This window comes from Amycolatopsis sp. NPDC050768 (assembly GCF_040654155.1).
Classification (GTDB): domain Bacteria; phylum Actinomycetota; class Actinomycetes; order Mycobacteriales; family Pseudonocardiaceae; genus Amycolatopsis.
This window is the reverse complement of record NZ_JBFAHL010000031.1, coordinates 1-56,018: the sequence shown is the minus strand read 5'-3', so window position 1 is coordinate 56,018 and position 56,018 is coordinate 1. Positions and strand designations below refer to the sequence as shown.

Genomic DNA, 56,018 nt, shown 5'->3' with positions numbered 1-56,018 from the left:
CGGCGCCAACGGCACCACATCGCACCCGGCGGTAATGCCGATGGACGCCTACCGGGCCGGCAACGAGTACGTGGTGCAGTTCGACCTGCCCGGGGTCGCGCCGGACTCCATCGACTTGGGCGTGGAGCGCAACGTGCTGACCGTGAAAGCCGAACGCACGCCGGCCTACGACGAAGGCACCGAGGTCCAGGTGTCCGAACGACCACGCGGGGTGTTCTCCCGCCAGCTGTTCCTGGGCGACACCCTCGACGCCAACAACATCGCAGCGCACTACGAGACGGGTGTGCTGACGCTGCGGATGCCGATCGCCGAACAGGCCAAGCCACGCAAGATCGCGATCAGCGGCGAGAGCGAGTCCAAGCAGATCAACGCCTGAGCGTCTCGAACCCCTGGCTCGGCGTTGTGGCCCCGCCCGCGTGGCATCGAATGCTGCCGGGCGGGGCCGCGTCGCCGTCGACCCTCGCACAGCAGGAGGAAAGCGGTACCGATGGCTACCACCCGACGCCGACCGGTCACGATCGCCACCACGCTGGCCACCACGGCCCGCGACCTTCGGCGCGCGGTCCGCGCGGCCGATCCGGCCAAGACGCCCAGCCTGGCACAGCTGCGTGACTCCGGCTGGCAGCTGACCCAGCTCACCGGCGAGCTGACCGATCTGGTGACCCTCCTGGCCGAACACACCGGCCACCACACCCAACGTCCCGGGCAGCTTCGCCAGGCCGACGGCGCGCCGGGCACCGCATATCTGGCCTCCGCATGCCGGGAACTGGCCACCCTGCGCCGCGCCCTCGACACCGCCCACAGCGCGGCGCGCGACTACTACACCGAGATCAGCCAGCTCAACCCAGCTGTGCCCGGTTCGCTCCGGTCCTGGCCATGAACCCCTCCCACCCCGCAGACCTGCCCGACCCCCACGCGGTGCTCGGCGTGGCTCCCGGCGCCAGCGCGGCCGAGATCACCGCCGCCTACCGGCGCGCCGTGCGTGAGTGCCACCCCGACGCACCACACCCGGACCGCGAACGACTCGCGGCCGTGATCACCGCCTACCGCCACCTCCGCGACCACCTCGCGCGGCAACCCACCGAACCGCACCGGCCCTCCACACCAGGCCACGACATCCACGTGCGCGTGCACCCCCGCACCACACCGCCAGAACCAGACGTGCGCGCCGGCCCCGTCCACCGCCACCCGCACCGACACAGCTGGTGACCGCGGAGCTTCGGTTTGGGCACCGACGAGCGCGCGATCGCGGCATGGATGGCGAACATGCGGCCGTTCTGCTCGGTCTCGTCACCGAAGACGTCCGACTCGGCGGAGAGCCCACCACAAAAGATCTTGTAACACCACGGCGCCGGTACCCCGCACCGAGACGACAATCGTAGACACGCAGCGCGACGGCATGGCGCGCGGCGGACCCACCGGCAGGACGTTCACCCCCCTCGCCTGCCGGTGGGCCGCATTACGCGAGTGCCGCCACGACGCCCGCGAGGCCGGCATTCGGCGGCCCGATGAGGAACACGGTGCGGACATGCGCGAGAGCTTTCACGACGAGCTGAACCGCCTCAGTGCACAGACGGGGCAGATGTGCACGCTCGCGGCCGACGCGATCCGCCGGGCAAGCAGAGCACTGCTGACCGCAGACCAGGACCTCGCCGAGCAGGTGATCGCCGCCGACGCCGAGATCGACTGGGCCCGTGCAGACTGCGAGTCGCACGCCCAGGCCCTGCTGGCCCTCCAAGCACCCAAGGCACACGACCTGCGGACCATCCTGGCCGCGATCTACTGCGCCGAACGGCTCGAGCGGATGGGCGACCTGGCCGCCCACATCGCCGGCATCGCCCGCTTCGCCCACCCCCACCACGCCGTGCCCGCCCAGCTCGAATACGACTTCGCCGAGATGGCCGACGCCGCCGCCAGCATGGCGGACCGACTCGCCGAACTGATCGACCACCAATGCCCCTGCGGATTCACCGACCTCGCCGACATCGACCAGACCATCGACACCACCCACGCCCACATCCTCACCCTGATCACCAGCGACCAGTGGCCCCACGGCATCCAGACAGCCATCAACCTCGCCCTGCTCGCCCGCTTCCACGAACGCTTCGGCGACCACGCCGTCGCCGTCGCCAACCGACTGCGCTTCGCCGCCACCGGCGAACTTCCCTTCCACACCCACACCTAACTCGACACCACGTGCAGGTCAGAGGGCTGAACAAGACGATGAATGACAACGCCCAGCGGCCGGTCAATCCGGCACGCCGGGCAGTTGGTACTCCCCGAGTTGAGATCCCTGAGGAGCTGAATCAGCGGTACTGGCTGGACAGCTTCTTGGCGTTGGCGAGAGCCACGTCGTAGGCCAGCGGTGCGGTGGCGATGTCGTGCAGGCAGCCGGCGCACAACACGCCACCGGGGCCGGGTTCGGCTTCCCCCTCCGCGGAGGCTGAACATGCCCGACACCCCCAGCCCCGCACCCGGCCAGATCGCTACACCGAACTCGACGTCTTCGCCGACTACGGCAGCTTCCTCGTCCAAGACGACACCGTCCGCCCCCACACCAACCGCGCCTTCATCACTGACCTGATGAACAACCTCATCGCCACCACCGACGGCGCCATCGGCGTCGGCACCGCCCGCCGCCGCACCCTCCCCGTCACCCTCGACATCCGCACCGAGCACCTGAAGACAACCTCGACGACTGGGACCACGTCAGCCGAAGCCGGCCTCCGCATCACCAGCGGCCGCATCGTCGTGTCCAAACTCGACTACCGACCCACCACTCCCCGCACCGCCGTCCCACCCGGCAACTACACCGCCCACACCTACGCCACAGGCTTCGACACCATCTCCGACGACCGCATCGACGGCAACGACACCTACCACGTCGTCCTCTGGCCCGGCCCCATCGTCGAACCCCACGTCCTCAAGCGATACCCACACCTCCCCATCCCTGGCTGAACGAAACGCGGCCACGCGTTCCTGGTGATCCGCCTCATCGCCTCCGGCCACCCGCCGGCAGATGCGGAACGCTGGCCCGCCTCGGTGCCGAGCTGGTCAACGGCAACCGGTAAGGGCCTGACGTTCCTTCGCCTGCTACGTCGCCGGCCTGTGGAGCTACCGAGGAGCCACGACCCCGTTCCCCGGCGCTACAGGGCTCAGCTTCGCGGCGAAGGCTAGGATCGCTGCCCTACTCGCCCTGCGCGAGCAGCTCAACGCACTACCCAGCAGCGTGCGCGCCGACATCGCCACCGAGCTCATCGACCGGACCATCGATCTGACCCGCCGGATTAGCCAGCTCCGTCGTCACATCGAGAAGCTCGTCGAGTCCATCGCACCGCGGCTAATGACCATCCCCGGCTGCGCGGGCCTGACTGCCGCCAAGATCCTCGGCGAGACCGCCGGAGCAAGTCGATTCCGATCCTCGGCTGCGTTCGCCATGCACGCCGGAACAGCTCCGATCCCGGTCTGGACAGGCAACCGGACGCGATTCCACCTCAATCGCGGTGGCAACCGACAACTCAACGCGGCCCTGCGCCGCATCGCTGTGACCCAGCTGCGGATCCACCCATCGGCCCAGACACTGATCCAGCGCCGCATCAACCACGGCGACTCCAAAACCGAAGCGATCCGCGTCCTACGCCGACACCTCGCCGACGTCGTCTACCGCCAGCTCATCAACGACACGCCCCACACACCCGAACAGGGACGCCAACCAACCGCCGCTTGACATAGGAGATTCACGGGCGTGCCTTCCCGACCGACGCGCCAACGTCGGCCTTGCTTGAGAGCCTGAGCTGATCACCGGGAAGGTACGCCCCTCACCGGGCTGATCCACAGGTTTCAAGCATTGCTCGGACCGCGACGGCCTTCGTGTCAGTCTCCCTCCGGGCCCACGGGGCCGGTCAGGCTCTGGCGCACCCCGGTCGCCGACGCCTTCTCGACGGCGTCGACGAGGCGGTGCCGAGTGAGCGCGTACGCGAAGTTGGGCACCTCGTGCGTGCCGTCGGCGAGGTCCCGGGCGAGCTGTGCGTAGAGCTGCGCCACGTTGTGCGCCGGGCCGGTCAGCTCCCGCCCCACTCCGGCGAAGTACGCGTCCGGCACGGCGAGTTCGGCCACCCGCGGGTCGTCGCCCGGCCCCCTTCCAGCAGGAGGGGCGCAACCTGCAGACTGCCGACCGCGGAGGTCACAACCAGGTCGCCCTCGGTGCCGTTGATCTCCCAACGCAGGTTGTCGCCGCGGGAGGCTCCGCGGCGGTAGTGGATCGACGCGGCGGCTCCCGAGTCCAGGGTGCCGGCGATCATCACCTGGTCGGGCGCGCTGACCGGCGCCGTGCTGCCGTCGTCCGACAGCGTCACCTCGGTGCGTCCGCGGACCAGGCGGGCGTCGAGGTCGGCGAACCCGCCGAGCACATGGTGGACGGCCTCCAGCGCGTGCACGGTGGGTACGGTCAGGGTGGTGGCGCCGTTGGCGTCGTCGTACCAGTACAGGTGGCCCCGGTCCGCGGTCGGGCCCCACGCGACGCCGGAGTCGACCAGCGTGCTGCCGAGCACCCTGCCCGCGTACCCCTGGGCGACCAGGTCACGGGCGTAGTGGACCTCGGGGGCAAAGCGCGCCTACAGCCCGACGGCCGTCCGCACTCCGGCGTGTGCGGCCATCGCGGTGAGATCCCCGGCCTCCGCGAGGCCGACGCCCAGGGGCCATTCGCTGTAGACCGTCTTCCCCGCGGACAGTGCCGCGGAGATGATCTCCCTGTGGTGGGCGATCTTCACGGCGACCACCACCAGATCGACGGCGGGGTCGGCGATGAGGTTCGCATGGTTGTCGTACGCAGCGTCCGCGCCGAACTCCTTGGCGGCGGCCTCGGCGGACTCCTGTCGCGACGTGCTGACCGCACGCAGGTCGTACCCGGGCAGCGCCCGCAGCGCGGGGACATGGCCGAGTGCGGCCCATCCGCCGGTGCTGCCGCCGACAATGCCCACGCCGATCGTCTTGTCCCGCTCCACCGTCATCACATCCTCCACAATCTCTCTTCTCTCCATAATGAAGTTTCGCCCGGTGGTTCGGGGGCGTCGCCCTCCGCGCAGGCGGCGGCGCCGCCACGCTCCTGCTTGTCCGCACAGCAGTGCAGGGAACGGAAACGGCTACCTTGCCGGGGATGCGGATACGGCGCAGCCGGGTACATGGGGCTCAGGAGCAAGCGCTGCTCGGTACACCTCACGTCGTATGCATCGGCGGCAACAGCGCTCCGAGGCGCTGACGCAAAACGTCGTCAGCCTGGTGTGTGCGCCGACCGGGCAAGCCCTGCCCGGCGGGGGACGCCGCAGTTGACCGGAGCGTTGTACAGCCGGCATGCGTGCGACGCCCTCGCTCGGGGCCGCCGGACCGATTGGCCGACCTATGACAGCTCAATAGCCGGCGGTCAGCGCGCCGTCGATGGCGAGAGCCGCGCCGGTGATGAACGGGCTCTCGTCACTGAGCAGGAAGGCGGCGAACGCAGCAATCTCCGCCTCATCGGCGGCCCGGCCGGTCGGCTGCTTGTCGAGGAGGGCCTGCGCGGCTTCCGGATTGCCGTCGACAACGCTGCGCCACAGCGGCGTGTTCACCAGCCCCGTCACCAGGGCGTTCACCCGCACGCCGGACCTGGCCGCGTCGAGCGCCGTCGAACGGGTGAGGCCCACGACACCGTGCTTGGCAGCCGCGTAGGCCGGAGCCCCCGGGTCACCCACCACACCGACAACGGAGGCGTTGTTGACGATGGAACCGCCACCTCTGGCCACGATCGCCGGAATCTCGTGCTTGAGGCTGTAGAAAACGCTGGTCAGGTTGAGGGCGATGACACTGTCCCAGAAGGACGCGTCGATGTCCCCGAGCGCTCCCTGGCTGTTGCCGCCGCCCGCGTTGTTGAAGGCGCCATGCAGGCCACCGAACTCGTTGACCGCGACATCGACCAGATGGGCAACCTCCTCCTCGACCGTCACATCCGTCGGAACGAACAGGGCCTTGCCACCCTCCCGGACGATCTCCGCCGCGGTCGCCTCGCCACGCTCCTTGTCACGCGCCCCGATGAGCACCGTTGCCCCCTCGGACGCGGCGCGCCTCGCAAAGGCCGCGCCCATACCGGAGGATCCTCCGGTAACCACGATGACCTTGGACTGCAGACGGTTGGACATGCTTCTCCTTTCGTTGCCCGGCATGGCAGGGAGGCCACGGCCGCCGGGGGACCTCAACGGCCCCGTATGCGGACTTGGTAGGTCGAGAACCTGCAGCACGTCCGGCTCGGCGAATGCGTAGAGTGGAACGGCTCGCCCGCCGCCATTCCCAGAGGGGTACCTGACAATTACCTGGTACGTCTCCCGTACCTGGATCAAGTCTCCGGAACAGGAATCAACGCGACAAGAGGGCATTTTGAAGTGCCCAGGTATCACCGAGGGAACCGACCCCCGGGACGGGGGCTGCTCCTGTGATCCGCAATTTGCCGCCAACTTTATACCTGGTTACGCTTGTATACTTCCTGGTATGACGCAGGTGATCACGGAACCACGGGAGACAGACACCGAACTGTGCGAACGAGGCCATGACCTCATCCGCAGCGTGCTGGAACGCATCGGCGACAAGTGGTCGGTCGTGGTGATCTGCAAGCTCGCCGACACCACCCGCGGGTTCAACGAACTGCGCCGCCTCAGCGGCCCCAGCCCCATTACCCAGCGGATGCTCAGCGCCACCCTGCGAAGGCTTCAGCGTGACGGTCTCGTCACGCGGACCGTCCACAACACCAAGCCCCCGCGCGTCGACTACGCCCTCACCGCGCGCGGGCTCAGCTTGCTGGGCATTGTCCAGTCACTGGCGCGTTGGGCAGAGGACAACTCCGGCGGCATCCTGGACTCAAGAACGACTTTCGACGCCGAACAGGCCTGACAGACCGCTGGAACCTCCCGCCGGTGAGAAGCGTAATTCCCCAGGCGAGGGTCAGGCGGAGCCGGTTGCGCTGCGTGATTGCGCGGCTGCGGATACAGCCTCCGTGTCAGGCGTCCGGAGTCCAGTTCTCCAGTTTGTCCATCCGGAATCGGGTCAGCACCAGCGAGTCGATCAGCCAGTGCCCGTCGACCTTTCGGTAGGTCTCGGTACTGTCCGTAGCCGTCATGGCCCCCCGGGCGTCCTTTCCGGCAGGGAAGGTCAGCAGGTCCTCCATGACCCAGATCCCGGACGCCGTGTCCGCCCCAGAGCGGACCTGCTGGAGCGGACGGCCTCCGTCGTTTCGGAGTGCCCGGCTGTTTCCGAAACGAGTGGCGCGGTCCGTGTCCCTACAGCGGTTGTCAAGCGGCCCGGCGCTCGGGTGGCCGGTAGGGGGTTTCGTTGCGGAGCCTGGCGAACAGGACGTCGAACCCCTGATGTCCACGATCCGGATGTCCGGATCGTTCAGGTGGTCGGCGAGCCAGGTGGTCTCGGTCAGGACTCGTTGTCGGCAGAGGGAACGACGGGGATGAGCAGACGAGAGTCGAACCGACCTCCGGTGTGGATGACGTGACGGCCGCGGTTGCGATCCAACGTGTGCCCGGCGACGAACACCGTCTCCGGATACGACTGGATGTCGGTGCCCTTCACCAGCACTCGCAGCGACTCCCCGGCGCGGTAGAAGGTTCTGGAGGGCCACAACTCGACCTCGACGGGGACGATCTCGTGGGGCACGAGACGGCGTTCGGTGCGGTGCGTGTGGACCGGTTGCTGCCGAGTTGACGTCGCCGGATCGAGGTCCCGGTGAGAGACGCGCTGCCAGCCGTGAGTGCTCTGGCCGTCGTCCTGCCAGGTGAAGTACGGGAAGTTGACGACGACTCCTTCGGCATCGAGCTTTTGGACCGCGACGAAGAGGTCGGCGTCGTCGGAGCCGTCGAGGGAGATCCACAGTTTCAGCGCGCGTACCCCGTGATCTCGGTGTCTTCCGCGAACGTGTAGGAGAAGGTGGCGGTGATCTCGGTCGCGGTCGCGTCGTAGCTGGCCGTGGCCTCCCCCGGTACCGGCTGCTCGGTGACGGACGCCGTCGCGGCGTCGAGGAACAGTGGCTTATGGACGGTGCGCTTGATCGGCCACTCGTTCTCGTTTCGCCACCAGCCCGAGTAGTGCGCGTCGCGGATCTCGATGCGCACGTGCGGCCAGGTGTCGACTTCGTTGTGTTCGTCCTTCAAGTAGCGGTCGAAGAACGCGATCTGCCACCGGCTTCGTCAGGCCGCCGTCGACGCGTAGCACCTGACCGGTGATGTAGGACGCGTCGTCAGAGGCTTGGAACGCGACCGCGGCGGCGACCTCCCCCGTGCGCGCCCAACGGCCCAGCTGAATCCCGAGCGCATCGACCATGTTGGCGCGCACCGCGTCGGCAGTCAGGCCTTGTTCTCGGCCATCGCCGCGTGTCGTGCGAGCCAGCCTTCAGTCAGCGTCATTCCCGGCGACACCGCGTTGACCCGGACCCCGCGCAGCGCGGCTTCGGCCGCCAGGTAACTGGTCAAAGCCACGACGGCGGCGTTCGTGATTCCAGTGACCGCGGCGCCTGGAACCAGAACGTGCGCAGTAGCTCCCGCAACGTTGACGATCGCGCCGCCGGTCATCCTGGGCAGAGCGGCCTTGGCGATCCGGACAAACCCGCGAAGTTTCGTATCGAGCGCTGCACCGAGCACACCGTGCTCGGCGTCGGCAAGTGGCGCCGACGTGATCTGGGGTCCAGCGCAGTTGACGACAATGTCGAGCCGACCGTTCCAGTCGTACGCGTTGCCGACGGCGGCGGCGACGGACTCGCTGGGGCGCACATCTGCGTGTACGGCCAGCGTTTCCCCACTCAGACGTGCCGCGGCGTCCTTCACGGCGGTCTCATCCCGGGCGAGCAGCGCGACAGCGGCGCCCTGCTCGACCAGTAGCTGCGCTACGGCGTACCCAATACCGCGGCTGGCCCCGGTCACCAGCGCCGTGCGCCGCCCCGACTGCTCGGTGCGTGACACCATTCGTGTCTCCTTCTGCTTGTCCCCGGAAAGTTCCGCCGGAACGGTGCTTCCACTGCAACGCGGTCCAGCCTGGGCTGACAAGTCGGCCTAACAGGGCCGTTCACGTAGTGCTCGCCACCGAGCTGCCCGGCTCTCGCGTCGCTAACACACGCTGGGGCACGATCGAGGCGCTCAAGCCCCAAACGGGGAGGAATCATGGATAGTCCCGGAGTGCTCCGGACACCGAACAGCTCACCGACCCGTCTCATCGATGCGCTGCAGGTGCGGCCGGGCCGCCGCGCGGTGGCGGTGGGCACCTTCGACGGTGTCCACCTGGGTCATGCACGAGTGATCGCGGGCTGCGAGACGGTGCTGACCTTCGATCCGCACCCGCGGTCGGTAGTGCGACCAGGCGATGGCCCACGACTGCTGACTGACGCGGCCGGCAAGCGAAGGAGGCTCGCCGCACTGGGCGTGAGGGAAGTCGTGGTCATCCCGTTCGACCGCGAGTGGGCGTCCATGGACGCAGCCACGTTCGTCGACGAGGTGCTGGTCGGACGACTCGGCGCGGTCCGGGTGGCGGTGGGGGCCGATTTCCGGTTCGGCGCGCGTGGCATGGGCGATGCGCAGACCCTGCGGGAAGATCGGCGATTCACCACTACCGTCGCGGGGATGGTGACAGTCGGCGGGGACATCGTGTCCTCGTCTCGGATCCGTGCTCTCGTCGCCGCCGGTGACGTCGAGCGGGCCGCGCGGCTGCTCGGTCGGCCGCACGCACTGCCCGCTCGCGCGCTCGGTGACGATCGCCTGTTGCTCGATCCGGCTCTGGCGATTCCGCGCCCAGGTCGCTACACGACGGTCGTCGACGGCTCGACGACCGAGGTGACCGTTCTCGACGGTGGTGTCATCGAAGGGGTACCGCGGCGCGAGGTACGCCTGGTCGAGGTGGTTTTCCTGCGCCGGAGCTGAGGTGGCCCAGGCCTGTTAATCCAGGCGAAATCGCACGTTGCCGACCTGCGTCCTGCAGGGGACACTCGGGTGCGGAAGAGCCACACGGCTCAGCAACACAGCGATGGGAGGTGCGTCGCGTGGCGCCTGCCGATGGCGGCGTGTCGCCGGAATCAGGTGCGCGTACTGTCATCCGGCGGAAGCTGGCGCCACCGATTCTCGGTGATCATCTGGTCCGGCGGGGTCGGGTGACCGCCCGCACCCACGCTCTGCTCGAGCGGGCGAACGTACTGACCGTTTACGCGGCAGCAGGATCGGGCAAGACCACCGCCGTTGCCGTGGCACTGGAGGATCTCGACCGGCCGGTGGCGTGGCTGTCGCTTGACGGTACGGAATCAGCCGCAGGGCGCCTCCTGCTGTACCTCGAGGCAGCGGTCGCGCCGCACGCCCCCGAGGCGAGTGGCGCGGCGACCGATGCGCTTGCCGCCGGCATCCTGATCGGTGAGGCGGCGGGTCTGCTCGCCGAAAGCTTGCACGGCACCAGAATCGTGCTCGTCTGTGACAACGCCGAGCGGATCTCCGGCAGCGACGAGGCACTCGCCGTGTTGTCCGCACTCACCCGCTACGCACCCATGGGCGTCGGGATCATCCTCATTTCCCGGACCGCCTTGCCGCTGGACACCGGTTCGACCGGTGAACTGGCCCGCGTCGCCGAACTCACCGGTCCGGACCTCGCCTTCGACCTCGACGAGGCCGGGGAAGCGTTGCGTCTGGCCGGGCGATCGGCATCGGACGCGGCTGAGGCCATTCGTGTCACCGGCGGCTGGGTGGCGGGAATTCTCTTCGCCGATGGTGCCGTCGCCGACTCGCCGCACCGGCTTCGTGACTACCTCTCCACGCACGTCCTGTCCGGACTGTCCGAACAGGAGCGAAGGTTCCTGGTGTACACGAGCCTGCTGGATGAGGTAACCCAAGACGACGCGGTCGCGCTCCAGCTCGAAGACGCACCCCGGATCATGGCGGCGCTGCGCCACCGTCACCTCCCCGCGACCTGGCCCGACGATCGAAGGTTGATCGTCAGCCCACAGCTACGTGACCACCTGCGCGACCTCCTTGCCGAGCAGGAGCCTGGTGAGCTGAAGCGGGTCCGCCTGCGGCACGCCCGGCTGCTGGTTCGCCGCGGCGAGCAGGAGGAGGCTGTGGACGCGCTTCTCGGTGTCGGTGCGGTTGACGAGGCGTGGGTGCTGGCGGCAGAGCTGCTGCCGCGCCTGATCGAGCGGATGGACTTCGGTCCCGCGGCGCGATGGCTCGACGAACTGCAGGCGTCCGAGCGTTCGCTCAGCCCACGGATCGGCGGGATCGTGCTGCGCGTTGCCTTCGCCCTGGAACAGGCCGGGCGGGCGGTTGAGCTTTACGACCGTCACGGTCGCGATTGGATCACCAAACTGGCAGCCGACGAGCACAACGGCTCGGGCGAAGCCCTGGTCCTGCTGGTGTGGTGCCTGTGGCACGCGGGCCGGATCGCGGACGCCGGGCAAGTAGCCGACTTGATGTCACCGGGGCGCGCCAAGGACATCGCGCTTACCGTGCTTGCACTGAGCCGCGACGAATCACCGCCCCCGTTCCCGGCTTTCGCGACCACCCCGTCGGGACCGCTGGACGGGATGCTCATGCGACTGGCCTTCATGCGCGGGCGGCTGGCCGGCTTGGCCGACCCCGGCGCCTATGGTCCTTGGCGCAGCGTTCTCGGTGCCCCCTGGGTCATCGCCGGCCTCCGCGCGACGGGGCGGATCGAACAGGCGATGGCGCGCTACGAGGCGCACCGGGACGCAGCTCAGCCACTGTGGCTGCACGCGCTGGACGCCGTGGAACTCATGATCGACCTCGGGCGCGCCGAGGACGCATGGCAGGCCCTGCGGCGCGGCCACGAACTCGTGGCGGCGACCGGGTCCCAGATCTACCGGGTGTTGCTGCACCTGATGGAGGCGAAGTTGTGCTTGCGCCTGCATCATGACCCGGAAGCCGCGCATCGCGCGCTGGACGAGGCGGAGACGAGCGGCTCGCGTACGCACGCATTCACTCGCGAACTGGCCTGGCTGTGGCGAGGGCTCGCGTTCCTGCTGCGGCACCGCGACGCCGAGGCGCGTGATCTGCTGCACCAGGGCCTGGAGAGCATGCGCGGCGCAGACCGCATGCTCGAGATCCCGACGGTCGCGTGTTACCTGGCCGAAGTCCTGTGGCGGCTTGGCGCGGAGGATGCTTCCGACGAGTCCGCGGCACTGGCGATCAGCGTGGCCGAGGAACGGGGTTCGGTGCATCTGCTGCTCAACGCACTGGCGGACGTGCCAGCCGTGGCCGTACGCGGCGCGGACACCGAATCGAACCGGCTGTCGCGCTGGCACGAGCTGAACGCGTCGCTCGCGAACGGCCGCCGGATCACCGCGGCCGGCCGGGCGCCGAGGCTGGTGCTCGAGGACCTGGGTGAGCCGGAACTGCGTGTGGACGGCGTTCCCGCGACGCCGCGGCTGCGCAAAAGTATCGAGCTGCTCGCATACCTGCTGGCCACGCCCGACCACGAGGCAAGCCGTCAGCAACTGCTCGGCTCATTGTTCGACTCGAACAACGAAGCGGCTGGGCGCAGCTACTTGCGGCAGGCGCTGTATCGCCTGCGTGAGGTGCTGCCGGACGAATTGTCGCCCGTTCTGCGGGAAGACCGGTTCTGCCTACCCGGACCCGACCTGGTGGGCAGCAGCGCGGCCGAGGTCCTGGAGGCGTTCGCGCAGGCCGATCACCAGAACGGGGAAGCCAGGCTGGACACGTTGACCGCAGCGCTGGCGCGGACCGAGCGAGGCAGCTACCTCAGTGGCCTGTCCGGTGCGTGGGTGGAGGCGCGGCGCGCCGAACTTGACGAGCGCATCCTCCGGGCTCGGCTGGACGTCGCCAGGGTTGCGTTCCGGCTCGGCCGGTATCGGGAGGCGGTCGTCAACGTAGACACGGTGTTGCGCCTCGATCCGTACCGCGAGCAGGGCTGGCTGCTGCGGATCACTCTCGCTCAAGCCAGCGGCAACGACGACGACGTGCTCGCGCTGTACCAACGTTACGTGGCGACCATGCACGAGCTGGCCGTCCCGCCGTCGGCGGAAGTGCACCGCCTTGTCACCCGGCTGCGGAGCTGACGCACTGATTTCCCGGTCAATAACGGGGTCGGTGGCACGGTGGTCTTTACCAACATCACCCGCGTGCTCCCATGGAGGTAGCAATGGACAGCGCGAAGCATCTTGCCGTGCCCGCTGACACAGACGACGGGGTTTTTCGTTTCCGCCAGGCCATTTCCCGGTTCAGCACAGGGGTAGCCGTGATCACCACTCGCACAGCGGACGGGCCTTCCGGCATGACCGCAAGCGCGGTCGCGTCACTATCGATGAACCCACTGCAGCTGCTCGTCTGCATCGGCTCGAATCTTCCGACCTGCAAAGCGATCACCGAGTCCGGGCATTTCGCCGTCAACGTCCTCGGCGAAGACCAGGAACACATCGCGAAGCACTTCGCGACCCGCAGGAAAGACAAGTTCGCCGGCATCAAGCTGCGAACCGACAGTGACGTCCCGGTGCTCACTGACGCGATCGCGCACTTCGTCTGCGCCGTCGCGGACACGTTGCCGGGCGGTGACCACACGATCGTGGTTGGCGACGTGGTGAACTGCGATCACGTCCCGGGCACAAACCCGCTTGTGTACTTTGCCAGCGCTTTCGGCAGCCTTTCCGACCCGGCGACCCGTAGCGGGACTGCCGGGGGCTGGCACTTCGCGTCGGCGATGTGACCGCACCCCGAACCCGTTCGGCCGTCGTCGTCCGGACCCGACTGCGGCCACCAGCCCCGCACCCGGACGACGTGCGTCGCACGCGACTGCTGGCCCGGCTGGACGCGGTCATCGAACAAGTGATCCTGGTGGCCGCGCCTCGAGGCGCCGGGAAAACCGTGCTGCTGGCCCAATGGGTCGCCCCCCGGCGGTGTGCCTGGGTAAGCCTGAGCAGCCACGACGACAGCCCGGCGGGCGTGTGGTCCGCAGTGCTCGAATCGGTACGGCCCTACTGCGCCGACGTTCCGACACCCCCGGCAGCACTGCTCGACGACGAAACGACCCTGCTCACCGAGATCATCCCCGAGCTGCTCAACGCGCTGGCTTCGACCGGGTCATTAGCGGTCGTGCTCGACGGGTTGGACGTCATCGAGGACCCGGTAACCAGGGCAGCGCTGGACGAGTTCGTACGCCGGGCCCCCGACACAGTCAGGGTCCTGCTGGCCACGGCACGCCGGCCGAGCGGGCCGGTCGCCGCGCTTCGCGCTGCCGGGCGCCTCGCCGAGTTCACCGAAGAGGACTTGCGGCTCGACCTGGCGGAGACACGGCAACTGCTGTCGGCCACGGCCGGCCGCCTGGTCGACCGGGCAGAAGCGGCAGCACTGTGGCGCGGGTACGAGGGCTGGGCGACCGGCCTGCGGCTGGCCGGCATGGCCCTGCGGAACCAACCGCCCGGCGCTCCCCTGCCATATCCCGTGCCATCGGTCGAGGATTTCTTCCGCGCCGAGGTGCTCGAACGCGTCACCTCACGCCAACGTCGGCTGCTGCTGTACAGCAGCGTCCTGACGGAGCTGACGCCCGATCGTTGTGCGGAAGTGACGGCGCTACCTGCTGCCGGCGAGACGCTGAGCACACTGGCCGCGTCCTCGCTGCTGTTGCGGCGGACCGGGTCCGGTCTGCGGTGCCACCCGGTGCTGCGGCTCGTGCTCAGCTCGGTGCTGACGGCGGAACACCCCGATGCCACAGAGGTTCTGCACGCCCGCGCGGCAGAGCGCCTGCGGCAGGAAGGCGATCCGGACGCCGCCTACGAGCATGCCCGAATGGCCGGGCTACCCGACGTCGCTATCTGCACAGCAATCGAAACCTGGCCGGCGGCGCACCCGCACACCCTGCTCGCACGGCTCGACGAGGTGCCGACGATGCCCGCCGAGGCTCACGCGATCGCCGCGGCAGCCGAGCTGGCTTGCGGGCACCCCGCCCGTGCGGCGACCCGGCTCGCCGGTTCAGACGGTGGCCCGGCGCTTGCAGTGCGGGCGTGGCTGGCACTGCATCGCGGCGATCTGGCCGCCGCACAGTGCGACGCCATGCGAGCAATCGCTACCCACCGACAGGCAGGAGCCCAGCCCTGGTGGCTGTTCATGGCTGACGCCGCGCTCGGCACAGTCGGGGTGTGGGAGGGGCAGGCAGCCGACGTCGCCGAGCAGCTCGCCGTGACGGCTCGCGACGCGGACGGGCTCGGCTATCGGGATGTCGCGGTGCGGGCACTGGACGCACGCACCGCCGGGTTGCTGCTCGCCGGCGACGCCACAGCCGCGCTGGCCTCGGCCACGCAAGCAGTTGCCCTGCACGAGCTCGATCCGACGCGGTGTGTAGCTCCCGTCGTCGCAACCGCGTGTCTGGCGGCCAGGGCGGGCGCGGACCGCGTCAGAATTCCGCCCCCTACGGCGACTCTGGTACCCGCCGCTCCCCACGCGGAGGCGTTCTCGGCTCTCCTCCACGCGCACTCCACGTCCGCTTTGGGGGACGCTCGGCACCGGCGGAGAGCCCACGCACAGGCGCGCGCCGCACTCGCCGACCTCCGGTACGGCCCGGTGCTCGCCAACTTGTTCGAGGAGCAATGGCCTTGCGGGGCTCCGGATCTCCGCCCGGCCGTGCTGTCCGACCGGGAACGCGCCGTGCTCCGCGCCCTGTCCGGGCCGCTGACCCTGCGTGAGATCGCAGCCGAACTGCACGTCTCGCACAACACCGTGAAAACCCATGTCCGATCTGTGTTCCGCAAGCTGGGTGCCCACGACCGCGCCGATGCCGTCAGCCGGGGAGCCGCGTGCGGCACGGTTACCGACCGCGCCGCGCCTACCGGCGGAGCGTGACCGGCGCAGGCCTCGCCAAGCCGATGAAGTGCGGTGCCCGCCTGTCTCACTCTCCGGCTTGGTGGCGGCCCGAAACGGCCGGGTGGTGGGCACCGGCCGTCCCAAGCCGCGGTCTGGCGGTCAATGGGCCCGCGCGTCCTGCTGGCGTGCGTAGGCGGCTTGCCCGGCGTACTCCGTCTTCCCGTCGTCCTTCGGGGTTGCCGGCTCGATACCGGCGATCTTTCGCGCGAGGTCGGCCAGCGGACCCGACGGTGCCATCTCGGCGCGAGCCATGGTCAGCATTCGCACCGCCAGCAACGGGGTTCCGTTGAAGTTCTCGAACACGCTGATCCGGTCACCCCAGTCCGAGAGGTACAGATCCCGGATGACCCGGCTGATCTTGAGCCGGTCGTGCGGCCGCCCGATCGGACCGGTCTGCAACGGCTCGAGCCACCGGCGCAGCTCCGGCTGGTTCCACTGCTTCTCGGTGGGGAAGATCAGCGATGATCGCCCGGCCAGATCGACCAGCTCGTTGACCATCCGGGGCACGTTCTCCAGGTAGTAGGCCCGGCCGAAGTCGAACAGCAGCACGCTCGGCTTGTACAGACCGCCTGGTGTGGTGAACCCGTCTTCCTCACAGGCGAGCACGTGGGCGCGCAGCGTCTGGTGGAAGCCGACGAGCTGCGCCAGCCGAGCCTTGACCGGCGGCAGCTGATAGGTCCCCACGTGCTCGGTGATCAGCAGGGCCAGGCCGACCATCACCTCGGCGCGGATCGTCTGGCGCACGAGCGCCTGGTAGTGCAGCCAGTCGAACACCCGCTGGGGGTAGAGCGAAGCGTGCTTCGGGTTGCCGATGTGAAAGACCCGGTTCCACGGGATGAACACGTCGTCGAAGAGGATCGTGGTGTCCAGCTCGTCGCCCTTGGCAGCCAGCGGGTGCTCTTCGTACTGCCCTTCCTTCACCGTGCTTTCCCGGCAGACCAGAGTGACGCCAGGGGTGTTCGCCCGGACCGCGCCGAAGATGACCTGTTCGCTGGTGATACCCGGACGGAAGAACACCCCGATGTGGATGTAGTCGGCGAACGCCGCACCCGTCGCGATGGCCTTCACACCCCGCACAACGATGCCATCCTCGCGGGTCTCCACGATCCGCAGCGCCGGCGACTCGGCCTGAGCCGACTCACGCGACCGGTCCGCCTGCGGGTCGACGAACGCCGGCGCGGCGTTGAGGTCGCCGTCGACCATCAGGTCCCAGAACTCCTGGATTCCCACTGTCAGGTCACGCCCACCGGTGCCCTGCGACTGCTCACTCCACGGCACGGGATCGTCCTTGTAGGTGTGCAGCACGTAGTTGTTGACGTCCGGCGTCCTCGGTACGGCGCCGCCGTCGAGCTCGCGGATCACCGTCTCCAGATAACCGCGCTTCTGCTTCAACTCGTCCTTCGTCGTGTGACGGAACCAGGTCATCGAACGACGCTCACCGGCGTCGTCGATGAAGGTCATGACATCGCGCAGGTCGTCCCGGTGGTGCAGGTCGTAAAAGTCCGCGATGCGCTTCGGGTAGTCACGCGTCTTCGGATGGGTGGCTACGTTGTCGACCTTTTCGTCCCCGACCCACACCACACGGCCGTCGTCCAGTGCGTCCAGGTATTCCTTACCGGTTCGCAGCACAGGTCGCTCCTTCCGATCAGTGGCGCGTCTCGATGCGCCGGTACCGACCATGCCGCGCAGCGGGGTGAGACAAACTCGAGCTCGCCGGGTGAATCTGAGTTAACACGTGATTTCGCCGCGGCTAACGGCAGTCCGGCTACGTTTCCGGCGCAAGCACGAGGAGGAACAAATGCTGGACCCGGACGAGAAGACCATCACCGAAGCGGTGCTGCAGACACTGGTGGACACGCCGGACTCGCGAATCCGCACGGTGCTGTCCGCGCTGGTGCAGCACCTGCACGACTTCGTCCGCGACGTGGATCTCACTGAGGCCGAATGGGCGTATGCGATCGAGTTCCTGACCCGAACCGGACAGAAGTCCGATGACAAACGGCAGGAGTTCATCCTGCTCTCCGACGTGCTCGGGGTGACCATGCTCGTCGACACGGTCAACCACCGACGTAGCACCGGCACGACAGAAAACAGCGTCCAGGGCCCCTTCTACCGGGAGGTACGGCCGGAGTTCGCCGACGGCGCCGACATCTCCAACGGGCTCCCCGGCACACCACTGCTGTTCCACGCCACCGTGGTCGACACCACCGGCGCTCCGGTCCCCGGAGCCGAATTCGACGTGTGGCACGCCGACAGCCACGGCCACTACGACTCCGACGTGCCCGGCCTGGACGCCGCCGCGATGCGCGGACTGTTCCGCACCGGCCCGGACGGGACGGTCACGATCCGCAGCATCGCGCCGGCGCCCTACCCGATTCCGGACGACGGACCCGTCGGCGAGCTGATGCACGCCACCGGACGGCCGGTCATGCGTCCCGGACACATCCACGTCCGGATCGCGGCACCAGGCTTCTCGACCGTGACGACGATGCTGTTCCGCGACGACGACCCGTACCTCACCAACGACCCGGTGTTCGGCACCAAGCAGTCGCTGCTGTACCGACGTGACCTCCGAGAGGGGCGGGACGGGCCGTACGATCTCGTCGAACACACCTTGGTGCTGGACCGCCTGCACTGAGGCTCGATCGCCGCCAACCCGTGGCTGCAAAACTCCGGCGCCCGGTGCGTCGTCATAACTGGCATATTAAGTCGACGACGAACCGGGCGTTTGATCCGTCGGTGGACGGTCCAGCGCCGGCGTTTCGGGCACGTTTCCTCTACCAGCAACCACAAACCAGGCAGCTGGAGGAAGTGGTCACTTCTGCGGAGGTGGTGAGGAGATCTTCTTTCGTGGCCGGCGCGTCCGGTGGGTTCTCGCTGAACGCCTCATTTCGCATTTCGCCGGCCCGCCGGCGAGGTTCCCGTCCCGCTGCACCCATTGCTGCAGGTACTGCCGAATGCCCACGACCACGATCGGTCCTCGAGCGGGTCCAGCGTGATCGCAGCGGCGCGACTGTTCTGCACAGCACCACGAAACCCGGCGATCTGGTAACCCACGAGCTTACGCAGAATCACCACCTACGCCCGACCCGTCAACTCATCTCGGCCCACTGGTCAACACGAACACGATCGCCGTGAACACCGCCCGGTCGTCGATCCGCGCCGGTCCACCACCCTGCCGACGAACCCCGTGCTCCGGAATCAGCGGCTCCGCGAGCGCCCACAACTCATCCGGCACCAACCGCCGAGACAGATCATCCACAACCCAAGATCATCCACCAAGACCAGCCAAACCCCTACTGAGACACGCTCTTAGCCGGCGGCAAAGAAGTCGAGGTAGGCCTGGGCCAGGGCGGCGGGGTTCTCCCACGCGATGTTGTGACCGGACGCGGGGATGACGACGCTGCGGACGTCGCCGGCCACCTGCGCGAGCTGCTGGGACACCGCGTCCCCGAGATAGGCCTGGGCGCCGACGGCCAGGACCGGGCAGGTGATCGGGTCGGCGTAATGCGGGCGGTTCTGTTCGGCGTCGGCCTGGCGGGCGCGGTACATCTCCAAGATGGCCCGGGTGCCGCCCGGCTGCTCGGCCGAGTGCACTATTTCGTCGACGTCCTCCTCGGCCAGCGCGGTGGGGTCCCACATCTGGCGTCGGGCGTACCAGGTCCAGAACGGCCGTTCCCGTCCGGCTAGCAACAGCTCGGGCACGTGCGGCAGGCTGAAGAAGCTGAAGTGCCAGCCGGTGCGGACGTCGTCGGCAGCGAGCGAAGGGTCGGGTCCGCCGCCCGGCAATCCCGGGCCGGCCGGCAATCCCGGCAGGAGCGTTTCCTGGAACACCAGCTGCCGCACCCGGGGCCGGTGGAAGGCCGCGACGGCGTAGGCGATGGCCGCGCCCCAGTCCTCTCCCGCGACGCGGAACTGGTCGAATCCCAGGTGGGTGGCCAGGTCGGCGACGTCGGCGGCCATCGTGGCGGTGTCGTAGCCGGTCAGGGGGCGCTGGGAGCCGCCGGCGCCTCGGTTGTCGACCGCGACGACGGTGTAGTGCGGGGTCAGCAGCGGCACGAGGTGGCGCCAGTACGACATGGTCTTCGGCACGCCGTGCAGCAAGAACACCGGCTCGCCGGCCCCGCCGATGGCGTAGTGGATCTCCACGCCGTTGACCTTGGGTTTGCCGTGTGTGAGCCGGACTCCGGCGTGGTCGGTGAGGTTCATCTCGGCGAACTCCTTTTCTCTTCGGCCGTGTAGGCGCCGACTGGGTGGTGGATCTTCCAGAGCGGCTGCGGCGGCCGTTGGGTCGGCGTCCACGGTCGGCATGGAAGTTTCGCTTCATACAACCGTGTCTCCGTGGCCGCCGATGTCGCCTGCGGCGCACCTGTCACAGATGGAGTGCATCTGACGATCAGATGGTCGCCCCATGGGCGCACCGGCAGCCGCCACTTCCGAGGTGGCAAGGCTGGGTTGGATTACCGGTGACGATCAGCTGCCCGCGTGGTGGATGCGCAGCAGCTGATCGGCGAACCGCTGTGCTGCCGGACTGGTCTCGCCCACCGAGGGCAGGATCAGGTAGATGTGCCTTTCCGGGTGCATGTCCTCAACGGCGATGAGCCGCAGAACGCTGTCTGGTGCGGTGAGCACCGGGTAGTGCAGGCCGGCTGGAGCGAAGCCGATACCGACGCCTGCGCTGACCAGCTCGAGGAACAGTTCCCAGTCGCCGACCTCACAGACGATGCGGCGCGGTATGCCTTCGCCGGCGAACGCGGCGTCACTCAACAGGCGACCCGTCCAACCTGCGGGTACTTCGACGAACCGCTCGTTGGCGAGTTGTCTGATGTGGACCTCAGCCTGCTCTGCCAGGCGGTGATCAGCACGGCAGACGAGGTGCAGCGGTTCTCGCGCCAGGCGAGTCATCCGGAGGCCCGGGACCTGGTTGACCGCGGGCCCGATCACGCAATCCAGTTCTCCCGCCTCGACCATCGAGATCATCGTCAACGCGGGCGCGTACTGCAGGCGTAGGTCGATGCCGGGATGTTCGCGGGTGAACTCGCCGAGATAGGAAATGAACGGCACCAGATGCTGAGTGGAGTGCGAGACGCCGACGCGCAGTGTGCCGATGAGCACGTCACGGGTGTGGTGTACGGCCTGTTCCGCCTGCGCAGCGCTGGTCAAGGTCCGGCGAGCCGGGCCCACCAAAGCCTCGCCGGCCGCAGTGAGCCGGACGGGCCGGGTTCCGCGGACGTAGAGGGGCGTACCGAGTTCGCGTTCGAGGGCCTGGAGGGAATTCGACAGGCCTGATTGCACGATGAGCTCGCGCTTGGCAGCGCGAGTGATACTGCGTTCCTCGACCAACGCCAGGAAATGACGTAGCTGTCTGAGTTCCATCGGACACCGCCTCCAGGCCTGAATTGCAGCATATCTGGACAGTGTCATCTGTCAGGCAGATGCAGTGCATCTGTGCGCACTGCCGCCGGACCGGCATCGAAGTTCTGACGGGCGTGGTTGACGCCGACGAACCAGTAAGGAACACAGTCAGGACAGGAGATCCGCCCATGGCAGACCACTCGACGAATCGCGCCGCGCCACTGCCCGCTGCGGGCGGCTCGCGGCGGGCCGTGTTCGTCATCTCGCTGATCTGCGCCGCCCAATTCGTGCTGCAGCTGGACTTCAGCATCGTGAACGTGGCATTGCCGTCGATCCAGCGGGAGTTGGGCATGCCCGCGGCGGAGTTGCAGTGGATCGTCACCGGGTACGCGTTGGCTTTCGGGTCGCTGCTACTGGCAGGTGGTCGCCTGGCGGACCTGCTCGGCCGGCGGCAGGTGCTGGCCGCCGGCCTGGCCTTGTTCGGGATCGCGTCGCTGGCCTGCGGGCTCGCGCAGTGGCCGATCATGCTGATCATCGCCAGGATCGTGCAGGGCGCGGCTGGGGCGATGGTGTCCCCGGCTGCGCTGTCGCTGCTGACGACGACCAACGCAGAAGGGGCTGCGCGCAACCGGGCGTTGGCGATCTGGCAGGCCACCACCGCCGCGGGCGCAACCGCCGCGGTGGTGGCCGGCGGGCTGCTCACCCAGTACTTCGGCTGGCGGGCGGTGTTCCTGATCAACCCGCCGATCATCGCCATCATGCTCACGCTGGTCCCGCAGCTGCCGGCCGGGAACCGGTCCGGTGGCGGCGGCAGCGTCGATGTGCGCGGGGCACTACTGGTGACCACCGGCATCGCAGCGCTGATCTTCGGACTCAGCAGCGGGCAACAGCACGGCTTCACCGCGCCCGTCACCATCATCGCTCTCGCCCTGGCGGTGCTGCTGAGCACGGGCTTCGTGTTCGCCGAAAAACGGTCGGCGGCCCCGATGCTGCCCCTGTCGATCCTGGCGGAGCCGGCCCGGCGGGCCGCGATCGCGGCGATGCTGCTGATCGGCGCCATCCTGGCCGGCTACGTGTACTTCGCGTCGCTGTACATGCAGAGGGTGCTGGGGTTCAGCCCGGTGGCGACCGGCCTGGCGCTGGGCCCGTCGACCGTGACCGTGGTGTTTGTCTCCACCCTCGGTACCCGCCGGCTGCTGGCCCGGTTCAGCATCAAGGCCGTCCTGCTGGCCGGGCTGGCCTGCATGGGCGCCGGGCAGCTGTGGCTCGCGCAGATCACCACCGGGGCCAGCTACCCGGCGGCGGTGCTGCCGGGGCTGGTGCTGACTGCGGCCGGCGTCGGGCTGGCGCTGCCGACCGCGTCGATCGCGATCACCAGCGGGGTTCGGGGCAGCGACCAGGGACTGGCCGGGGCGCTGTTCACCACCAGCCAGCAGACCGGCGCCGCAGTCGGCCTCGCGATCCTCGCCACCGCGGCCGCGGCGGCCACCGACGGCCACGGCGGATCACTGGTGGATGGCTACCGCCTGTCATTTCTCATCGCGACCGGTCTCGCAGTCCTCGCCGCGGTCATCGTTGCGCTCCAGCTCAGCACGAAATCACACCGCGGTGAACCCGGGCACTAGCAGGCTGGCCCGGGCGCACCGCCCTCCGCGCCGCCCGCCCCGCAACTCGGTAAAAGCTGACAGGTCCTACGGCGGGCTGACCGGAAGCGTTACCTGGCGAGCTGTTCGCCGGGCCGGGGGCGCGTCATCAGACCGAACCCGCCGGCGATAGCACCAGGCGAATCCGCTACCGCCGCGCCGTCGCTTCGAGCAAGCCCTCCTCGCTCACTCGGAACCCTGCAGGACCTTCCATGCCCTGGAGGCCACGTGCAGGTTGAGCCTGCTGTCGACGTCATTGAGGTCGCGGTCGGTGATCTGCCGGATCCGGCCCAGCCGGTAGCGCAGGGTGCTGCGGTGGATCACCAACGCGGAAGCGGTCTCGTCGTAGTGTCCGCCGCATTCGAGGTACTGCGACAGCGTCTGGACCAGATTCGTGTTCTTTTGCTCGTCGTAGTCGAGAAGCTGGCCCAACCATTCCCGCACGAACGCGACGATTTCGGCGCGATTGTCTCCAGTGTCCAGAATGCGATAAATGCCCAGTTGGTCGAAGGCCGTCGCACCATTGGGTGACCTTGATTTCTGACGGATGTCCAAGGCTCGCAAGGCTTCCGAGTAGGACCTCGGAAAATCGCCAGGGCTGTCGCAGCGGGCACCGACCCCGATCGCGCAGGCGCTTCCGAGGCTCTCCGAGAGGGTGCGGTACAGCGCGTCCCCGTCCAGGCGGCCGCTGACGAGGAGCACCACCGCTCCCGCGCGCCGCGAGATCATCGAGCTCAGCTGAAGCGACGCAGCCGCCCGGCCGGTGGCGTGGGCGAGGGCGTCGTCGGCCTGCCGTCCGCCCCATTGGACGACGATCGCGTAATGAGGGCCGCGCAGGTCGTGCCCGATCGCGTCGGCGCGAGCGTAGGCGCTCTCGTCGTCGGTGCCGGTGATCAGGTCGTCGACCAGGTCACGGTGCAGGCGTAGCTCGACCTCGGCGAGATTGCGCTGGTGGGACAGCTCCAGCGCCAGCACCGTTGTCCCGTATTCGAGCGCGAACACCTCGTGGCTGCCCACGGTCCTGCGGGGGTCCACGAGCGCCACCACCCCGAGCACCTCGTAGCGCGGTTTGACCAGCGAGATCAACCGGTCCTTCTCCCGGACCGGATGTGGTACCGCCGCGGCGCGCCTGAGTAGCTCCTCGCGCCGGTGGGATTTGGGCTTCGGGTACGGGTCGGGCTTGCCGGGACCGGCCCAGGCCCGCAGGTTGCCGAACCGGTCTTCGATCGCGACCGGCAACGATGTCAGCTGGTGCAGCGCGTGGGCGATGCCGGGCTCGCCCGCACCGGACACGGAGATGTTGGTGAGTACCTCGTGCACGTGTGTCTGTTGCTCGAGCCGGGCGACCGATGCGGACAGCCTGCCGTTGAGCTCCTGCAGGTCGAGGGCCTGTTCCCGCTCCCGCCGGTGGAGCGCGGCGTTCGCCAGCGCATCCGCCGCCTGCTGACTGAGCGCCTCGAGCAAGAAGAACTCGTCCTTCGACGGCTCCATTGCCGCGTGCACCACCAGGTAGCCTTTCAGGCCGCTCAGGCCATGCAGCGCGAAGCCCCAGTACCAATCGCCGTCGGGTAGGACGAGCGAGCCGCTGTCGCCGTCGAGGAGACGGACCTGTCGGTCGAGCTCCGCGTCCGGCTCCGCGTCATCACGACGGCTCAGTGCGCCGTCGATGATCAGGTACACCGCCTTGGCGCCACAGCCGCTCAGCGACAGCACCGAGGTGGCGGCCAGCCGAATGATGTCGTCGGCTTCGCGGCCGTCGAACATCGTCGCCGAAACGACGAAGAGCCCGCGCAAATTCGACAAGTGGCCACGCCACCAGCTGTCCGACCCTTGTGGATTTTGGTGGGCTCCGCCCGCCGCCGCGGATGTCATCCGGGCCTCCGACCGCCGACTGGTCAAAATTTTACACGGATGATCCTGCTCTGCCGGGTCGATCGTTCGCGCGAATTTCGACCTGCCGGGCGCACGCGCGAACATGGCCGTCCTTGTCACGGTGTGTTGTGTCCCGAGAGGCCGCTGCGACGGTCCCGATTCTCTCGGTACCCGCAAAACTCGTGTCCGCTAGGAGAAACGCGTCGCAAAGTCCGTTGGACGCGGTAGGTCTCTGTGCGACAAGTACCCGGACGAGGAATGAGGAGAGTCATGACATTGATGCGTTTCGACCCGTTCCGCGATCTCGAACGGTTGACCGAGCAGGCCCTGGTAGGTGCCCGCGGCCCGCGGGCGATGCCGATCGAGGCCTTCCGCCGCGGCGACCAGTTCGTCGTCGCGCTGGACCTACCGGGAGTGGACCCCGACGACGTCGACGTGACGGTGGAACGCAATGTGGTGACCGTGCGTGCCCGTCGCGCCCCGCTGCGCCGTGAAGGTGACGAACTGGTGGTCGACGAACGGCCGCAGGGTGAGTTCAGCCGCCAATTCTTCCTCGGCGACAACCTGGACAGCACGCGGCTGTCCGCGGAGGTCGACCACGGTGTGCTGATGCTCGGTATCCCGGTTGCCGAAGCCAGCAAGCCTCGCAAGGTCGAAGTCGGCAGTGGCACCGAGACGGCCGAAAAGAAGCCTCAGATCAAGGCTTCCCGAGAAGAACACGCGAACGTCTAGGAGCCAGAAGATGACTGCGCAGCCGGGCGCCGCGGCGCCATCACCGCGCCACTCTTCGGACCAGCAAGCTTCAGAAAAGCTCACGTCGGAACAGCGCGCCGCGGGCCAGCGTCGTCCGATCGGCGCTTACGAGACCTACAGCGAAGCCGAGCGTGCCGTTGACTACCTGTCGGACAACGGCTTCCCGGTCCAGCGGGTCGCCATCATCGGCTCGGACGTCAAGCTGGTCGAGCAGGTCGTCGGGCGCCTGAACTACGGCGGCGCCGCGCTGCGCGGAGCCGGCTCGGGTGCCGTCACGGGACTGCTGATCGGCTGGCTGTTCGGGATCTTCAACTGGTTCACGCCGTTGCTGGCCGCCTTCACCCTCGCCGTGTATGGACTGCTGTTCGGCGCAGTGATCGGCGCGATCTTCGGCCTGGTGATCCACACGCTCCAGCGTGGCCGCCGCGACTTCGCCTCGGTCCGAGTCATGACGCCCACCCGCTACGAGGTCGTCGCCGACGAAGCGGTTGCCGACGACGCCAAGAACCTGCTCGCCAAGATGAAGGGAAGTGTCTGATGGCCAAGGCGGTCGGCATCGACCTGGGTACGACCAACTCGGTGATCGCCACCTGGGAAGGCGGCGAACCCACGGTCATCGCCAACTCCGAAGGCACCCGGACCACGCCGTCGGTTGTCGCGTTCACCGAAAGCGGGGAGCGGCTTGTCGGCCAGCTGGCCCGCCGGCAGGCGATCCTCAACCCGAAGGGCACCGTCTACTCCGCGAAGAGGTTCATTGGCCGGAAATACGACGAGATCGGCGACGAGGCCAAGGCTGTCGGCTTCGACGTCGTCGAGGGTGAGGGCGGCGTCGTCCGGTTCAAGGTCCGCGACAAGCTCTACTCGCCGGAGGAGATCAGCGCGCAGATCCTGCGCAAGCTCGCCGACGACGCGGGCAAGTTCCTCGGCGAGCGGGTGACCGAGGCCGTCATCACCGTGCCGGCGTATTTCAACGACGCTCAGCGGCAGGCCACCAAGGACGCCGGCAAGATCGCCGGCCTCGAGGTCCTGCGCATCATCAACGAGCCGACCGCCGCCGCGCTCGCCTACGGGCTCGACTCGAAGAACCACGAGACGGTTCTCGTGTTCGACCTCGGCGGCGGCACCTTCGACGTGAGCCTGCTCGACGTCGGAGACGGCGTGGTCGAGGTCCGGTCGACCGCCGGGGACACTCATCTCGGGGGTGACGACTTCGACCGCCGGATCGTGGACCACCTTGCCGATCAGTTCCAGAAGGACAACGGCATCGACCTGCGTGCGGATCCGCAGGCGCTGCAACGGCTCTTCGAAGCCGCGGAGAAGGCGAAGGTCGAGCTCAGCTCGGTCAGCCAGACGAGCGTGAGCCTGCCGTTCATCACCGCGGACAAAGACGGCCCGAAGCACCTCACGACCACCTTGATGCGCTCGGTGTTCGAGCAGATCACCGCGGACCTGGTCGAGCGGTGCCTTGGCCCGGTCAAGCAGGCAATGACCGACGCGAAGGTGACCGCGAACGACATCGACGAGGTCATCCTGGTCGGCGGATCGACGCGGATCCCGGCCGTGCAGAGCCTGGTCCGCAGGCTGACCGGTGGCAAGGACCCGAACATGAGCGTCAACCCGGACGAGGTCGTCGCGCTCGGTGCGGCGGTCCAGTCCGGTGTGCTCAAGGGCGAGGTCAAGGACGTCCTGTTGCTCGACGTCACCCCGCTGTCCCTCGGTGTCGAAACCCGGGGCGGCGTGATGACGAAGATCGTCGAGCGCAACACGACCATCCCGGCGCGGCGGACCGAGGTGTTCTCCACCGCGGAGGACAACCAGCCCGCGGTCGACGTCGTGGTGCTACAGGGCGAACGGGAAAGGGCCGCCGACAACCGGGTGCTCGGGCGCTTCCAGCTCACCGACATCCGGCCGGCGCCGCGGGGCGAGCCCCAGGTCGAGGTCACCTTCGACGTCGACGCCAACGGCATCCTCGATGTCACCGCCAAGGACAAGGACACCGGTGCGCAGCAGGGCATCACGATCAGCGAGAGCTCGAATCTCGACCAGGCGGAGATCGACCGCATGGTCGCCGAAGCCGAACGCAACCGGTCCGAGGACCTGCGGCTGCGTGAGGAGGTCGACGCGCGCAACCTGCTGGACTCGGCGGCGTACCAGGTCGAACGGGCGATCACGGACACCACCCCGCCACACGAGAAGGCGCGGGCGGAGATGCTCGTCCAAGAGGCTCGTGAAGCCGTGAAGAACGCGGCTCCGGTGGACCAGGTCCGTTCGCTGACCTCGGAGTTGCAGCAGGTGCTGGCCGGGCTCAACGCTCCCCGGGCAAGCGGCGGCGGCGAAGGTGGCAGCGGTTCCGGCGGCGGCACGCAGCAATCGGCCGACGAGGACGACGTGATCGACGCGGACTTCGACCGGGCGTGAGGCGGATCGATGACCACCCCAGGAAAGGCAGCGGCGCAGGGAAACCCCTCCGAGGAGGTCGCCGAGGCCGGCACAGCGCCCGGCCCGCAGGAAGTGCCGGCCCCGGCGGCCGGGGCGGAGGAGAAACTCGCCGAGCTCGAGGACCGGTGGCGGCGGGCCGTGGCCGACCTCGACAACGTGCGCAAGCGCCATGCCACGGAGATGCGGCGGGAGGTGGAAGCCGAGCGGGCGAGGGTCGCGGCGGCCTGGCTTCCGGTGCTCGACAACCTCGAACTGGCGCTCGCGCACGCCGAGGCTGACCCGTCGGCCATCGTGCAGGGCGTCCACGCGATCCGGGATCAAGCCGTCCAGCTGCTCGCCGCGCTCGGGTACCCGCGGGACGACGAAACCGGCGTCCGGTTCGACCCGAACAGGCATGAGGTCGTCGCCGTCGTCGACGACCCCGCCACCGAACCGAACACCGTGACCCGTGTGGTGCGCCCCGGCTACGGGACCGACCGGCACCAGCTGCGGCCGACGGCCGTGACGGTGTCCAAGTCACAGGGGTGATGGCCGGTGGCAACCGATTTCTACGAGGCCCTCGGTGTCGCCAAAACCGCGAGCACAGACGAGATCCAGCGGGCGTATCGGAAGCTGGCGCGGCAGCTCCACCCCGACGTGAACTCCGACCCGGGCGCCGAAGAGCGCTTCAAGGAGATCAGCGAGGCCTACCAGGTGCTGTCCGACCCAGAGCAGCGCAAGAAGTACGACCGGTTCGGTGCGGACTTCCGCCGCGTTCCCGACGACTTCGACGAGCGGGTGTACGCCGGTGCCGGTGGGCGGGGTAGCAGCCGCGGCCGCTACGCCCAGGCGGGGCCGGGATTCGGCAGTGGGTTCACGGGCTTCGAAGACGTCGACATCGAGGACCTGCTCGGCGGCTTCTTCCGGAGCCGGGGTTCCGGGCCAATCGCGGGCGCCGACCAGGAGGCCGAACTCGAACTGACGGTCGAGGAGGCCTACCGGGGCGGGCGACGGCACCTGAGCATCGCCGGCGCGGGCGAGCGCGATTACGACGTCGACATTCCGGCCGGAGTGCTCGACGGGCAGCGCATCCGGCTCACCGGTCAGGGCGGGCGGGCGTCCGGGAACGCCGCGCCCGGTGACCTCTACCTCGTGGTGCGGATCAAGCCGCATCCCCGCTACCGCCTGTCCGGGCGCGACATCACGGTCGAGCTGCCGGTGGCGCCCTGGGAGGCGGCGCTCGGCGCCACGGTTCCCGTGCTGACCCCCGACGGTGAGGTGAAGGTGCGGGTCGTGCCCGGTTCGTCAACCGGACGGCGGCTGCGGCTGCGCGGCGAGGGCCTGCCCAACCCCAAGGGCAAGCCGGGCGATCTCTACGCCGAGGTACGCGTGATGGTGCCGAAGAAGCTCGGAAAGCGGGAGCGCGAGCTCTTCGAGGAACTCGCCGCGGTGTCCGATTTCGACCCGAGGAGGACCTGATGGCCGAGTACCTGCTCACCCGTCCCGTCCGGCTCAGCCTCGACACGGTAGCCGCGCGAAGCGGACTGCACCCGGAGCTGATCCGCCGGTTCGTCACGCTGAGCCTGGTGGACGGCACCGCCGATGCGAGCGGGCGGCTGTGGTTCGCCCCGTCCGCCGTCGCCACCCTCGCGCGCATCCAGCGCCTGCGCGCGGGCCTTTCCCTCAACTACGCGGCCATCGGGCTCGTGCTCGACCTGCTGGACCGAATCGACGTCCTCGAAGCCCAAGTCAGGAGCCACCGGCGATGGACATGAGCAAGCTGACCCAAAAATCGCAGGAAGCGCTGCAGGAGGCCCAGAGCGTGGCGCAGCGCCACGGCCACACCGAGACCGACGGCGAGCACCTGCTGCTCGCCCTGCTCGATCAGCCCGACGGTTTGGCGCCCCGGCTGCTGGTGCAGGCGGGCGCGGACGTCGACGGTCTTCGCGAAGCCGCCGAGGCGGAACTCGCGCGGCGACCGAAGGTGACCGGCCCCGGCGCCGCACCCGGCCAGGTCTACCTCACCCGGCGCCTCGCCGGCCTCCTGGACGCCGCCGAACGGGAAGGCAAGCGACTCAAGGACGAATACGTCTCCGTCGAACATCTCGTGCTGGCCCTCGCCGACGAGGGTGCGAAGTCCGCCGCGGGGCGGCTGCTGACCCGATACGGCGTGACGCGCGAGTCGTTCTTGGCGGCGCTGACCAAGATCCGCGGCAACCAGCGAGTCACCTCGGCGACCCCTGAGGGCGCGTACGAGGCGCTGGAGAAGTACGGCCGGGACTTGGTCGCCGACGCGCGGTCGGGCAAGCTCGACCCGGTGATCGGCCGGGACGCCGAGATCCGCCGGGTGATCCAGATCCTGTCGCGGAAGACGAAAAACAATCCCGTGCTGATCGGCGACCCGGGCGTCGGCAAGACGGCGATCGTCGAGGGCCTCGCCCAGCGGGTCGTGCGCGGCGACGTGCCGGAAGGCTTGCGGGACAAGACGATTTTCTCCCTCGACATGGGCGCACTCGTCGCCGGGGCGAAGTACCGCGGCGAGTTCGAGGAGCGGCTCAAGGCCGTGCTGGCCGAGGTCAAAGCGGAAGAGGGGCGCATCCTCCTCTTCGTCGATGAGCTCCACACGGTCGTCGGCGCCGGCGCCGCCGAAGGCGCGATGGACGCCGGGAACATTCTCAAGCCGATGCTGGCGCGCGGTGAGCTCCACATGATCGGCGCGACGACACTCGATGAGTATCGCAAGCACATCGAGAAGGACGCCGCGCTGGAGCGCCGGTTCCAGCCGATCGTCGTCGATGAACCCTCCGTCGAGGACACCGTCTCGATCCTGCGTGGACTGCGGGAGCGGCTCGAGGTGTTCCACGGCGTCAAGATCCAGGACGGCGCGCTGGTCGCCGCCGCGACCATGTCCCACCGTTACATCACCGATCGTTTCCTGCCGGACAAGGCGATCGACCTCGTCGACGAGGCGTGCGCACGGCTGCGTACGGAAATCGACTCCATGCCCGCCGAACTCGACGAGCTCACCCGGCGCGTCACCCGCCTGGAGATCGAGGAAGCCGCCCTGTCCAAGGAGTCCGACAACGCCAGCAAGGCGCGGTTGGAGGATCTCCGCGGGGAACTCGCCGATCTTCGTGCCGGAGCGGACTCGAAGAAGGCGCAGTGGGAAGCCGAGCGTCAGGCAATCCGGCGGGTCCAGGAGCTGCGATCCGAACTGGAACGACTGCGCCAAGAAGCCGAACAAGCGGAACGGAACTACGACCTGAACCGCGCGGCCGAGCTGCGCTACGGCGAGATCACCGAAGCCGAGCGCCGGCTTGCTGCGGAGGAAGAACAGCTGGCGGGCAAGCAGGGCCGAAAGCGGCTGCTGCACGAGGTCGTCACCGAGGAAGAGATCGCGGAGATCGTCGCCTCGTGGACCGGGATCCCGGTTTCCAGGCTGCAGGAAGGCGAGCGGGAAAAGCTGCTGCGGCTCGATGAGATCTTGCACGAGCGGGTGGTCGGTCAGGACGAGGCCGTCCGGCTGGTCGCCGACGCGATCATCCGGGCACGTTCGGGCATCCGCGATCCGCGCAAACCGATCGGGTCATTCATCTTCCTCGGCCCGACCGGTGTCGGGAAGACCGAACTCGCCAAGACCCTCGCGGCGGCCTTGTTCGACAGCGAGGAGAACATGGTCCGGCTCGACATGAGCGAGTACCAGGAGCGGCACACCGTCTCGAGGCTTCTGGGCGCTCCGCCGGGCTACGTCGGGTACGACGAGGGCGGGCAGCTCACCGAAGCCGTGCGGCGCAAGCCTTACTCGGTCGTGCTGTTCGACGAGATCGAGAAGGCGCACCCGGACGTGTTCAATACGCTGCTCCAGGTGCTCGACGACGGCCGGATCACCGACGCGCAGGGCCGCACCGTCGACTTCCGCAACACGGTGATCATCATGACCTCCAACATCGGCTCGCAGCACCTGCTCGACGGGGTCACCTCCACCGGCGAGATCAAGCCGGATGCCCGGGACGCCGTGCTGGCCGGGCTGCGGCACCACTTCCGGCCGGAGTTCCTCAACCGCGTCGACGACATCGTGCTGTTCACCCCGCTCGGACCGGCCGAGATCGAGCGCATCGTCGACCTGCAGTTCGACGAGCTGCGCCAGCGGCTGGACGAACAGGGCATCTCGGTCGAGCTCACCGCAGAGGCGAGGAAGCTCATCGCCCAGCACGGTTTCGACCCCGTGTACGGCGCCCGGCCGCTGCGCCGGTACATCTCCCACGAGGTCGAGACCAAGATCGGCCGCACGCTTCTGCGCGGTGAACCGACCGAGGGGCTGGTGATCACCGTCGACGCCAAGGACGGCGAGCTCGTCGTCACCTTCGGCGGGGGCGAAGGGAGGTTCGCGGCATGAGCACCGACACCGGCAGCACCGGCACGGTCGTCTGCGAACACTGCGGGCACAAGAACCGCGTACCGACGGCTGCCGCGGGCAAGCCGACGTGCGGGCATTGCCACGAGCCGCTGCCCTGGATCGTCGACACCAGCGAGACCGACTTCGCGGAAGTCGCGGAGCAGGCCACGATGCCGGTGCTGGTCGACCTCTGGGCCGCCTGGTGCGGGCCTTGCCGCCAGGTCAGCCCCGCGCTGGCCCAGCTCGCACGGGAGCGGGCCGGGAAGGTCAAGCTCGTGAAGGTCGACGTGGACAGGGCACCGAGGCTGTCGCAGCGGTTTGACGTGAAGGCCGTGCCGACGCTCATGGTGCTGCGCGGCGGTGAGGTAGTCGCGCGGCAGGCGGGAGCTGCGCCCGTGAACGTGCTGCGCGAGTGGCTCGATCAGGCGATAGCGCAACCGGAAAGTGCTCACGAGGCCAGCCATGAGCGAGGAAGGTGACCTGTGATGACCAGTGTCGTCGACCGGCATCTCGAGTTCGTACGAGACGTCGTGCCGCGAACCCCGCAGGGTTGCGAGGAGTGCCTGGTCGCCGGCACGTCGTGGCTGCATTTGCGGCTGTGCCTGACGTGCGGGCACGTCGGCTGCTGCGACTCGTCGCCGATGAAGCACGCCAGTAGTCACGCCCACGCCATCGGACATCCGATCGTGCGCTCGTTCGAGCCCGGCGAGACCTGGCGCTGGTGCTACGTCGATCAGGCATTCGTATGACAGCCGCGACCCGGATCGAGGTCGGCGCGCCGCTTACCGAGACCCCGGATCCGTACGGAGCATTCCCCCGGCTCACGGACGAGCAGATCCGCACACTCGGCGCAGGTGGTGAACGTCGTCCGGTCCAGGCGGGCGAGGTGCTGTACGCGCAAGGGGAACAGACTTCCGAGTTCTTTGTGATCTTGAGCGGCAAGGTTGCCGTCGTGGAGGGAACCGGAGGCGACGCAAAGGTTGTGCGCGTGCACGGACACCACCGGTTCCTGGGCGAACTCGGCCTGCTCGAAGAGCAGCCCGCGTTCGTCGGCGCCGTTGCCGCCGAGTCCGGCGAGGTGCTCGCCATCCCGGTGAGCGCGTTGCGGCGCCTGGTGCTCGGCGATCCTGTGCTTGGCGACCTGATCCTGCGTGCCTACCTCGTGCGACGGGCACTCCTGATCGGGTCCGGCCACGGGATGCGGATCGTCGGCTCCTGCTATTCCCCCGATACCAGGCGGCTGCTGGAGTTCGTGGCGCGCAACCGGCTCCCGTACCGACTGGTCGACGTCGAGAAGGATCAGCAGGCCGAGGCGCTCCTGCAGCGCTTCGGCGTCGACGTCGAGGACACCCCGGTGGTCGTGCTGAACGGCACCGAAGTGCTGCGGAACCCGAGCACCGCCGAGGTGGCCAGGAGAGTCGGGCTGCGGCCACCGGAACCGGAATGCGGTGTACAGGACCTGCTCGTGGTCGGCGCCGGGCCCGGCGGTCTGGCCGCGGTGGTCTACGGCGCTTCCGACGGGTTGAGGCTTTCGGCGTTCGACGCCGTGGCCCCGGGCGGCCAGGCCGGGACGACCTCCCGCATCGAGAACTACTTGGGCTTCCCTCCGGGGATCTCCGGTGCGGAGCTGGCCGAGCGATCGGTGATCCAGGCGGCCAAGTTCGGTGTTCGCGTCGCGGTCTCAGCCGAGGCGCGCACCCTCGATCCACGCGGAGGCCACTACGCCGTCGGATTCGACGACGGCATCGAGATCGTCTCCCGCACCCTCGTGATCGCTACGGGTGCCCGGTACCGCAGGCTCTTCGTACCTGGCATCGAGAAGTTCGAAGCGACCAGCGTCTTCTACGCCGCGACTCTGCACGAAGCGCGTCGGTGCCGGGCCGCCCCCGTGGCAGTGGTCGGCGGCGGCAACTCGGCCGGTCAGGCGGCGGTATTCCTTGCGGAAGGCTCGCCGGTGGTCTACCTGGTGGTGCGCGGGGGCGATCTCGCTGTGAACATGTCCCGCTATCTCGTCGACCAGGTCGAACGGCATCCGCGGATCATCGTGCTCGACCACACCGAAGTCCGTGAGCTCGTCGGCGGCGACAGCATCGAATCCCTGGTCGTCGAGGACAACCGCACCCGCGAGCGCCGCTTCCTCGACGCGCGTGCGCTGTTCGTCTTCATCGGGGCTTCCCCGCACACCGCCTGGCTTTCCGGGATGGTCGCCCTCGACGAGGACGGCTTCGTGCTCACGGGGGCGGACGCCGAGGGGCACCGGGATGCCGACGTGTGGCGCGGAGTACAGCGCCCGCCACTGGTGCTCGAGACGAGCAGGCCAGGTGTGTTCGCTGTGGGGGACGTACGCCACGGCTCAGTCAAACGAGTGGCCTCGGCGATCGGGGAAGGCGCCATGGCCGTCCGGTTCGTACACGAACATCTCTCGATGGAGGCCTGATGCCGGTCATGGGCGCGGCAAGGTTCGAACGGTTCTTCCGGGTGGCCGCGAGCCTGAATGTCGACAAGAGCGATCTGAAACGGTACGACGAATTCTTGGACCGCAAGATCTACGACCTCTTCGTAGTCGCCAAGGCCACGGCCAAGGCCAACGGACGGGACGTCATCGAGCAAAGAGACCTGCCGATCACCAAGGGGCTGCAGGAGTGCATGCACGAGTTCCTCAAGATGGAAGAAGACCTGGAAGTGGTGCCGCTGCTCGATCAGCTCCTGACGCGTCCCCCGCTCGGGATCGCGATCTCCGAAGACACCGAGGCACGGCTCCCGGCCATCGCCGGCGGCCTCAGCGTGGCTCTCGCCCAGGCGTTCAAGATCACCGACCCACGCCTCAAGAACCCCGGCTCCGCGGAATGGGAACAGGTCTTCCGAATGTTCGAACTGCTCCTCTAGGCAGGCGCGCACGAGGTTCACCGGAAGGCATTCATCCGCCGGGAAAACGGCGGCCCGGGCGGCGTGGCGACGATACCGCAGGCAGCGAGTCCGGCCGTCCTTCGCGGACATGAACTTACCTCCGCCTGATCACGATCGTAGGAAGGCACGCCAGACACTGTCCCGATGTGCCAGCAGCGACTCCTCTTTTTGGTGCCACCAGGGTGAAGCCGTCGAGGCCGGTGATCAGCACGATCGCTGTATGGTCATTGGACTCTCACTCACCCTCGATCAGCCGGCGTACGTAGCCGCGTTCGCAGAGCTGCAACGCCTCACAAGGCAGGCACGCGGTGCACCGGCCGAGACCACCGGCAAAACGGAAGATCTCACGGTCACCTCAACATTGCGGGGCGAGCACTACACCGTCGTCACCGTCAGTGGATCGATCGACGCGCGGGCGCTGCGCCTCCTGGCCGCTCACTTCGCCGGGTTGCTCCACGCCGGCACGCGGCACCTGGTGGTCGATCTGTCCCAGGTCAAGCCGGTGGACGACGGCCTGTTCGAACTCGTGCACAAAGTAGAGGACAGGCTCACCGCCCTCAACGGCCTGTTCGAGCTGACCGGCCTCGCGCCGCCCGTGCTGTACGCGATGGACGACGCCCTGCTGGCCGAAGTCTTCTCCCAGTACCGCGCCGTCATCGACGACCCGAAACCGCGTGCCGTGCTGTGGTCGTCATTGCGTTGCCCCCAAGGCCTCGAGGACGTCGCGGAGCCCGGATCCGCAGCCCGGTATCGGACTTTCATCGATACAGCCGCCCACGGCTCAGGCGAGCGATGGGGAAGGCGCAGATGAAGGCCGTTACTGAACGGCCGAAACGACGTACGGACTTCGGATATTCGGAGCCTGCCTGGTCCTAGGATTGCTGTCCGCGATCGTCACCTACCTGACCCGGAGCCCCAACCTCATTCCCACTTTCGTGCTGCTCGGTAGCTCCTGGTGCTGGCAACCGTCGTGGCGTGGGCACGCCGACGTGCGCGTCACGAGCGTGCACCAGGTAGGCGCCGCCCTCGAATGGAGCTCGGTGTTCCCCTGCAGGGTGATCGCGTCGACCCGAATGTCCTGAACGTCCGCGAGAATGTGCTCGGCACGGACTGCTATCCGCCACCCTGGACCTGGTCCGCTCGGCGCGTACACGGTTGACCGAGCTGGGCTCGACCGTGCTGCACGACGCAGCTTCTCAGGTCGCGCCCCGCCGAGTCGGTCGGCTCGCTCAAGGTGTCGCCGACGTCCCTCCGCAGCATCAGCGGCTACCCGGCGTCGACTGGCCGCGCAAGCGCCGACGGTCACTGTCGGCGCGTACGCAGTGCGCGGCCGCAACCAGCCGACCGTGTCCACCCCTGTCACCGGGGGTCAAGGTCCGCGCCTCTCGACACGTGCGTCAGCTGGTGTTCACCGTCGAGACGTTCCGGGCCACGTAGACGAGTACGGCGACCGGTTCGCAACCCTGGGTGACTCCGAACCACGCTCCGGTCGACGTCGCCGGAACTCGGCGGTTGGGCCGGGATCCCCAGGGAACCCGGCGGGTGCCGATGAGCGAGGTGAACCGGATGAACGCACCACACCAGGTGGTCGTCGGGGTGCTGGCTGACGAGGGGCCGCCGGAGCAGGTGATCACGACGATCGCCGACGATCTGCCCGGGGTTTTCGCCGCGAGGGTGAGCGGGCGGACGCGGTGGCGAGTGGAGCATCGGGTGGAGCAGTTGCCGTTGGACGCAGACGGTGGCATTCCGATGCGCACGTTGTCGCAGCGGCAGCGGCAGGACCGGGGCTGGGACCTGGTGGTCCTGGTCACCGATTTGCTCCGGCGCGCGGGGACGAAACCTGTCGTCGCCGGTGTCGATGTCGAGCACGCTGTCGCGATGATCTCGTTTCCCGCGCTCGGTGCGGTGATGGTGCGTCACCGGGCACGGGCGTTGCTGATCCGCGTGGTGCGGCAGCTGGTGTCGCGGCGGCTCGGGATCGACGGGGACCGCGCCAGACGGGGGGCGGTGGCACGGGCGCGTGAGGCGCTGGCCCCGACGCAGCGGGTGTCGGGCGGACACCGGTCCGCCGAGACCCATCTCGCTCTGGTCGGGTTGCGTGGTCAAGTGCGGCTGCTGGCCGGGATGGTGCGGGACAACCGTCCGTGGCGGCTCGTCCCGCATCTGGCGGGCGCCACCGCGGCGGCCGGGACCGCCGCCTACGGCATCATCACCAGTTCGTTCTGGAAGCTCGCGGACGCGCTGTCCCCGCTGCGGCTCACAGCGATCACGGTGGTCACCGTCCTGGTCATGACGGTGTGGTTGGTGGTGTACAACCACATGTGGGACCGGCCTTCCGAGGCTGCCGAGCGACGGAAGGCCGTGATGTACAACGTTTCCACGGCGACCACGCTGGCGGTCGGGGTGGCGTGCATGTACGCGATCCTGTTCGTGCTCGCGCTGCTCGCGGCGGCCGTCCTGCTCGACAGCGGCTATCTCGCGCAGACCTTGGGGCACCCGGACGGTGTGGGTTCGTACTTGAACCTGGTGTGGCTGTGCAGTTCGGTCGGGATCGTCGCCGGTGCGCTCGGGTCCAGTCCGGAGGACAAGGAGACCGTCCGCAGCGCGACCTACAGCCCCGTGAGCGGGAACGCCAAGGACGAAACCGGCGCCGGCGGGAGGAGCGGACGTCCGTGGACACGAAATGCCGCACGCAGACCTCGCCGAACGACGAGTGAGCGACGGCGGAGTTCGCAGCCCGCCCAGCCGTGCCGCGACGACCGCTCCGATTCCGGCGCGCCACCCACGCGGAGATGGGCGATGAGGTGGTCGTGAGCCGCGACGAGGTCGGAACGGCCGCAGCGTCACGTAGTCCACAGTGTGCTGCTGGGCCTGGCGCAACAGCGTCGCAACCTGTGGCACGCGGGTATCGATCACCGGGCGGGCGCTGGTGCTCGTGTCGGCGAGCGCGGTCATCATGACGAGGACCTCGGCCGTGCCCGGTGCGACGGCGAGAACTGCGGTCGGCACCTTAATCTCGGTGGCCAGCGCGCGTAGCACGTCATCATCTGCTCTGGCGCCCTCACTAGATGTGCTGTTCGGGCACGTTGGTGATGTGGCGACACGGTTGTGATGATCTTGATATGGGTGAGGACCTCGGGTTTCGGTGTGGATCACCACAAACCTGCACCGACTCCCGGACGTCCTGGTCCAGGTCGAATCGTTGTGCCGCGTTCGACGCCGCGTAGTCGAGCTCGTCGTCGTGCCAGAGGTGACCATCCACTGTGCACTCTCCTTCGCCGTCGGGGTTGTGTCGCCCCAGACATGGCCGAGGACTCAGGATCTGATGCAAGAGAACACGGTGACGATGCCGATTGTCGCCGCTACCATCGGTGGCGCGAGCGGAAGTCGTCCGGCCCGCCGCGAGAGCTTGCGGCGAGCAAGCCCGGCGAGTCCGACCAGCGCTGCCAGTAGGTATGCGGCCACGATCGTCGTGGCCAACGTCGACCATCTCCGCCAGATCGCCAGCATGCCGGGGCCGGGGCCGGGAGCGAGCTTGACGTCGCCAGGGCCGGGTTGTCCGGTCGCCAGGAAGGTCGCGAGCAGCAGACCGCTCCACACGGCTGCTCCGGCGAGCACGCGCTGGAGTCTTGACGGATCATCGGAGCATGTCAGCGCTACGAGCATGCTGACGGCCAGCGGCATGCTCAACCGGTTCGGGATCCGGTGCTCCACGGCATCGACCGTGGCGGCCGGAATACGTAGGACGATCAACAGGACCGCCGGCACGAAGAGCACGGGAGGCCACAAAGAGCAGGCACCGCCGCCGCACACTGTCACTGCCGTGAGCACGACTTCATGCCGGCGTTGCAGCGCGGTGTGCGCCGTGCTCCGCGCGACCAGCACTCCGATCGGCGTGAGCGCGGCGCCCGTGAGCGCTCCCAGTGTCGCTGTCCAAAAGTTGCCCACGGTGATGACACGCGTCGGTGCCTGCGGGTTTGATGCTCAGTCGTGGTCGAGGTGCTCGAGGTCTTCGATCACGTCGGCCGGAAGGGTTGTGGTCCACGTGTCGAAGTCCTGTAGCGCCTGCAGCTGAGCTCCGGCCGCCGACCTGATGACTGCGCGTTCCCCGGTCGAGAGCGTGAACTCGAGTTCTTGCCCGCGCTGCTCGGCGGAGACGACGCCGAGCGCCCTGCGTCGGCCCACCAGTGGGTCGAAGGTGGGCAGGCCACTCGCCCGACCAGTTTCGGCGAAGCCGATGGGCGGATCCAGAAAAGGGACGCCTCCTCGCGGCGAGCGTGCCGGGCCAGAGCCGTCCGTACGACTTCCGCGTCGCCGTTGTAGACCAACAATTCGGCCCCGGATACGGGGGTACCGTCGTCCTCCCCTGCCAACAGGTCCGTCAACGCCTTCTGTCTTCCTCCGCAGCGCGGTGTTACGAAAGTCCGCCGCAGAGTTCACAAACGGCGGGCCTCCCTGTAACCCACGATCGCCGCTCTGGAGCGATTGTGATCTCAGATCACAGCGGGCTCGAAGCTTTCGAGCACGGCGGAGAGGGGTCCGGATTGACGACCGGTGGACGGCGCGCAGTCGACCGAGCAGGTGGCCGGCTCGGCGACCAGATCGCGATGACGAGCGTCGCGGACGAGGTGTACGGGCGCATCCGCGAGGCCATCCTCGACGGCACCTATCCCCCTGGCACCCGGCTCTCACTGCGCACTCTGGCCGACGAGCTCGGAGTGTCCACTATGCCCGCGCGCGAGTCACTCAAGCGGCTGGGTGTGGAGGGACTGGTGGTCTTCGGGCGCCGCAGCGTGACGGTGGCGAACCTGAGCACCGATGAGGTCCGGCAGATCTTCGAGATCCGCCAGCGGCTGGAAGGTCTCGCGACCCAATGGGCCGCGGAGCAGGCCACGGAGGAGGACCTACGGGACCTGCGTGCCATCCTCGACGAGATGGCTGACGCCAACTTGGACCCGGTGGTCTGGCGTGGCTTGAACCGCCGGTTCCACGACCGGCTCTACAGCTGTTCGGACAGCCCGCATCTGCTCGACCTGATCCGGAACATCTGGGACCGGGTCACTCCGTCGATGGCGATCTACGCGACCGCGGTCGAGGACTTCGCCGAGGCCCACCGCCAGCACCAGCAGATCCTGCACCTGTTCGCCACCAAGGACCTCCCGGCCCTGCTCGCGATGACCGCCGAGCACCTCGAACACACCGCCACCACCGTCGTGACAGCCCTCGCCAGCGCCGCCGGCACAGCTCTCGAAGGGGACCAGGCCATGACCTACGACGAACTCACCATCGAATCGTTCCACGCCGCGCTCGCCGCGGGGGCCACGACCAGCGCGGACCTGACCCGGTGGTACCTCGGCCGCATCGAGGCGATCGACCAGTCGCAGGACGGCCCGCGACTGGGCTCGTACGTGACGCTGAACCCCCACGCCGTGGCCGAAGCCGCCGCACTCGACGAGCGCTACGCCGCCACGGGCGAGCTCACCGGCCCACTGCACGGAGTGCCGGTCGTGCTCAAGGACCAAGCCGAAACCGCCGGGATCGCGACTTCCTTCGGGTCCGGATTGTTCGCCGACTACGTGCCCGAACAGGACGCGACGGTGGTCGCGCGCCTGAGGGCGGCCGGGGCGGTGATCCTGGGCAAGTCGACGATGTGCGACTTCGCGGCAGGCTGGTTCTCCTTCTCCTCTCGCAGCGGCTTCACGAAGAACCCCTACGACTTCGACCGCGAACCCGGCGGGTCGAGCGCCGGCACCGCCGCCGCCGTCGCAGCGAACCTCGCGCTGGTCGGGATCGGCGAGGACACAGGCGGGTCCATCCGGCTGCCCTCGTCGTTCACGAACCTGTTCGGCCTGCGCGTGACTACCGGCCTGATTCCGCGCACCGGGTTCTCGCCGCTGGTCCACTTCCAGGACACTCCGGGGCCGTTGGCGCGCACCGTGCCCGATCTCGCCGCCACACTCGACGTCGTCGTCGGTTACGACCCTGCCGACGCCTACACCTCCCTCGCCGCGAGCAGCCCGGAAGTCGGCCGCTACCAAGAAGCTCTCGACGACGTGACACCTGGGACACTCGCCGGCTTCAGCATCGGCGTCCTCGCCGATGCCTTCGGCACACAGCCGGAATCCGGGGAGACCAACGAGGTCGTCGCGACCGCGGTCAAACACCTCGCGGGCCTGGGCGTTCGCGTGGTCCACGACGTCGAGCTCGGGGACGGCGAGCTGGATCTGGCCGGCTGGGTGGCGGCCACGTCGCTGTACACCACCGTCTCGAAACACGACATCGACGCGTTCCTCGCCGCCCGGCCGCACGCGCCGGTGCATTCGGTCGAACAGGTCCACGCCAGCGGCGTCTTCCACGAGCTCACCGACCTGTTGCCCGACATCGCGGCCGGCCCGGCCGACCCGGCCGATGACCCGGCGTACTACGCCCGGCGGCTGCGTCAGGAAGAGCTTCGCCGACGGCTGGTCGACTTGATGGCTCGCTCGGGGACCGATTTCCTGGTCTACCCCACCGTCCAAGTGCCCCCACCCACCCGCGAGGCACTCGCTGCGAAGCGCTGGACCGCACTGGATTTCCCGACCAACACGGTACTCGCCTCCCAATCGTCGCTGCCTGCCATGAGCATTCCCTGCGGGTTCACCCCCGCCGGTCTCCCGGTCGGGCTGGAAGTGCTGGGCAAACCACTGGCCGAGCGGGCCCTGCTCCGGTTCGCCCGCGCTTGGGAACTCGCGACCAGCCCGCGCCGGCCGTCGCCCCTGCTGACCTCGGCACCGGCCTGAGCACCGGTGGACACGACGATGACACGATTCCTGGACCTCAATTGCGACCTCGGCGAGAGCTACGGGGTGTACAGCTACGGTGCCGACGCCGAGATGATGCCGCTGATCACCTCAGCCAACATCGCTTGTGGTGCCCACGCCGGCGACCCGGCCACCATGCGCCGCAGCGTCCGGGCCGCGCTGGACCACGACGTCGCGATGGGGGCACATGTCGGGCTGCCCGACCGGTGGGGGTTCGGGCGGCGCGAGATCCCGACCAGCGCCGGAGAGCTCTACGACCTGTGCCTGGCCCAGCTCGGAGCGCTCGACGCGTTCGTGCGCGCGGCCGGCGCGCGGTTGCGGCACCTGAAGCTGCACGGGTCGCTGTACGTGATGGCCAACCGCGACCCCGACCTTGCCGCGTCGACGTGCCAGGCGGTGCTCGACTTCGACAGCTCCCTGGCCGTGTACGCGCTGCCGGGCTCGGCGCTGGCCAAGGCCACGGGTGCCGCGGGCCTGCGACTCGTGGGCGAGTACTTCGCCGACCGCCCCTACGCGGGCACCGAAGTGCAGATGTACCGCCGATCCACTGAGGACCCCGGCACCCCGGAGCAGGCGGCCGCCCGGACCCTGGCCGCGCTGACCGGTCCCGAGTTCAGCGCGCTCGGCGGGATCGGCACCGTCTGTGTGCACAGCGACACCGTCGACGCGCCGCGCTACCTGCGCGTCCTTCGGCAACACCTGGCGACGGCCGGCTTCTCGCCGCGCGCGCCCGAGCAGACCCCGGCAGAACACGACACCGGGCTGAGGGCTCCGGCACTGCCGGCGTCCTGATCCACCAGAACCGCCACTCGGCTCCGCGGCACAACGACGTTTCGCGCCCCTCATCGCCGCGTGCGTCCACCGGTCCCCACCAGGAGTGAGGCTTTGCCATGACAACCAACGCCCCCAGCGCGTCCGAACACCACCTCGAATCGGAGTTCGAGCACGAACCCGTCCCCCGCACTCACCGGCGCAGCCTCGCCTCGGTGTCCGCGGTCTGGTTCGGGTTCCCGATGGTTCTGACCAACGCCGTCTTCGGCGGCACCATCGTCTACGGACTGGGTTTCTGGAAGGGCATGCTGGCGATCGTCGTCGGCAACCTCGTGCTGCTCGCTTACGTCGGCTGCCTGTCCTACATCGCGGGCAACTCGGGCAAGAACTTCGCCCTCACCGCCGCCGAGACCTTCGGCCGGACCGGCGCCAAGATCGCCGCGGGATTCCTCGCCACAGTGGTGATCGGCTGGTTCGCGTTCCAAACCGGACTCACCGGCGCAACACTCAACACCTCGCTGGGGTGGAACGAAACGGCGATGATCCTCCTGGCCGGGGTGCTCTACATCGCCATCACGTTCATCGGCATCCGCGCGCTGACCGTCATCGGGATCATCGCCGCGCCGCTCTTCGTCATCCTCGCCATCGTCGCGCTCGTGTTCGCCGCGAAGGACGGACATCTGGGCGAGTTCGCCTCGTACTCGGGTAGCAGCAGCAACGCCACCGTGCTCAGCGTCGGCGCGGCCATCACGATCGTCATCGCCGGCTTCGCCGACTCCGGCACCATGACGGCCGACTTCACCCGCTGGTCCCGTACCGGCAAGGAAGCCGTCGCAGCCGCGTTCACGGCGTTCCCGGTCGCGAACTTCATCGCGTTGCTCGTGGGCGGCCTGATCGTCGCGGCAGGCGCCGCCGCCAACCCGGCCACCGACGGCGGCGACTTCCTGCCCATTCTCACCTCGCACGGCCCACTGCTTTCGACCCTCGCGGTGATCTTCGTCTTCGTGAACCTCGGCTCCGTGTGCACGCACTGCCTCTACAACGGCGCTGTCGGCTGGAGTCAGCTGACCGGCTCCAAGATGCGCCTGCTCACCGTCATCCTCGGTGTCATCGGACTGGTCGCCGCGCTGGCGGGCGTGTGGAGCTACTTCTCGACCTGGCTCAACCTGCTGGGGATCTTCGTCCCGCCCATCGGCGCGGTCCTCATCTGCGACCAGCTCATCGCCCGCCGCCACCGGAACCGGGTGATCCGGTCGGTGCGCGCTGAACCGTTCATCGCCTGGGCGCTGGGCTCCGCCGGTGCCTTCGCGGTTCACGAATACGTCCCCGCCTGGTGCGAGGCCGGCGCCGGCATCGTCGTCACCGCGATCGCCTACGCGGTCATCGAAGCCCTGGCCCCGTCGGCGGCCCCGAGCACCGAACGCGCACCGGCCACCGAACCCGGCGTCTGAACGTCCCGAAAGAAGCCCACATGACTCTCGTTCCCCCTTCACCCGCGCACGCCACCGGCCGGAACGGAACCGAACTCACCGGGCTCCCGGCCACGGCCCTCGCCCGGCTGATCCGAGACCGCGAAGTGTCCGCGGCCGAAGTGACCGCAGCCGCCCTCGATCGGGTGCAGGCCCTCGACGACGACCTGCACGCGTTCGTCGAACTCACCGCGGCCGAGGCACGCACCCGGGCCGCCGAGATCGACGCCGCACTCGCTCGCGGCGACGAGGTCGGCGTGCTGGCCGGAGTGCCGGTGGCGGTCAAGGACCTGATCGCCACGCGAGGCATCACCACGCGATCGGGCTCACCCGCCTACGCCACCTTCGTCCCGGACGAGGACGACATCGTGGTCGAACGCCTGCGCGCGGCCGACGCCGTGATCCTCGGCAAGACGACCGTCCCCGAACTCGGCTTCAGCGCCGTCGCGCAGAACCCCGTGTCCCCCACCGCACGCAACCCGTGGGATCCCACCCGCACGCCCGGTGGCTCGTCGGCCGGATCCGGTGTCGCCGTCGCCACCGGCATGGCTCCGCTCGCGCTCGGCTCCGACGGCGGCGGTTCGGTCCGGATCCCGGCGTCGTTGTGCGGCATCTACGGGCTGAAAGCCTCCATGGGCCGCGTACCGCTCTACCCGGGATGCCGCGACGAGCGCTACCCCGGCATGTCCAGCTGGGAGACGCTGGAACACATCGGACCGATGACCCGCACCGTCGACGACGCCGCTTTGCTGATGTCGGTCATCGCCGGTCCGGATCCCCGCGACCGGCACTCGATCCCGACCGCGGACGTCGACTGGCTCGCGACCACGGTGAACCCGGACCTCACGGGTCTGCGCGTCGCCTACGCGCCCGACTTCGGCTACCTCCCCGTCGACCCCGAAGTCCGGCGCGTGGTCGACGCCGCTGCCCGGGTTTTCGCCGACCGGCTCGGGTGCGCGGTGGAAGAAGTCGATCCCGGCTTCACCGACCCGCAGGCGCACTTCTGGGCGATGGTGCTCAACGACACCGACCTCGACGGAATGCGCGCCATGGTCGCCGAACACGGTGCGCGGATGTCCCCGCACCTGGTCGAGCTCGTGGTGCGGCCCTGGACCGCGGAAGACTTCGCCCGCGCCCAGACGGCCCGCAAGCGGCTGGTCAACCAGATGTGGCGGTTCATGAGCGACTACGACCTCCTGCTGACTCCCACCCTCGCGGTGCCGGCGTTCCCCATCGGGTTCCAAGGGCCCGACCTGATCGACGGCCGGCTGACCAGCCCCGGGTCCTGGCTGGGATTCCTCAACCCGTTCAACATGACCGGGCAGCCGGCGGCTTCCATCCCGGCCGGATTCACCGAGCACGGCCTCCCGGTCGGGCTGCAGATCGTCGGCCGTCACCTGGCCGACACGAGCGTGCTCGCCGCCTCCGCCGCGTTCGAAGCCGCGGCACCGTGGGCGAGCTCGTGGCCGGCTTGCGTCGTGGCCACGTCGGAAACCGGGGAGGCGTGATGACCGGCCTGGACGGACTCAACCCTTCCCCGGGTGCCCTGGTTCTCGGCCTGGTCCAGGCGCGGGTGCCGGTCATCAGCGAACCCGCCGACCTGACCGCGACGGCGGAACGCTTGGCCGCGCAACTGCGGAAAGCCAAGAAGGCCATGCCGTCGCTGGATCTGCTCGTTTTCCCCGAGTACAGCCTCAACGGGCTCGACCCCGGCACCTGGCTGGACGATCGCCTGCTGTGTGATCTCGACGGCCCTGAGATCACACAGCAGGCCAAGGCCTGCGCCGAAGCCGGCGTGTGGGGCTGTTTCTCGCTGATGGAGCGAAACCCCGGCGGTGCCCCATGGAACAGCGGGATCATTGTCGACGCCTCCGGGGAGATCAAGCTCTACTACCGCAAGATGCACCCCTGGGTGCCCGCCGAACCCTGGCAGCCCGGCGATCTCGGCGTCCCCGTGTGCGACGGACCGGCAGGTTCGCGGCTGGCCCTGATCATCTGCCACGACGGGATGCTGCCCGAAATGGCCGCCCGCGAGGCCGCCTACCGATGATCGACGGGCGAGTGGGATCATCTTGAATGTCCGACCCGAAGGTCGCCGCGATGCCGGATTCTCAGTGGCATTCGCCGATCGGTGGCGGATCCGCCAACTTTGCGAGACTGGTGGCTGAACCAGGCGACACGGTGTTCATCACGGTGGCGAGCTCTGTGGCCGCGCCGGCCGGCCGGGAGATGTACAGCTGGGCGTACAGCCAGCCGTCGGTCTCCAGGCCCTCCGGGTCCATACCCGCGCTCGAGAGCGTGTCCAGGATCTGGGTCTGCTCCTCCGCCGAGGCGAACCTCCGCTGCCGGAACACACCGTCGACGCCGACGCTCTGGTAGCCCAGCTCGGCCAGACTTGCCGCGACCGGGTCGTAGGAGAACATCCGCAGCACAAAATGCGCCATCCACGGCCGCGACCCGTGCGCGACCCGGGCGATGGTCTTGTCCGTGACGTACCCGACGCAGCCGGTCGAGATGACGAGGTCGACCCCGGCCAACAGGTCCTGTTGCTCCGGCGTCGGATCGTCCTGCTCAAGATCCGCATGGATCGCGGCGTCGATGAACCCGGCCGACTGCGCATAGGCCAGCGCCGGACCCGAGTTGTCGAGACCGATGAAACGGATGTGTTCGGTACCCGCATGCGAGCGGACCCAGCCACGGTCGGCCGCGAGCAATGCTTCGTGGTCGAGGGCGAGCACATCCGGGCCCGTGTAGTAGTCGTAGAGCTGGTCCATCGTCACGTCGCACCGTTGCAAGACCGCGTTGACACCATACGAGCAGCCGACGTCGAGCACGGTCGGTTCCGCGACGCCGCGTTCGGCGCGGTATTCCTCGATCAGCTTGCTGAAGTAGGGCTTGGCCAGTTGTGGAATGAGGTAGCCGACCCGGCCCAGCGTGCCGAAGTAGGCACGCGGATCGGGCTCGGCGTAGATGTGGTCGAAGGAGATCTTGCCGGTCGAGTCGAGAGGCACCCCTGTCTCCTTACTAGTCGTACTGCCCTGAGAGGTTAGGAACGCAGCCACCGGTTGGTAGGCCCGCAAGTGCGGTGTGGCCGCGGTGGTGGTTGTAGGTGTGTAACCAGTGTGTCAGTGCGGCGCGGCTTTCGGCCTCGGACCGGTAGGGCAGCGTGTCGCACCAGAGGCGTGAGCGGTAGCAGGATCCGTTGTCGGTCAATACCCGCAGGACGGTGATCCAGGCACCGGCGAGAAACTCCTGCGCTCGGCCCCAGAACGCGGCGGCGTTTCCTGGGTCTCGTCGGGCAGGATCTCGGTGGGGGCCAGGCGGGAGTGGTCGTCAACGGCGTTGTGCAGACAGCCGTAACCGGTTGGCCCGGGCGCCGACCTTGCACGACACTAGTTGATCTGGAGCAAACCTGGAGCAGGACCGTGATTTCAACGACGACTCGGAGCAAGGCACGCGACGCGTCCGATCTCGTTGGGCGCCCACGACCCAACGCCTTCGGGAAGAGAGTTAGAACCCTCAAAATAAGCTTGTGGCCTGGCGCTCTACCGAGCGCCAGGCCACAAAGCAGGTTCCCAGGCCACGCGCTCGGAACCGGTCGCTGGTCACTGAGTGGCGATATCAGCATTGAACCGTACGCAGTTGCAGTGGGCTGGACCAGCCATGAGGACCAGACTGTTCGCATAGGACAACGTCCGGTCCTTTGTTTAAAAGCGACGATCTGATGGCGCGAATCATGTCTGAGACCAGCACAGGCGCTTGCGGGAGAACGCGCTGCGCATATGAGACCAGCTCGTACCCTTCAGGCAAAACATGCCAGCCTGCCGCTACCCGGCCCCAAGGGTTTCACCGGCCGGCTGCCCTGCGGCCGGCGGTCCGGAAGGCGACGGTGGGTCGCCCGCCGGGGCCTGGACGTAGGTCGGCGAGACTGCGTCGGAGTTGAAGTAGGGGTTGGTGGTCTCGGAGACCCAGCCGTCGGTGTTGTAGATCGTGTCGGTGATGTCCCGGCCGTTGTCCGGCGTCTGGTTCTGGACCTCCCTCGATCGCAGCATCGCGTCGTAGAGAGTCTCCGAAAGCCGGTAGGTGCCGTTGAAGTTCAGCGTGTAGGTGTCCACAACGGACGGGGCGCTGTTCGAGATGGAGTAGGTGTACTTCAACGACGGCGCCGAGATTCCCGGCTTCAAGACCGAGGTGAGCCGCCCGAGCGCGTCGAACTGTTCCTTGGTCACGAACCCGCCGGCGTCCGTCGATGACGTGGACAGGTCCCGCACCGGGTCGTTCACCGTCGTGGCGGTGAACGACAACCGGCGCTTCACCTTGTACGCTTTCTCGCCCGCCTTCTCGAACTGCCTGAACAAGCCTTCCACCGTCTTGTGGTCCTTCTTCAACAGCACGATCGCGTTCGTGGACGGCGGCCCCGGCGCCGTCGCTCGGCGTCACGAGCCGGCAGGCAGCCGAGCGACGCTACCTGCGGCTGCGGCCCTCCTCCACCGGCGAGGCCACAGGCGAGGGCTGCGTCGACGCCCAGCGCGACCGCCGAGCCGGCGACCGCACGGTGTCGGAATGGGCGCGGCGCAACGCCGCGGTTCTGCGTCAGCTCGCCGCACACATCACCGGGGCCGAAGGCATGTCCGCCCCGGGCCGGCGAGTCGCTGCGGGTGTCGCGCGAGCCCTGGCCGCAAACGACGCGGCGGCACTGCTCGAACCGCTCGCCGCGACCCGGCGCCACCTCGTGGCCGACCACGTCGAGCTCGCCGGCCAGGTCGGTGACATCGGCGCGGAAAGCGGCCGCGTGCGCGACGAGGCGATCTCCGACCGCCGACGCCGGACGAACAGCTGGCCGACCCTCACAGTCGGATCTGGCGAACGGTGGCCGCAACCGAAGGAACGAGAAGCCGAGACTGCGGGGTTGAAAAACCGGGATGACGGGTAGCCGCCGACCGTGACCGACTCCACCATCGCCGTCCTCGACATCGACGGGACGCTCGTCGACTCCAACTACCAGCACGCGCTCGCCTGGTACCGGGCACTGCGGTCGGTGGGCGAGACCTACCCGGTGTGGCGGCTGCACCGGCTGATAGGCATGGGCGGGGACAAGCAGCCCACGGCTCTCGGAGGCGAGGACCTCGAGCACCGCGTGGGCGACCAGCTCCGAGAGCAGCAGGGCAAGGAGGCCGACGCCCTGCTCGAGGAGATGGCGCCGCTGCCCGGTGCCCACGGCCTGCTCGTGGCGATCAGGAAACGCGGGCACCGGCTGGTGCTGGCCAGCTCCGGTCAGCAGCGCCACGTGGACGTCTACCTGGACAAGCTGCACGCCCGCGACATCGCCGAAGACTGGACCGCCAGCGCCGACGTCGAGGCCTCCAAACCGGCGCCGGACCTGCTGCAGGTGGCGCTGAAAAGCTGGGCGCGCCGCCCGACGCGCCCAGCGTCATTGTGGGCGACTCGGTGTGGGACGTCGAGGCGGCGAAAACGCGGGGATGCCGGCGATCGTCGTGCGCCCCGGCGGCTTCGGGGACGACGAGCTGAGGGAAGCCGGCACCGTCGCCATCTACGACACCCCTGGCGACCTCCTGGACGCACTCGACGACACCCACTCGCCTGACCCCGGCCGTCGCCCGGACCGTCGGCCGGATTCGCCGCACGGCCAAAGGCGTCCGCCCCGGGAGGCCGCGAAGGTAGCCAGGCGACACAGCACGCCGATCGGCGAGCCACCTCTGGCGATGACCTGGCTCGGATTGTCGCCGCAGCGCGCCGATTGGACCCGACCCCAGCCGGGTAGCCGCCCCTGCAACGCCGCATTGCGGGGAAGAAGGACTCGATGGAACCCGAGCTGCCCTTGGCCGACGAGCTCGCCGCCGTGTTCGCCCGACTGTCCGGCCTGCTGCTCACCGCCGAAACGGTGCAGTCGCTGCTGAAGCTGATCACCGCGACCGCGAGGGAGGTGTTCCCCTCGGCGCTCGGGTCGGCGGTGACAGCCGCCGGCGGCCAGGGCGCGCCGGTGACCTGGGCGGCCACCGGCGAAGAGGTCGAACGAGCGGACCGGCTGCAGTACGAGCTCCGGGCCGGGCCGTGTCTGACGGCGTGGCAGGAGAGTTCGGTGATCGACGTCGGCGACCTGCACGACGACGACCGCTGGCCGGAGTGGGCGGCGTCGGCCGCGCGACTCGGCCTGCGATCCGTGCTGAGCGCTCCGATGGTCACGGGCTGCCGCAGCCTCGGCGCCGTGAAGGCGTACGCCGACCGGCCGCACGCGTTCGACGAGCGGGACCGGACGCTGCTCACGATGTTCGCGTCACAGGCCGCGGTGCTGGTGGCGAATGTGAGGTCTGCCGAAGCCGCCGCACGACTCAGCACCGAGCTGCGATCGGCGCTGCGTGCCCGGGACATCGTCAGCATGGCCAAGGGAGTCGTGATGGGCCGCGACCACGTCTCCGAGGAGATGGCGTTTCTCGTGCTGGCGGACGAGGCCTCGCGAGCCCGCAAACCGTTGCGGGAAAACGCCGAGGCAATGCTGCGCGCAACCGTTCGGCCACGCCGATGAGCGTGGCCGACGGCGCGCAGCGTCGCGAGATCGTCCTCGCCCGCCGGCACGCCGACCTGACGCCGGAACAGCTCTGGACGCGGTACTTCGCTCTCGGCGGCAGCCGCGACCTGGTGGAGGTCGAGGCGTACCTCGACGGTCTCGTCGGACTGCCACGACACCAATGCGACCTGCTGGCCCACGCGGTCAACGAGTGCCTCGACGAGATCGCCTGGACCCGCCGCGCCCCCTACAGCCGCGCGCTCCGCCCCCGCAGGCCGCACGACGACTCGCTGGCCGCCCTCGTGCACCTGCTCGAAGGCGCGGAGCTGGCGCCGCCCGAACGGCTCCCCCGCCTCATCGAGGCCGCGGGCAGGCTGATCGGGATCGGACTCAGCGCCTACCTCGCCGACTACGCCCAGCAGTTCCTGCACCCGGTATCCGCCGCCGCGGATCCCGGGCCACCGTTGCCGATCGACAGCACGCTGGCCGGGCGAGCCTTCCGCAGCCTCGAGATGCTGCCCGCGGATTCGGCCGGCCGGCCGTGCCTGTGGGTGCCGCTCGTCGACGGCGCCGAGCGGATCGGCGTCCTGCGAGCCGACGTGGCCGACGACGACACGCTCGAGGACCCTGGCCTGCGTGCTCAATGCCGGTGGACCGCCCTGCTCGTCGGGCACCTCGTCGTGCTGATGACGCAGTACGGCGACGGCCTCGACGCCGTGCGTCGCCGCAGGGACCGCACGATCCCCGGCGAGCTGATCTGGTCCCTGCTCCCGCCCCTGACCGCCGGTGTCGACGGTTTCGTCGTCACCGGCGTGCTCGAACCACGGCACGCCGTCGCCGGGGACGCCTTCGACTACTCGCTCTCGGACACCACCGCCGTGCTGTTCATCGTCGACGCCGTCGGGCACGACCTGCGCAGCGGCCACATCGCCGCCATCGCACTGGCCACCCACCGCAGCGCCCGCCGCGCCGGCTACGGGCTCTTCGAACAGGCCCGGCAGATCGACGAGACGATCGGCGCGGCGTTCGGCAACGCCTCCTTCGCCACGGCCGTGCTCGCCGAGATCGACCTCGCGACCGGGCGGATGCGATACATCAACGCCGGCCACCCTGAGCCCCTGCTGATGCGCGGCGGCAAAGTCGTGAAACAGCTGACCGACGGGAGGCGGGCCGCGCTGGGGCTGGGCTCCGGCGAGCTGGTGGTCGGTGAGGAACGACTGCAGCCCGACGACTGGCTGGTCCTCTACACCGACGGCATCACCGAGGCCCGCAACAGCGAAGGCGAGTTCTTCGGAGAGGCGCGACTGGCCGACTTCCTGCGCCGCGAGGCGTCAACCGGGTACCCGCCACCGGAGACCGTGCGGCGGCTGATCCAGGCCGTGCTCGCCCACCACGACGGCTCTTTGCAGGACGACGCCACCGTCCTGCTCGCGCGGTGGACCAACCCTCACGACATCGATCCGAAAAGGTGACGCTCCTTCCGGGCGAAGGGCGGACGCGGTTACGAGTTCAGCAACCGCACGGTGAGCGGCCGCGTGACCGGCTGCGCCGGCGTCCGCACGATCACGGTCTTCGTCGCCGGGTCCCAGGTCCACGTGTTCTCCGGGCTGCGGTGACCGTTGATGAGCACCGCCGACGGTGCCTTGGCGTCGGTGAACCGCACGGTCCAGGTGCGCTGCGTCGGCCGCCCGCGGTACGACCCGTGTGGGGCGTCGATCGCGAGTGTCGCCGAGTGGGCGTCCTCGGTGTAGGTCATGCCGGTGGTGGCGCCCTTCGCCGAGGCCGACTGCCCGTCGTCCTCGTAGAGGGTGAACGCGCCCCGGTGGCCGCCGGCCACGGTGACCGTCGCGGCGGTCAGCGGGTGGCCCGCGTCGCCGGGGACGTCGCCGCTGCGGGTGACCATGATGCCGCCCGAGCGCAGGAACACCGGCATCGTGTCCCAGCCCGTGGTGATCTGCGCCGTGGTCCCGCCGTGGTAGGTCTTGCCCGTGAAGTAGTCCGTCCAGTCGCTGCCGGGCGGGAACCACATACTTGTGGTGGCGGTGGTACCCGGGCTCGCCGCGGGAGCCACCAGCACGTCCGGCCCGTACCGGAGCCGCGCGAATTGGGCACCGGCCACGCTGCGGCGGCTGCCGATCACCGTGCCACCGGTGCGTCCGGGAACCCTCGCCTCCTACCTGGATCGGCTCGCCGCGTCACCTGGCGCGAACCGGGCCGAGGGCAGTCAGACTGCGCCGGCCCCGCGGCACGCAAGGCTTCACCAGTCACTGAGGGCTGCCTCCGACACCTACTCGCGACCCGACCGATCGAAGCAGTTGAACATCTCGCTTCGGAAGCAGTCGCCTCACCGCGCCTGTGCATATGAGTCTCTAAAACGATCGTCCGCGAGACACAGGCGGCTGATCAGCGTTTCCGCAGGTCCGATCTGTAATGCCTGCCGTGTCCGCGCCAATGTCGCGTTATCGGGGGTTTTGCATGGTCTGGTCCATGCGGCTCGGCTACGGACGGCGTCCACCAGCGATCCCCACTCCGAGGCGCGCCCCGGCACCACGCGGCGACCACGCGGCGACCGCGCTGAGGCGGGCCTTGCGCGTGTCCGCTGACGCCCCGGCCGTCTCCTGCATGGTCTCCCAGGTCCGCAGTGCCTCGCGGGTCATGTTGGTGAGAGGGCTTTGAGTTCGGTAAACCGGAGTCTCGGGTCGCAGATCATGTGGCAGCTCCGAGGCCTCAAGTCAGGCACATTCGTGATATCAGTGATGATCTGGTGAGAGGACTTCGGATGTTCCAACGTTTCCGCGCGGAGTACGCCCCGCTCCGGGACGCGGTTCCGGCTGGCTCGACGTGGCAGCACGAACGGCTCGTCGGCGTCGAGGGCTACCTCGACTTCGCTTCGGAGTTCGCCGGAGCGACCTTCGGAGGCGGCCTGTACCGGGTCCACGACCACACGTCTGGCGCGCAGGCGTTGACGCTGATCGCGGAGGCGTTCTCCGAGTATGCGACTCGCGTCTGCCCGTTCGGCTACGACTGGCTCGGGCGGCAGTTCGCCGTCGACTCCGGCCGCACTGTGGATGGGCAGCCGCAGGTCCTCCTACTCGAGCCGGGAACGGGCGAGGCTCTGGAGATCCCGCTGCCGTTCGCGGCATTCCACGACGAAGAACTTGTCGAGTACGCAGACGCCGCATTAGCGACAGGATTCTTCGACTCGTGGTCAGCCGTCACCAGCGACTCTGTGCCGCTGCGCCGCGACCAGTGCGTGGGCTACCGAGTCCCGATGTTCCTCGGCGGCCAGGACATGATCGAGAACCTTGAGGTCAGCGACCTGGAGGTCTACTGGTCGATCTGTGGCCAGCTGCGACGTGGCGCGCTGAGTCTGCCGCCGGGGACCGCGATCAACGAGGTCACGAACCGTTAGCCCAGCGTTGTCGAGGGCTGCTCGGAGTGCCCGGCCAGCCCGTGTGGGAGCCCGACGTGGCTACAGAGGCACGTATTCGCGGATCTTGCCGCGGAGGTGGGGGCGGTGGTCGCCGAGCGCGATGCGCAGTGTCGGGAGCCGTTTGGCGATCTGCAGCTCGGTCAGCGGCTTGGTGACCGGCACGTCGGCGTAGCCGCGGTCGTCGGTGTCCCACTTCGACAGGTCCGCCTCGACGCCGCGGATGCGGGCGACGACGCCGTCGACGACGTAGACGACCGCCTTGAGCCGTGGCCAACGGGCCGGGGCGATCGGGAACCACTTGCGGTCGGCCTCCAGCTGCACCTTCTCGCTGGCGCCGGTTTCGCCGTAGCGGCGGCTGGTGTCGGCGTCGATCTTGCGGGTGCGGGTATTGCGGTAGACGACCAGCGCGCAGTCGCCGCCGTCGTGGTAGGCGTGCAGCTGCCGGTAGAGGGTGGTGCGCCCGACGCGGAAGGTCTCGGCGATCTCGGCGACGGTGTGCTCCCCCGCGTCATACATCCGCTGCGCCTGATCCAGCTGCCGCTGCGTCAGCGCCGGGGGCCGGCCACCGACGCGGCCACGAGCCCGGGCCCGGGCGGCGGCCAGACCGTCCATCGTGCCCTCGACGATCATCTCCCGGTCGTACTCGGGGTTCCCGGACATCTCGCGGAATATCCAACGGAATAGCCACTGACCAGCGCTGACGACACCCCGAGAGCTGATGTCGAGTGCCGCCCGAGATGATCTCGATCGTCGAGTTGGTGCACGGGTTGGCGGTGTCTGGTGGCGACGCAGTTCTTCTCCGCGAGCGAGATCGGTGAGCTGGAGTCCTGGCCGGCCGAGGTCGGCCGAGATGAACTGGTGCAGTTCTTCCAGCTGGCTGTGGAGGACGTCGAGTCGATGCTGCCGTCCGAGGACGGCGATGGGCCTGCACTTGCGATGAATGGCGGAGGCGGAAACTAGCTGGCGGTCGGTGCCGCGCCTTGAACGATGTCTCCATTGAGTCCATCCGGGTAGAAGCCGCCGGAGGAGACCCCTTGCGGGTCAAGGTAAACGATGTTGAGGATCTCCGCGGCGCTCCTGCCGAATGCGCGACCGTACTCATCGGTGGGAACCAGGTTGGCCTCGTCCTTGGTGCCGAGATCCTGATCGTCATCGGCGGGGCCGCTGACCGCGTTGCGAACCGCGGAGATCTTGTGCAGGACATCGAACACCGAGTCATCCGCGAGCCCTTCAGCGAAGAGCGTGGCCCGCACGATCCCGGCGTGGTAGGCCTCGGTCGCCAGCAGGCCTGCTGCTGCATCCAGGTAAGTCTTGTTGGAGATGAACGGTGCCGCGCCTTTGAAGGCTGTGACTCCGACGTCTTCGAAGAGGAAGGCGGCGAAGAGGAAGTTGCGGTCGCCGGCATAGGCGTCGAAGATCTCGCCGGGCTTGATCAATCCGGCCGCAGTCGCGGCTGCGGTAAAGCTGTGGTCAAGGGAGATCTGCGGGCGCGCGACGGCCGCGTCGCCGAGTGCGTTGCGGAGGAACGCGACGTGGGCTCGTTCGTCCATGGCGATCTCGCGGGCGATGTTCTTGACCACAGCACTACGGAACTCGACCTGACGTCCACCGGAGACCTGACCGGGCTTCCCCGTCCCGCCCACCATGTCATCCGGCAGTCCCTGACCAGTTGCGCCACGAACGTAGAATTCGGCCTCTAGTGTTGCGTGTCGTTGATTGATTTACGTCTGTGGTGTTGAGAGAATCACAGTCATGTACGTGGCCTCGGCGTTGGAGTTGCGTGATGGTGAT

The 56,018-nt window shown here is 68.5% G+C and carries 55 protein-coding genes and 3 pseudogenes (1 of these 58 running past the window's edge); 37 read left to right on the top strand and 21 right to left on the bottom strand.

From position 1 onward, the window contains the following. The 6 genes from AB0H62_RS48365 to AB0H62_RS48340 all read left to right on the top strand — a co-directional run. Positions 1–376: the 3' portion of an Hsp20/alpha crystallin family protein gene (locus tag AB0H62_RS48365; RefSeq protein WP_220240129.1), read on the top strand. It extends 56 nt beyond the left edge of the window; 376 of the gene's 432 nt are visible here — the last part of the coding sequence; the start codon falls outside the window, past its left edge; the stop codon is at positions 374–376. Between the two features lie 111 nt (positions 377–487). Then, on the top strand, positions 488–880 hold the full coding sequence (locus tag AB0H62_RS48360) for a hypothetical protein (protein WP_220240128.1): 393 nt from the start codon (positions 488–490) through the stop codon (positions 878–880). Then, complete coding sequence (locus tag AB0H62_RS48355) at positions 877–1,209, top strand: J domain-containing protein (RefSeq protein ID WP_360592695.1); 333 nt, start codon at positions 877–879, stop codon at positions 1,207–1,209. Before AB0H62_RS48360 ends, AB0H62_RS48355 begins: the two co-directional genes overlap by 4 nt. Positions 1,210–1,528: 319 nt before the next feature. Continuing rightward, the gene (gene phoU / locus AB0H62_RS48350) at positions 1,529–2,185 is read left to right on the top strand and encodes a phosphate signaling complex protein PhoU (RefSeq protein WP_220240126.1); all 657 of its coding nucleotides are present in this window, start codon (positions 1,529–1,531) and stop codon (positions 2,183–2,185) included. Positions 2,186–2,583: 398 nt separating this feature from the next. Further along, complete coding sequence (locus AB0H62_RS48345; RefSeq protein ID WP_360592694.1) at positions 2,584–2,958, top strand: hypothetical protein; 375 nt, start codon at positions 2,584–2,586, stop codon at positions 2,956–2,958. Positions 2,959–3,229: 271 nt separating this feature from the next. Beyond that, the gene (locus tag AB0H62_RS48340; RefSeq protein ID WP_360592693.1) at positions 3,230–3,727 is read left to right on the top strand and encodes an IS110 family transposase; all 498 of its coding nucleotides are present in this window, start codon (positions 3,230–3,232) and stop codon (positions 3,725–3,727) included. A gap of 146 nt (positions 3,728–3,873) precedes the next feature. Here AB0H62_RS48340 and AB0H62_RS48335 read toward each other — a convergent pair whose 3' ends face one another. From AB0H62_RS48335 to AB0H62_RS48320, 4 genes are all read right to left on the bottom strand, one after another. Next, positions 3,874–4,116, bottom strand: coding sequence for a hypothetical protein (locus tag AB0H62_RS48335; protein ID WP_360592692.1), 243 nt, complete (start codon positions 4,114–4,116; stop codon positions 3,874–3,876). Next, positions 4,062–4,550, bottom strand: coding sequence for a hypothetical protein (locus AB0H62_RS48330; protein WP_360592691.1), 489 nt, complete (start codon positions 4,548–4,550; stop codon positions 4,062–4,064). The genes AB0H62_RS48335 and AB0H62_RS48330 overlap by 55 nt, the downstream gene beginning before the upstream one ends. A gap of 63 nt (positions 4,551–4,613) precedes the next feature. Further along, on the bottom strand, positions 4,614–5,009 hold the full coding sequence (locus tag AB0H62_RS48325) for a Gfo/Idh/MocA family oxidoreductase (RefSeq protein ID WP_360592690.1): 396 nt from the start codon (positions 5,007–5,009) through the stop codon (positions 4,614–4,616). Between the two features lie 396 nt (positions 5,010–5,405). Then, positions 5,406–6,170: an SDR family oxidoreductase gene (locus AB0H62_RS48320; protein WP_220240122.1), complete on the bottom strand. Its 765-nt coding sequence runs from the start codon at positions 6,168–6,170 to the stop codon at positions 5,406–5,408. Between the two features lie 346 nt (positions 6,171–6,516). On the opposite strand from AB0H62_RS48320, the gene AB0H62_RS48315 reads away from it, so the two are divergent. Continuing rightward, positions 6,517–6,915, top strand: coding sequence for a helix-turn-helix domain-containing protein (locus tag AB0H62_RS48315; protein ID WP_220240121.1), 399 nt, complete (start codon positions 6,517–6,519; stop codon positions 6,913–6,915). A 106-nt stretch (positions 6,916–7,021) separates the two neighbouring features. Here AB0H62_RS48315 and AB0H62_RS48310 read toward each other — a convergent pair whose 3' ends face one another. From AB0H62_RS48310 to AB0H62_RS48295, 4 genes and pseudogenes are all read right to left on the bottom strand, one after another. Then, positions 7,022–7,189: a hypothetical protein gene (locus tag AB0H62_RS48310; protein ID WP_360592689.1), complete on the bottom strand. Its 168-nt coding sequence runs from the start codon at positions 7,187–7,189 to the stop codon at positions 7,022–7,024. A gap of 257 nt (positions 7,190–7,446) precedes the next feature. Further along, a pseudogene (locus tag AB0H62_RS48305) lies at positions 7,447–8,141 on the bottom strand (CocE/NonD family hydrolase). Next, a complete protein-coding gene (locus AB0H62_RS48300; protein ID WP_360592688.1) occupies positions 8,059–8,349 on the bottom strand; it encodes an SDR family oxidoreductase in 291 nt (96 codons plus the stop codon). Before AB0H62_RS48300 ends, AB0H62_RS48305 begins: the two are co-directional and overlap by 83 nt. Before the next feature lie 23 nt (positions 8,350–8,372). Continuing rightward, positions 8,373–8,987 carry an SDR family oxidoreductase gene (locus AB0H62_RS48295; RefSeq protein ID WP_360592687.1) on the bottom strand — a complete coding sequence of 205 codons (615 nt, stop codon included), beginning with the start codon at positions 8,985–8,987 and terminating at the stop codon, positions 8,373–8,375. A 210-nt stretch (positions 8,988–9,197) separates the two neighbouring features. On the opposite strand from AB0H62_RS48295, the gene AB0H62_RS48290 reads away from it, so the two are divergent. From AB0H62_RS48290 to AB0H62_RS48275, 4 genes are all read left to right on the top strand, one after another. After that, positions 9,198–9,935 (top strand): FAD synthetase family protein, encoded by a 738-nt coding sequence (locus AB0H62_RS48290; protein WP_360592686.1) that lies wholly within the window; start codon positions 9,198–9,200, stop codon positions 9,933–9,935. A 227-nt stretch (positions 9,936–10,162) separates the two neighbouring features. Continuing rightward, entirely contained in the window at positions 10,163–13,090 is a 2,928-nt protein-coding gene (locus AB0H62_RS48285) for a BTAD domain-containing putative transcriptional regulator (protein WP_360592685.1), read from the top strand. 83 nt (positions 13,091–13,173) lie between these two features. Continuing rightward, positions 13,174–13,734: a flavin reductase family protein gene (locus tag AB0H62_RS48280; RefSeq protein ID WP_220240117.1), complete on the top strand. Its 561-nt coding sequence runs from the start codon at positions 13,174–13,176 to the stop codon at positions 13,732–13,734. A 119-nt stretch (positions 13,735–13,853) separates the two neighbouring features. Next, positions 13,854–15,863: a LuxR C-terminal-related transcriptional regulator gene (locus tag AB0H62_RS48275; protein ID WP_360592684.1), complete on the top strand. Its 2,010-nt coding sequence runs from the start codon at positions 13,854–13,856 to the stop codon at positions 15,861–15,863. 120 nt (positions 15,864–15,983) lie between these two features. On the opposite strand, the gene AB0H62_RS48270 is transcribed toward AB0H62_RS48275, so the two are convergent. Continuing rightward, entirely contained in the window at positions 15,984–17,513 is a 1,530-nt protein-coding gene (locus tag AB0H62_RS48270; protein WP_360592683.1) for a 4-hydroxyphenylacetate 3-hydroxylase N-terminal domain-containing protein, read from the bottom strand. A gap of 169 nt (positions 17,514–17,682) precedes the next feature. On the opposite strand from AB0H62_RS48270, the gene AB0H62_RS48265 reads away from it, so the two are divergent. Beyond that, positions 17,683–18,522: a dioxygenase gene (locus AB0H62_RS48265; protein WP_360592682.1), complete on the top strand. Its 840-nt coding sequence runs from the start codon at positions 17,683–17,685 to the stop codon at positions 18,520–18,522. Positions 18,523–18,990: 468 nt separating this feature from the next. Here the strand turns inward: AB0H62_RS48265 and AB0H62_RS48260 are convergent. From AB0H62_RS48260 to AB0H62_RS48250, 3 genes and pseudogenes are all read right to left on the bottom strand, one after another. Next, positions 18,991–19,146, bottom strand: a pseudogene (locus tag AB0H62_RS48260) (transposase); the annotation flags it as partial. Between the two features lie 50 nt (positions 19,147–19,196). Continuing rightward, the gene (locus AB0H62_RS48255; RefSeq protein ID WP_360592681.1) at positions 19,197–20,093 is read right to left on the bottom strand and encodes an alpha/beta hydrolase; all 897 of its coding nucleotides are present in this window, start codon (positions 20,091–20,093) and stop codon (positions 19,197–19,199) included. Positions 20,094–20,357: 264 nt separating this feature from the next. Further along, on the bottom strand, positions 20,358–21,260 hold the full coding sequence (locus AB0H62_RS48250; RefSeq protein ID WP_220240112.1) for a LysR family transcriptional regulator: 903 nt from the start codon (positions 21,258–21,260) through the stop codon (positions 20,358–20,360). A 167-nt stretch (positions 21,261–21,427) separates the two neighbouring features. Here AB0H62_RS48250 and AB0H62_RS48245 point away from each other — a divergent pair, with 167 nt between their 5' ends. Beyond that, complete coding sequence (locus AB0H62_RS48245) at positions 21,428–22,864, top strand: MFS transporter (protein ID WP_220240111.1); 1,437 nt, start codon at positions 21,428–21,430, stop codon at positions 22,862–22,864. 204 nt (positions 22,865–23,068) lie between these two features. Here the strand turns inward: AB0H62_RS48245 and AB0H62_RS48240 are convergent, their stop codons facing one another. Beyond that, the gene (locus tag AB0H62_RS48240) at positions 23,069–24,859 is read right to left on the bottom strand and encodes a helix-turn-helix domain-containing protein (protein WP_360592680.1); all 1,791 of its coding nucleotides are present in this window, start codon (positions 24,857–24,859) and stop codon (positions 23,069–23,071) included. A gap of 165 nt (positions 24,860–25,024) precedes the next feature. On the opposite strand from AB0H62_RS48240, the gene AB0H62_RS48235 reads away from it, so the two are divergent. From AB0H62_RS48235 to AB0H62_RS48175, 13 genes are all read left to right on the top strand, one after another. After that, positions 25,025–25,486, top strand: a complete 462-nt coding sequence (locus tag AB0H62_RS48235; RefSeq protein ID WP_220240110.1) for an Hsp20/alpha crystallin family protein — start codon at positions 25,025–25,027, stop codon at positions 25,484–25,486. A gap of 10 nt (positions 25,487–25,496) precedes the next feature. After that, entirely contained in the window at positions 25,497–26,045 is a 549-nt protein-coding gene (locus tag AB0H62_RS48230) for a general stress protein (RefSeq protein WP_360592679.1), read from the top strand. Beyond that, positions 26,045–27,925: a molecular chaperone DnaK gene (dnaK, locus tag AB0H62_RS48225; protein ID WP_360592678.1), complete on the top strand. Its 1,881-nt coding sequence runs from the start codon at positions 26,045–26,047 to the stop codon at positions 27,923–27,925. Before AB0H62_RS48230 ends, dnaK begins: the two co-directional genes overlap by 1 nt. Positions 27,926–27,934: 9 nt before the next feature. Continuing rightward, a complete protein-coding gene (locus AB0H62_RS48220; protein ID WP_360592677.1) occupies positions 27,935–28,474 on the top strand; it encodes a nucleotide exchange factor GrpE in 540 nt (179 codons plus the stop codon). A gap of 6 nt (positions 28,475–28,480) precedes the next feature. Then, positions 28,481–29,404, top strand: coding sequence for a J domain-containing protein (locus AB0H62_RS48215; protein ID WP_220240106.1), 924 nt, complete (start codon positions 28,481–28,483; stop codon positions 29,402–29,404). Then, positions 29,404–29,700 (top strand): chaperone modulator CbpM, encoded by a 297-nt coding sequence (locus AB0H62_RS48210; protein ID WP_220240105.1) that lies wholly within the window; start codon positions 29,404–29,406, stop codon positions 29,698–29,700. Before AB0H62_RS48215 ends, AB0H62_RS48210 begins: the two co-directional genes overlap by 1 nt. Then, entirely contained in the window at positions 29,691–32,321 is a 2,631-nt protein-coding gene (clpB, locus tag AB0H62_RS48205) for an ATP-dependent chaperone ClpB (RefSeq protein ID WP_220240104.1), read from the top strand. Before AB0H62_RS48210 ends, clpB begins: the two co-directional genes overlap by 10 nt. Further along, positions 32,318–32,800 carry a thioredoxin gene (gene trxA, locus AB0H62_RS48200; RefSeq protein ID WP_220240103.1) on the top strand — a complete coding sequence of 161 codons (483 nt, stop codon included), beginning with the start codon at positions 32,318–32,320 and terminating at the stop codon, positions 32,798–32,800. The genes clpB and trxA overlap by 4 nt, the downstream gene beginning before the upstream one ends. Positions 32,801–32,806: 6 nt before the next feature. Continuing rightward, positions 32,807–33,070, top strand: a complete 264-nt coding sequence (locus AB0H62_RS48195; protein ID WP_220240102.1) for a UBP-type zinc finger domain-containing protein — start codon at positions 32,807–32,809, stop codon at positions 33,068–33,070. Further along, a complete protein-coding gene (locus AB0H62_RS48190) occupies positions 33,067–34,758 on the top strand; it encodes an FAD-dependent oxidoreductase (protein ID WP_220240101.1) in 1,692 nt (563 codons plus the stop codon). The genes AB0H62_RS48195 and AB0H62_RS48190 overlap by 4 nt, the downstream gene beginning before the upstream one ends. Then, positions 34,758–35,207 carry a DUF1931 family protein gene (locus AB0H62_RS48185; RefSeq protein ID WP_220240100.1) on the top strand — a complete coding sequence of 150 codons (450 nt, stop codon included), beginning with the start codon at positions 34,758–34,760 and terminating at the stop codon, positions 35,205–35,207. The genes AB0H62_RS48190 and AB0H62_RS48185 overlap by 1 nt, the downstream gene beginning before the upstream one ends. A 241-nt stretch (positions 35,208–35,448) precedes the next feature. After that, positions 35,449–36,039 (top strand): STAS domain-containing protein, encoded by a 591-nt coding sequence (locus tag AB0H62_RS48180; protein WP_220247660.1) that lies wholly within the window; start codon positions 35,449–35,451, stop codon positions 36,037–36,039. Between the two features lie 755 nt (positions 36,040–36,794). Next, complete coding sequence (locus AB0H62_RS48175; protein ID WP_255637938.1) at positions 36,795–38,042, top strand: hypothetical protein; 1,248 nt, start codon at positions 36,795–36,797, stop codon at positions 38,040–38,042. 501 nt (positions 38,043–38,543) lie between these two features. Here the strand turns inward: AB0H62_RS48175 and AB0H62_RS48170 are convergent. Together AB0H62_RS48170 and AB0H62_RS48165 are read right to left on the bottom strand one after the other, a co-directional pair. Beyond that, complete coding sequence (locus AB0H62_RS48170) at positions 38,544–39,113, bottom strand: A24 family peptidase (RefSeq protein WP_360592676.1); 570 nt, start codon at positions 39,111–39,113, stop codon at positions 38,544–38,546. Between the two features lie 99 nt (positions 39,114–39,212). Then, a complete protein-coding gene (locus AB0H62_RS48165) occupies positions 39,213–39,413 on the bottom strand; it encodes a hypothetical protein (RefSeq protein WP_220240098.1) in 201 nt (66 codons plus the stop codon). Between the two features lie 422 nt (positions 39,414–39,835). Here AB0H62_RS48165 and AB0H62_RS48160 point away from each other — a divergent pair, with 422 nt between their 5' ends. From AB0H62_RS48160 to AB0H62_RS48140, 5 genes are all read left to right on the top strand, one after another. Continuing rightward, a complete protein-coding gene (locus AB0H62_RS48160; protein WP_220240097.1) occupies positions 39,836–42,007 on the top strand; it encodes an amidase family protein in 2,172 nt (723 codons plus the stop codon). Between the two features lie 18 nt (positions 42,008–42,025). Next, positions 42,026–42,820 carry a 5-oxoprolinase subunit PxpA gene (locus AB0H62_RS48155; RefSeq protein WP_220240096.1) on the top strand — a complete coding sequence of 265 codons (795 nt, stop codon included), beginning with the start codon at positions 42,026–42,028 and terminating at the stop codon, positions 42,818–42,820. Positions 42,821–42,918: 98 nt separating this feature from the next. Next, positions 42,919–44,250: a cytosine permease gene (locus tag AB0H62_RS48150; RefSeq protein WP_220240095.1), complete on the top strand. Its 1,332-nt coding sequence runs from the start codon at positions 42,919–42,921 to the stop codon at positions 44,248–44,250. A gap of 20 nt (positions 44,251–44,270) precedes the next feature. Further along, on the top strand, positions 44,271–45,776 hold the full coding sequence (locus AB0H62_RS48145; protein ID WP_220240094.1) for an amidase family protein: 1,506 nt from the start codon (positions 44,271–44,273) through the stop codon (positions 45,774–45,776). Beyond that, positions 45,776–46,318: a nitrilase-related carbon-nitrogen hydrolase gene (locus AB0H62_RS48140; RefSeq protein WP_220240093.1), complete on the top strand. Its 543-nt coding sequence runs from the start codon at positions 45,776–45,778 to the stop codon at positions 46,316–46,318. Before AB0H62_RS48145 ends, AB0H62_RS48140 begins: the two co-directional genes overlap by 1 nt. Before the next feature lie 61 nt (positions 46,319–46,379). On the opposite strand, the gene AB0H62_RS48135 is transcribed toward AB0H62_RS48140, so the two are convergent. From AB0H62_RS48135 to AB0H62_RS48125, 3 genes and pseudogenes are all read right to left on the bottom strand, one after another. Continuing rightward, positions 46,380–47,279 carry a class I SAM-dependent methyltransferase gene (locus AB0H62_RS48135; protein WP_360592675.1) on the bottom strand — a complete coding sequence of 300 codons (900 nt, stop codon included), beginning with the start codon at positions 47,277–47,279 and terminating at the stop codon, positions 46,380–46,382. 13 nt (positions 47,280–47,292) lie between these two features. Then, positions 47,293–47,630 (bottom strand): annotated as a pseudogene (locus AB0H62_RS48130) (DDE-type integrase/transposase/recombinase); the annotation flags it as partial. Between the two features lie 465 nt (positions 47,631–48,095). Then, the gene (locus tag AB0H62_RS48125) at positions 48,096–48,662 is read right to left on the bottom strand and encodes a hypothetical protein (protein ID WP_255637936.1); all 567 of its coding nucleotides are present in this window, start codon (positions 48,660–48,662) and stop codon (positions 48,096–48,098) included. Between the two features lie 161 nt (positions 48,663–48,823). Between AB0H62_RS48125 and AB0H62_RS48120 the strand changes: the two genes are divergently transcribed. The 4 genes from AB0H62_RS48120 to AB0H62_RS48105 all read left to right on the top strand — a co-directional run bounded on the left by AB0H62_RS48120 (position 48,824) and on the right by AB0H62_RS48105 (position 52,266). Continuing rightward, positions 48,824–49,201: a hypothetical protein gene (locus AB0H62_RS48120; protein WP_220240092.1), complete on the top strand. Its 378-nt coding sequence runs from the start codon at positions 48,824–48,826 to the stop codon at positions 49,199–49,201. A gap of 9 nt (positions 49,202–49,210) precedes the next feature. Beyond that, a complete protein-coding gene (locus AB0H62_RS48115) occupies positions 49,211–49,873 on the top strand; it encodes an HAD family phosphatase (RefSeq protein ID WP_360592674.1) in 663 nt (220 codons plus the stop codon). Positions 49,874–50,089: 216 nt separating this feature from the next. Further along, positions 50,090–50,812: a GAF and ANTAR domain-containing protein gene (locus AB0H62_RS48110; RefSeq protein WP_360592673.1), complete on the top strand. Its 723-nt coding sequence runs from the start codon at positions 50,090–50,092 to the stop codon at positions 50,810–50,812. Continuing rightward, the gene (locus AB0H62_RS48105) at positions 50,809–52,266 is read left to right on the top strand and encodes a PP2C family protein-serine/threonine phosphatase (RefSeq protein ID WP_360592672.1); all 1,458 of its coding nucleotides are present in this window, start codon (positions 50,809–50,811) and stop codon (positions 52,264–52,266) included. Before AB0H62_RS48110 ends, AB0H62_RS48105 begins: the two co-directional genes overlap by 4 nt. Before the next feature lie 29 nt (positions 52,267–52,295). On the opposite strand, the gene AB0H62_RS48100 is transcribed toward AB0H62_RS48105, so the two are convergent. Further along, on the bottom strand, positions 52,296–52,934 hold the full coding sequence (locus AB0H62_RS48100) for a DUF5110 domain-containing protein (RefSeq protein WP_360592671.1): 639 nt from the start codon (positions 52,932–52,934) through the stop codon (positions 52,296–52,298). Between the two features lie 639 nt (positions 52,935–53,573). Between AB0H62_RS48100 and AB0H62_RS48095 the strand changes: the two genes are divergently transcribed. Next, positions 53,574–54,206, top strand: a complete 633-nt coding sequence (locus AB0H62_RS48095; RefSeq protein ID WP_360592670.1) for a T6SS immunity protein Tdi1 domain-containing protein — start codon at positions 53,574–53,576, stop codon at positions 54,204–54,206. Positions 54,207–54,266: 60 nt separating this feature from the next. Here the strand turns inward: AB0H62_RS48095 and AB0H62_RS48090 are convergent, their stop codons facing one another. Further along, complete coding sequence (locus AB0H62_RS48090) at positions 54,267–54,887, bottom strand: helix-turn-helix domain-containing protein (protein WP_360592669.1); 621 nt, start codon at positions 54,885–54,887, stop codon at positions 54,267–54,269. 120 nt (positions 54,888–55,007) lie between these two features. Between AB0H62_RS48090 and AB0H62_RS48085 the strand changes: the two genes are divergently transcribed. Further along, on the top strand, positions 55,008–55,187 hold the full coding sequence (locus AB0H62_RS48085) for a hypothetical protein (protein WP_220240085.1): 180 nt from the start codon (positions 55,008–55,010) through the stop codon (positions 55,185–55,187). Here AB0H62_RS48085 and AB0H62_RS48080 read toward each other — a convergent pair. Next, positions 55,184–55,948, bottom strand: a complete 765-nt coding sequence (locus tag AB0H62_RS48080) for a ferritin-like domain-containing protein (RefSeq protein ID WP_360592709.1) — start codon at positions 55,946–55,948, stop codon at positions 55,184–55,186. The two genes, AB0H62_RS48085 and AB0H62_RS48080, sit on opposite strands and share 4 nt — an antisense overlap. Positions 55,949–56,018 lie beyond the last annotated feature (70 nt).

Coding starts and splice junctions, on each gene's coding strand:
- AB0H62_RS48360 (WP_220240128.1), top strand. CDS start 488: ATGGCTACCACCCGACGCCGACCGGTCACGATCGCCACCACGCTGGCC.
- AB0H62_RS48355 (WP_360592695.1), top strand. CDS start 877: ATGAACCCCTCCCACCCCGCAGACCTGCCCGACCCCCACGCGGTGCTC.
- phoU (WP_220240126.1), top strand. CDS start 1,529: ATGCGCGAGAGCTTTCACGACGAGCTGAACCGCCTCAGTGCACAGACG.
- AB0H62_RS48345 (WP_360592694.1), top strand. CDS start 2,584: ATGAACAACCTCATCGCCACCACCGACGGCGCCATCGGCGTCGGCACC.
- AB0H62_RS48325 (WP_360592690.1), bottom strand. CDS start 5,009: ATGACGGTGGAGCGGGACAAGACGATCGGCGTGGGCATTGTCGGCGGC.
- AB0H62_RS48320 (WP_220240122.1), bottom strand. CDS start 6,170: ATGTCCAACCGTCTGCAGTCCAAGGTCATCGTGGTTACCGGAGGATCC.
- AB0H62_RS48315 (WP_220240121.1), top strand. CDS start 6,517: ATGACGCAGGTGATCACGGAACCACGGGAGACAGACACCGAACTGTGC.
- AB0H62_RS48310 (WP_360592689.1), bottom strand. CDS start 7,189: ATGGAGGACCTGCTGACCTTCCCTGCCGGAAAGGACGCCCGGGGGGCC.
- AB0H62_RS48300 (WP_360592688.1), bottom strand. CDS start 8,349: ATGGTCGATGCGCTCGGGATTCAGCTGGGCCGTTGGGCGCGCACGGGG.
- AB0H62_RS48295 (WP_360592687.1), bottom strand. CDS start 8,987: ATGGTGTCACGCACCGAGCAGTCGGGGCGGCGCACGGCGCTGGTGACC.
- AB0H62_RS48280 (WP_220240117.1), top strand. CDS start 13,174: ATGGACAGCGCGAAGCATCTTGCCGTGCCCGCTGACACAGACGACGGG.
- AB0H62_RS48265 (WP_360592682.1), top strand. CDS start 17,683: ATGCTGGACCCGGACGAGAAGACCATCACCGAAGCGGTGCTGCAGACA.
- AB0H62_RS48255 (WP_360592681.1), bottom strand. CDS start 20,093: ATGAACCTCACCGACCACGCCGGAGTCCGGCTCACACACGGCAAACCC.
- AB0H62_RS48250 (WP_220240112.1), bottom strand. CDS start 21,260: ATGGAACTCAGACAGCTACGTCATTTCCTGGCGTTGGTCGAGGAACGC.
- AB0H62_RS48245 (WP_220240111.1), top strand. CDS start 21,428: ATGGCAGACCACTCGACGAATCGCGCCGCGCCACTGCCCGCTGCGGGC.
- AB0H62_RS48240 (WP_360592680.1), bottom strand. CDS start 24,859: ATGTTCGCGCGTGCGCCCGGCAGGTCGAAATTCGCGCGAACGATCGAC.
- AB0H62_RS48235 (WP_220240110.1), top strand. CDS start 25,025: ATGACATTGATGCGTTTCGACCCGTTCCGCGATCTCGAACGGTTGACC.
- AB0H62_RS48230 (WP_360592679.1), top strand. CDS start 25,497: ATGACTGCGCAGCCGGGCGCCGCGGCGCCATCACCGCGCCACTCTTCG.
- dnaK (WP_360592678.1), top strand. CDS start 26,045: ATGGCCAAGGCGGTCGGCATCGACCTGGGTACGACCAACTCGGTGATC.
- AB0H62_RS48220 (WP_360592677.1), top strand. CDS start 27,935: ATGACCACCCCAGGAAAGGCAGCGGCGCAGGGAAACCCCTCCGAGGAG.
- AB0H62_RS48210 (WP_220240105.1), top strand. CDS start 29,404: ATGGCCGAGTACCTGCTCACCCGTCCCGTCCGGCTCAGCCTCGACACG.
- clpB (WP_220240104.1), top strand. CDS start 29,691: ATGGACATGAGCAAGCTGACCCAAAAATCGCAGGAAGCGCTGCAGGAG.
- trxA (WP_220240103.1), top strand. CDS start 32,318: ATGAGCACCGACACCGGCAGCACCGGCACGGTCGTCTGCGAACACTGC.
- AB0H62_RS48195 (WP_220240102.1), top strand. CDS start 32,807: ATGACCAGTGTCGTCGACCGGCATCTCGAGTTCGTACGAGACGTCGTG.
- AB0H62_RS48190 (WP_220240101.1), top strand. CDS start 33,067: ATGACAGCCGCGACCCGGATCGAGGTCGGCGCGCCGCTTACCGAGACC.
- AB0H62_RS48185 (WP_220240100.1), top strand. CDS start 34,758: ATGCCGGTCATGGGCGCGGCAAGGTTCGAACGGTTCTTCCGGGTGGCC.
- AB0H62_RS48180 (WP_220247660.1), top strand. CDS start 35,449: ATGGTCATTGGACTCTCACTCACCCTCGATCAGCCGGCGTACGTAGCC.
- AB0H62_RS48175 (WP_255637938.1), top strand. CDS start 36,795: ATGAACGCACCACACCAGGTGGTCGTCGGGGTGCTGGCTGACGAGGGG.
- AB0H62_RS48160 (WP_220240097.1), top strand. CDS start 39,836: ATGACGAGCGTCGCGGACGAGGTGTACGGGCGCATCCGCGAGGCCATC.
- AB0H62_RS48155 (WP_220240096.1), top strand. CDS start 42,026: ATGACACGATTCCTGGACCTCAATTGCGACCTCGGCGAGAGCTACGGG.
- AB0H62_RS48150 (WP_220240095.1), top strand. CDS start 42,919: ATGACAACCAACGCCCCCAGCGCGTCCGAACACCACCTCGAATCGGAG.
- AB0H62_RS48145 (WP_220240094.1), top strand. CDS start 44,271: ATGACTCTCGTTCCCCCTTCACCCGCGCACGCCACCGGCCGGAACGGA.
- AB0H62_RS48140 (WP_220240093.1), top strand. CDS start 45,776: ATGACCGGCCTGGACGGACTCAACCCTTCCCCGGGTGCCCTGGTTCTC.
- AB0H62_RS48110 (WP_360592673.1), top strand. CDS start 50,090: ATGGAACCCGAGCTGCCCTTGGCCGACGAGCTCGCCGCCGTGTTCGCC.
- AB0H62_RS48105 (WP_360592672.1), top strand. CDS start 50,809: ATGAGCGTGGCCGACGGCGCGCAGCGTCGCGAGATCGTCCTCGCCCGC.
- AB0H62_RS48095 (WP_360592670.1), top strand. CDS start 53,574: ATGTTCCAACGTTTCCGCGCGGAGTACGCCCCGCTCCGGGACGCGGTT.
- AB0H62_RS48090 (WP_360592669.1), bottom strand. CDS start 54,887: ATGTCCGGGAACCCCGAGTACGACCGGGAGATGATCGTCGAGGGCACG.